Genomic DNA, 54481 nt, shown 5'->3' on the forward strand with positions numbered 1-54481 from the left:
AGAACGCCTGGAGCAGCGAGGCCAGCAGCAACTGCTCGGGTGGCACCGATGGTCGTCCTTCTGTCGCATACAGCGAGCAGAAGGTGGGGTTCAATCGATCAAGGGCCTGATCCGCCAATGTCCGGATCCGCCGTAACGGATAGCTGGACGGGATCCGCTCCTCGATCGAGACGTAGGAGAACAGGGAGCCGCTGCGCTCCTGTTGACCTCGCATCGGCTCCTGGCGGTCAGGTCATTCTGGAGCAGGTCTGTTTTGTCAGCAAACTCTTAAGTGGCCTGGCGTAATCCACCAGCCAGGTGGTAGCCGCCGTCTCTGATCGCCGCCGCGCCCCGAACCACCACGATTCTGTGCGGCTCAATGCCGCATGGTCTGTGATCTTTTGGGCCGAGTGGCCAGCCGCCTTGACCCCCTCCCCCTGCCAACGTGCCAGCGGGAACGGCTGAAGCCCCCGGCGGTGCAGTTCCACATCCCGGCTCAACTCCTTGGCAAGCTCCTGCGCTTGCTCGAGGCCCGCCGGATAGGGGTAGGGAGTGCAGACCCGCTGCTGGCACCAGCTTCCATCCGGTTTTGGCAGCGTCGCTTGCAACCGCAGTCGCTTACCTGACGGCGCCATCTCGATGGCAACGGCATTGCCCAGGTCCTTGAGGGCACGGTTGATGCGGGCCAGATACGGGTCGCGAGAAGCCATGGGCACTGTGCCTAAGACCGTACCTACTTTGCCTCTTTTTGGCCCGTTTTGTGCCTATGGAGTGCCTAGCTCGGCTCTTGGCTCGACCCTTTGACTCAGCTGAAAAGCCTTGCGTGGCAGTACTTTTGGTTGATGGGGGTCCCGAGGATCGAACTCGGCTCAGGCGGATTATGAGCCCGCTGCATTCACCAGATTGCTAGACCCCCTCTGGCTGGCTACCAGAGCCCACGGATCGGAGCGTCGCCAGGGATGAACTCCCGGCGGGGCAGGCCCTGCATCCCGCCTGATGGCCGATACCCATCCACCTGGGCGATCGGAACCGCGGTTGATTCCGGGCCGCTCTGAAGACTGCTGGTGAATTGATTCGGCAGATCGCCACTGCGCCAGGGGATCGGAGCGCTCTGCTCCTCCAGCAGGGCTGAAGTGGTGTTCTGAATCGCCGAACTGTCCCAGAGGATCGCCTGATCCGGGAAGCCCAGTCCCATCACCGTGTTTCCATCGCTGCCCCCCATCGCGATGCCCAGGATGTCGGTGAACTGGTGGGTGAGGCTGACGCCCCGCGCGAAGCTGGACCGATAGGTGAATGCGCGACGCTCCACCAGGGCCTCCGTGGTTTCCACAACGCCGCAGCGGGTGACCTCCACCGGGCCGGCAGTGCCGAAACGTCCGCCCTGGGGCGGAGCTTCCAGGGTGGTGGTGCAGATCACCGGAGCCGCGAGGGCGGGCAGGCAGGTGATGGCCATTGCCCCGGCCAGCAGTGGCAGGAGACGGAGGCCTGCAGGAAGCGGCTGGAGCTGCCGCAGCGAGAAGATGGGGCCCATGCCGGGCAACTGGCGATCGATACCGAACAATTTAGGCACCGCATCCAGTTCTGCCCAGCCTCCCGACGACCCGTCCCCGCTTCCCATGCAACCGCCCTCCGATCCAGCCGCCCAGCGCGGCGCCCTGCTGGCCCTGCTGGCCAGCCGCTCCTACCGCCACGGCCGGTTCACCCTCGCCTCCGGCCGCAGCAGCGACCACTACATCAATTGCAAGCCGGTCAGCCTGAGCGGGCCCGGCCTGGCCGCCCTGGCGGAGCTGTTGCTGGATCAGGTGGAAGCGGAGGCCGTCGCCGTCGCCGGTCTCACCCTCGGCGCTGATCCACTGGTTTCCGGGGTGGCGATGGCCGCGGCCCTGGCGGGGCGATCGCTGGACGCCCTGATCGTGCGCAAGGAGGCGAAGGGCCATGGCACCGGTGCCTGGCTGGAGGGTCCCCTGCCAGCCGCCGGCAGTCGGATCACCGTGCTGGAAGACGTGGTCACCACCGGCGGTTCCTCGCTCAGGGCGGTTGAGCAGCTGCGCCAGGCCGGCTACGTGGTGGAGCGGGTGGTCACGATCGTCGATCGTCAGGAAGGCGGCCTCGAGGCGATGACGGCGGCGGGGCTGGAGCTGCGCAGCCTGTTCCTGCTCCAGGAGATCGCCGCTTCGGCCCGGGGTTTGCAAGGCTGAGGCCAGCCCATGTTTCAGCTTCTGCCGTGAGCAGCCTTCCCAGCGACGACCCCTGGCAGTGGCAACCGCCTCAGCCCTGCCGCTGGCAGCAGCCGGTCAGCCTGATCCGGCTCGATGGCCCAGGCGTGCTGCGTTTTCTGCATGGCCAGACCAGCCAGGATCTGGAGCGGGCCGTTGCCGGCCAGTGTCTCGTCACCTGCTGCATCACCCCCACCGCCCGGTTGCGGGGACTGGCGGAGGTGCTGGTGGATGCCACCGGTGCCTGGCTGGTGATCACCGCCGGAGATGGCGGCTCGATTCACCAGGCCCTCGATCGCGTGCTCTTTCCAGCCGACCAGGTGGCCCTGGGCGGGCCTGTTGCCGCTGTGATGCACTCCGTGCTGGGGGCGGCCGGGATCCTCGCGGCGGCCGGTATGGGCGCCATCCCGCAGGGGCGATGGACCGCCCTGGGCCCCGAGCCGGGGCAAGGCTGGTTGTTGCCTGATCCCAACCGGATCCTGCTCAGGGCCGATCAGCCCGCCCCGGCCTGGCTGGAGGCTCTGCCGGCCCTGAGCCGGCTGGATCAGCAGCGCTGGCGGCTGCAGCAGGGATTGCCGCAGGAGCCGACCGAGATCAACGAGGATCTCAACCCCTTCGAGCTGGGACTGGCAGAGCGCGTCAGCCTCAGCAAGGGGTGTTATGTGGGCCAGGAAACCCTTGCCAAGCTGGCCACCTACGACGGGGTCAAACAGCAATTGCGGCGCTGGACCTGGAGCCCGGATCAGGATCCGGAGCCAGCCGCCGCTCCTGAAACCCCAGCTCCTGGCACTCCGCTGATCGATACGGCCGGCCAGCGGGCCGGCTGGATCAGCTCCAGCCTGGAGTTGCCCGCAAGCGCAGGCAGGCCCCGCCGGCTGATCGGCCTGGCCCTGGTGCGGCGTCAGGCCCTCGGGGAAGCCACGCTGCTGGCCGACTCGCTGCCGCTGAGCATCTCCGCTCCGGCCGGGTTCAGGGCTCCGCCGGTGGGGGCCGGTGGAGGCGCCTCCGGCCGGGGATCCTGAGCCAGCAGCCAGGCGGCCACCGCCCAGGTGGCCAGGGTGTCGTCGTGGTTGTAGCGAAGGATGCGCAGCAGGTTGTGGCGGCTGCCCCGGCCGGTGCCGGTGCCATCGCCCCGCCACTGCCGCCACCAGAGCAGGCAACGGGCCCCCTCCACCCCCTTCTGGCTCCACCGGAAGCCGAGCAAGCTCGCCACCGCCTTGAGCCCGTAGCTGTTCACCGGCAGCCGCCAGTGCTGTCGCAGGCGCTGGTGCACATCCACCATTCGGGCCCGCAGCTGGCGCACCTCCTGCTCGCTCGCTCCCTGCCGCTGGGCCAGGCGGCTCAGGCCGATCGATTCGGTTTCGCCGAAATGGAGCAGGGGCCAGCCGGGATGGCGATCCAGCAGAGTGCGGAGCCGCTGCCACAGCCGGGCCTCACCATGCTCATGCAGGGCCAGGACCGGCTGGTAGGTGCTGCCCTCTGCTTGGCTGGGCCAGGAGCCATCGGCATGGCGCCTGAGCCGCAGGAAGCCGTGCAGGAAATCGTCGCGGGCATCGGGATCCGATTCGATGTCGTAGATCAGCACGCCTTCGGCTTCGCTCAGCTCGGGCAGGGCTGATCCCACCACCCCTGGCGCCTGGCAGAGCCGCTCCGCCACACCCTGGCGTTGCACCCGTGCCTGAGCCACCAGCTGGGCCGCCACCTCCCGATGCTGCTCACCGTGCACCTCCAGGCCGTCGGCCAGCGTCTCCGGGTCGGCTTCGGCCAGGTCGCTGAGTCGGTGCAGGCCCAGTTCGATCAGCAGTTCCCGTCGCTTCCCGCCGACGCCGCTCACCTCGCTGAGATGGCCCAGGGCGGCCGCTTCCTGATCGCAGGCGCCCCGCCAGGAGCAGAGCACGCACTTGCGCCGGTCGTTCACCAGGGGCGGGGGCTGCGAGGAATCGAGATCGGCGGCGAGCCTGGGCAGAGCGTCCTCCAGCTGGCGCTGCAGGCCAGGGGTGAGCGGGAGTTGCTCACGTTCCTGGTGGCGGCCGTGGCCAGCGACCACGAGGCCGTGGCTCACCGTCCCCTGCTGGGTTCCAGCCAGCAGACGGCCCCAGAGGGTCAGCACCAGCCGGTGTTCCCGGGTCAGGCGCCTGCCCTGGCGGGCCAGGGCAGGCTGGTAGGCGTAGGAGCCCCAGCGGCTGGTGCCGGCCAGGCGCACCAGCAGGGGTGGATGGCCTTCGAGCTGGAGCCCCCCTGGGGTGCGCTCCACCAGCCGCATTCCCACGACCGCGGGCTCGCCGGCGGCGCAGGCCGCTTCGCCCTTGCCGGGGATCCGGCCGAGCAGGCTGACGAAACAGCGTTGCTGGTCGTCGAGTTGCAGGGTGCGATGGGCGCTCCAGAGGCGTTCTGAAGGATCGCCATGGCGATCCAGCCAGGCGCGCCGTCGACAGCGCAACCAACTGCGCAACAACCGGTCGGTCACGACCTGGGTCTGGGCGGCGATCGGCATGGGGATCAGGCTAAGGCGGCCAGTGGCCTGCCACCAGGCCGGCACCTCCAGGCACCCGCGGGCCTTTCTCCCCTGCTACGAGCTTCTTACCGCTCGCCTGCTCGATGCTTTCCGCACCCCTGCCCCTGGAGCCAGGCCCGATCAAGTTCGGTACCGACGGCTGGCGCGGCATCCTCGGCGTTGACATCACGATCGAGCGCCTGTTGCCCGTGGCGGCGGCAGCCGCCCGTGAACTGGCCCATTCGGCCCCGGAGGGGCTCAGCAGCCGTGAGGTGGTGATCGGTTACGACCGCCGCTTCCTGGCTCCGGAGCTGGCGGCGGCGGTGGCCAGTGCCGTGCGCGGCGCCGGCCTCGAGCCGCTGCTCACTGACAGCCCCGTGCCCACTCCCGCCTGCAGCTGGGCGCTGGTGGAGCGGCGATCGCTGGGGGCCCTGGTGATCACCGCCAGCCACAACCCCCCCGAATGGCTGGGCCTGAAGATCAAGGGCGCCTTCGGCGGTTCGGTGGAGGGTGACTTCACCGCCCGGGTGGAGCGCCGCCTGGAGGCCGGCGGCATCACCGTGCCGATCCCGGGGGAAACCCCCTGTTTCGATGCCTGGAGCGGCTACCTGAACGGCCTGCGCCGCCAGGTGGACACCGCCCGGTTGATCGAAGGGCTTGAAACGATGGGGCTGCAGGTGATCGTCGATCCGATGCATGGTTCGGCCGCCGGTGGTCTGCCGGCCCTGCTGGCAACAGACGCGCCGGGCTCCGGTGCGATCCGGGAGATCCGCTCCAACCGTGACCCCCTCTTCGGTGGCCACCCCCCTGAGCCGCTTGCTCCCTACCTGGGCGAACTGATCGCGGCTGTTCAGGCGTCCGCTGCGGCCGGCCGGCCGGCGGTGGGCATCGTCTTCGATGGCGATGGCGACCGGATCGCCGCGATCGACGAACGGGGCCGCTACTGCAGCACCCAACTGCTGATGCCCCTGCTGATCGACCATCTGGCCCGGGCCAGATGCCTGCCGGGCGCCGTGATCAAGACCGTCAGCGGCTCTGACCTGATGCAGCTGGTGGCGGAGGGCCTGGGGCGGAAGGTGATCGAGAAGCCGGTCGGGTTCAAGTACATCGCGGCTGAAATGCTCACCGGTGAGGTGTTGATCGGCGGTGAGGAATCGGGTGGGGTGGGCTTTGGCCTGCACCTGCCGGAGCGGGATGCCCTGCTCGCCGCCCTGCTGCTGGTCGAGGCGCTCGTTGAGGGCGGTGTGCCCCTGGGTGAGCGCCTCGACCGCCTCCAGGCGGCCCATGGCGGTGTGAGTGCCTACGACCGCCTCGATCTGCGGCTCAAGGACATGGCCAGCCGCGAGCGGCTGGAGGCCCAGCTGGCGGCCGCACCTCCCGGAGAGGTTGCCGGCGCGCCCGTGCTCGAGGTGATCCGCACCGATGGCGTCAAGCTGCGGCTGGGGCCGAGCCACTGGCTGATGCTGCGTTTCTCAGGCACCGAACCGCTGTTGCGGCTCTACTGCGAAGCTCCGTCGGTGGAGAGGGTCGCGGCGGTGCTGGCCTGGGCGCGTGACTACGCCGAGGCGACCTGAACGTGGAGGGCATCGCATCCTCCGCCGGCCCCACCGTCCTGGTGATCGCCAGCGGCAATGCCGGCAAGTTGCAGGAGTTCCGTCGCTTTCTCTGCCCGCCAGCGGCGGACCGTGATCCGGATCTTGAACTCCGCCCCCAACCCCAGGGTCTGGACGTGGAGGAAACGGGCAGCAGCTTCGCCGCCAATGCGCGCCTGAAGGCCGAGGCGGTGGCACGAATCACCGGCGAATGGAGCCTCGCCGATGATTCCGGCCTCTCGGTGGAGGCCCTCGGCGGTGAGCCCGGCATCCGCTCGGCCCGCTATGCCCCCACGGATCCTGAGCGGATCGCCCGGCTGCTGCGGGAGCTGGAGGAGGCCACCACCATGGCCGCCGCCGCCGGCCTGCCCTGCTCCAGAAGGGCACGGTTCACTGCCGCTCTGGCCGTGGCGGATCCCGGCGGACGGATCGCCCTGGAGGTGGAGGGATGCTGTGAGGGTGAGATCCTGCCGGCGCCGAGGGGAACCGGTGGGTTCGGCTACGACCCGCTCTTCTACGTTCCGGAGCTCCGGCTCAGCTTTGCTGAGATGGATTCCGAGCAGAAGCGCAGGGTGGGTCACCGGGGCCGGGCCCTGCGGGCCCTGCTGCCCCGATTGCGGGCCTTGCTGGGCTCAGCCGCCGCCGCCCGGCCTGACTGACCCGGCCTGACTGACCCGGCCCGACCGACTAGGACGGAGGGAGTCTTCAGAGTCCACCCATGTCCAAATCCCAGCTCACCGCCTTCCTGGCCCAGGTTGAAGCCGACCCGGCCCTCAAGCTGAGGGTCGAGGCGGCCACCGATCTCAACGCCGTGGTGGTGATCGGCCAGGAAAGTGGCCATCTGTTCTCCGCAGCCACCCTGGCCCGTCATCAGCGCGGCTGATTCAGCAGGGGTTCAGGGTCTGAGCGCCCCACGCAGCTGCTCCACCCTGGCGCGGTTGACGCCGAGGTCGGAGTCCCCCAGCCGGGAAGCCGAGCGGACCTGCAGCACGCCGGCTTCAGGGTCGGCGGCCAGCTCGAGATCGTCGATGAAGCCGAACAGGCGGCTTTCCGCCGTGGCATGCAGGTAGCTCGGGGATGAGCTTTCGATGCGGGTGCCGGGCAGGCCCGCCAGCACAGGACCGAGTTGCTTCAGGGCCGCTGCTGGATCGGCGAGGCGCCAGTCTTCGCGAACGCAGTGGGCCGGGCTGGGGCAGGCGGCCAGCTGGCCGGCCTGCAGGCCCAGCGACTCCGGCACGGGCCCGGCCAGGTGCAGCAGGGAGGCTTCGGCCGGCAGGGGCAGCCAGAGCAGGGCCAGCAGCAGGAAGAGGTGCACCATCTCAGCTGGCCTCGGCCCAGCTGCCATGCAGGCCGTGGGGGATCGCCAGGGGCAGGGGCAGCACGGCCTGCTCGCTGAGGTCGCCGGCCCGGAGAATCACAAGATCGCTGGAACAGCGGGCTCCGTTCCAGACCACCACCAGCAGCCAGCCATCGTCTTCCTCGCTGCCTTCGGCCCGGGGCACCATCACCGGCTCACTCACGAATCCCCGTGGCGCGGCACTCCACAGCAGGCGCTCGCCGCTCTCCAGGTCGAGTTTCTCAATCGCCTGCAGCGGTGCGTTGCCGCTTTCCTGCTCCGTGACCGCCATCCAGGCATAACGGGCTCTCAACCCCACCCGGGCGGGATTCACGGTGGCGAATTCGCAGCAGCGCTCCTCCAGCAGCTCGGTGGAAACCGTGCCGGCCGCCAGGTCGATCCGGCAACGCTTGAGCTGGCCGATCGGCAGGCTGGCGAAGTCGACGGCGCGGAAGTCCACATCCGGGCCGATCGAGGGGAAATCGGCGTAGAAGATCGAATCCACCACCACCGTGCCCGCTGCTCCCTGGTCGGGTTCCTCCCAGGCGTTGAGGTGATGGAACACGAAACCCTCAGGCGCGGCCACCTGAAGTGGTTTGCCATCGCCGGAACGGGGCAGCAGCCAGAACTCCCCGGGGACGCCTGGCTTCGAATCGAGGCACTGGGCAGCCCCCTTGAGGCCGAACACGAAGCCGAGCGGGTTGAACGACATGGCGTTCTGCAGGAACACGGCCCAGTGGGGTGTGATCGCGAAGTCGTGCAGGAAGGCGAAGCCGCCGAAGCTGTGCTTCTGGTCGGTGAGCAGGGCCCCTGCATCGGCTCCATCGGCACCGAACTCCATCAGCCTGATCGTGCTGCGGGGCCCGGCCTTGACACCGAAGCTGACCATGCGGCGACGGCCGTGGTGGCCAGGATCGAAGCGGGGGTGCGCACTGAAGGCCTCGGCCGGGGCCAGGTTGCCGTCGAGCAGGTCGATCCCGGTTGTTTCCAGTGACTCCGGATCGAGGCTGTGGGGCGAGCTGGCCTCCCACAGGGCCAGCAGCTTGTCGCCCAGCCGCACCACATGGGTGTTGGCGATGTTCTTGAGCCGCAGGTCGAAGGCATTGGCCGCCAGGCCGCCGGGCTTCTGGGTGCCGAACACGCCGCGGTAGGTGAACTTGCCTGCCGCCTCTTCCGCCTGCCAGCCCTCGGTGCGCACGAAGCGATTGGTGAGCCGGGCCTGGCCGGCCTCGAAGCGAAGGGCGGTGATCATGCCGTCTCCGTCGAAGGGGTGGTGCACCCAGCGACCGCCCCGCTCGAGGCGACCAGGCCCGTTGCGGTAGAGGGTGCCCTTCAGCTGGGCCGGGATCGTGCCGGAGCTGGCTTCGAGGCCAACGGCGGTGAGCTCGCTGCCTACGTTGCGGAAGGCACTGGCCCAGTCGGAGCGGTCGTAGGCGGTGGCTGGGCCGGCGGCAGGGCTGCTGGGTTCAGGTCGGCTGGGGGCGACGGTCATCGGATGGCAGCGGAGCGCATTGGGCGAATCCCATCATCACGTAACGAACCATTACGGCGTGGCTGTGGGTCCAGGACCTGCCGGGCCGGGGCCCGCTTCAGCCCCAGCCGCCCGCCTGCTCCAGCAGGCCCTTGCTGCTGGGCACGCCGCTGGCGCGGCGCGGATCGATCTCCACCGCCAGGCGCAGGGCCCGGGAGAAGGCCTTGAAGCAGGCCTCCACGATGTGGTGGGAGTTGGCGCCGCTGAGCTGACGGATGTGGAGGGTGAGGCCGGAGTTGTTGACCACCGCCACGAAGAATTCCCGCACCAGTTCGGTGTCGTAACTGCCGAGCCGCTGGGCCGGGATCGCCAGGTCGTAGCTGAGGTGGGGCCTGCCGGAGCAGTCGAGCGCCACCTGCACGAGAGCTTCATCCAGCGGTGCCGTGAAGTGTCCGAACCGCTGGATGCCGCGCCGCTCCCCGAGTGCCTGGGAAAGGGCCTGGCCCACCGCGATGCCCACATCTTCATTGGTGTGGTGAGCATCGATCTCGAGGTCACCCCTGGCGGTGATCACCAGATCCAGCAGGCCATGGCTGGCCAGCTGATGCAGCATGTGATCAAGGAACGGAACGCCGGTGTTCACCTGGCAGCGACCTGTTCCGTCGAGAGAGAGCTCCACCCGCACATCGGTTTCGCCGGTGACGCGGTGGATCGTGCCGGTGCGTGGGTCCATCTCGATCGGGGCCGCGGTGGTTCTGATACGCCATTGTGATCGCCGCCAAGGCCATCGGCCGCCAGCCAGCGAGCCAGCCATGCTGCCCGCAAGCTGGTGATCACATTCCCGAGATGCCGTAGCCGGCGTCCACGTAGATCACCTGGCCGGTGATGCCGGAGGCCAGCGGACTGGCCAGGAAGGCGGCGGTGGCGCCCACTTCGTTCTGGGTGACGGTGCGGCGCAGGGGGGCCTTCGCTTCCACGGTATGGATCATGTCGAGGATGCCGCCGATGGCGGAACTGGCCAGGGTGCGGATCGGACCGGCGCTGATCGCGTTCACCCGAACCTGCTTGTCGGGGCCAAGCTCTGCCGCCAGATAACGGACCGAAGCCTCCAGGGCCGCCTTGGCGACGCCCATCACGTTGTAGTTGGGGATGGCTCGTTCGGACCCCAGATAGCTGAGGGTGATCACGCTGGCCCCCTCGTTGAACAGGGGCTTGGCCCAGCGGCAGAGCGGGGCGAGGGAGTAGGCGCTCACCTCAAGGGCCCGGGCGAAGCCCTCCGGGCTGATGGCGGAGTAGTCGCCGATCAGCTCCTCCTTGCCGGCGAAGGCCAGGCAGTGCACCAGCACGTCGAGGCTGCCCCATTGCTCCTTGACACGCTCGAACACCGCCTCGATCTGGGCCGGGTCCTGCACGTTCAGGGGCTCGAACAGGCTGGGGTTCAAGGGCGCGGTGAGCTCGCGCACCTTGGCCTCGAAACGGCCCTTCTCATCGGGCAGGTAGGTGACCCCCAGGTCGCAGCCGGCGGCGGCCAGCTGCTGGGCGATCCCCCAGGCGATCGAGCGGTTGTTGGCGATGCCCGTGACGAGAGCTTTCTTGCCGCGCAGATCGAGGAGCATGGACGGGGATCAGGAGAATGGGATTCTCCCGCAGCGTCTGCAACCGTGGTCCTTCAGCCCAGGGCCTTTCGACCAGAGGGTCCCTGGGGGGGGCTTGATCCTTCGCCCGCCGCAGCTCCGGTTCTCTGGTTGATCGATCGCCGCCAGGAGGAACTGGCCCTGCAGCGTCCAGCGCTGCTGAGTCTGCTGGCTCCGGCGGAGCGGGTCCGGCTGGAGCGGTGGCGGCGGGCCGATGATCGCGACCGTTTCCTGCTTGGACGCGCTGCGCTGCGGCTGCTGCTGGGCGGGCTGTGTGGCGAGGATCCGGCCGGACTGGAACTGGAGGCCGGCCCCAATGGCAAGCCCCGCCTGGCGGCCGCCACCACCGCCCGCCTGGCCTCCAGGCCACCCGAGTTCAATCTGGCCCACTCCGGCGATCTGGTGCTGCTGGGTTTCCATCCCAAGCGTCCGGTGGGGGTGGACGTCGAGTGGCATCGCCCAGGCCTGCGCTGGGAGGCGATCGCCGGCCGGTGCCTGACTCCGGCGCTCTGCCAGGAGATCAAGGCGTTGCCAGCCGCGGCCAGGCCGCCGGCCTTTCTGCGGCATTGGTGCCGGCTTGAGGCGGAGCTGAAGGCGCGGGGAACCGGTTTCGCCGTCGTACCGGAACCCCAGCCTGCCCCCCTGCCGGGGGTGGTCCTGCACGATCTCGCCTTGCCACAGGGTTACAGCGGCGCTGCGGCTCTGTGTTGTGATGCCAGCCCTCTCAGCGGGGCGGTTCTTCCTGGGGGGGGATCGGTGCCAGGGACTCTTCCTGCTGACGCACTTCCTCCGGATCGCTGAGCAGGTCCTTTTCCTGCAGCATCGGCAAGGACTCCTTCTTCACCTCCTCAGGGCGGCGGGGCGGTTCGAGCCATTCCCAGCGACTGCGGGGAGCCCTGGCCTTGCACAACGCCTCAAGCTCGCGACCCAGAGCATGGCGCACGTCGCGGCGATCCATCGCGGCGAAGAACTCCGGTCGTGTCGCCAGACTGGAGCTGAACGGGGCGGAACCATTGCCGTTGAACAGCCTGGTGGCGTCGATCAGCCAGCGGGGTCGGCAGACCCCCGACTCCCGGGTGTCCGTCTCGAGCCAGATGTGAAGGCCATAGCCATCGGGCTGATTCACCACCGCCAGGCCGTCGTGGGGTTGGTGGCGCTGCAGGGGAAAGATCCTCCAGCTGGGTCGCTGGTGGGCGGGGGTGCAACCGCTCAGCAGCAGCAGGGCGCCCAGGCCGATGACTGAAAACCGATGCGGGAGCCGCGACAAGGACACAGGTCAGGATCGGCGCCGATCCTGCCGGAACCAGCCTTCGGCGCAACCCCAGCTGAGGGGTTTATGGTTCCCTCCATGCAGGTGCCCCCCTTCGATCTCACCGAGCAACTTCATCAACACGGTGAAGCCCTTGAGGATGCCGTTCTGCAGGTGTTGCGCAGCGGGCAGTACATCGGGGGGCCCACAATCGCTCGCTTTGAGCAACAGTTTGCCGCGGCGATCGGCTGTCCCCATGCGATCGGCTGCAACAGCGGCACCGATTCCCTGGTGCTGGCGCTCCGGGGCCTGGGCATCGGCCCCGGCCATGAGGTGATCACCAGTGCCTTCAGCTTTTTCGCCACGGCTGAAGCGATCAGCGCCGTCGGTGCCACTCCGGTGTTCGTCGATGTCGAGGAAAGCTCTTACCTGATCGATCTGGAACGGATCGAGGCCGCCATCACCCCGGCGACCAGGGCCCTGATGCCGGTCCACCTGTTCGGCCGTCCCGTTGATATGGAGCGTCTCGGCGCGATCGCCACCGCCCACAACCTCCTGGTGATCGAAGACTGCGCCCAGGCCACCGGGGCGACCTGGGCTGGGCGACCGCTCGGCAGCTGGGGAGAGGCCGGTTGCTTCAGTTTCTTCCCCACCAAGAACCTTGGCGGGGCCGGAGATGGAGGGGCGGTCACCTGTCGTGATCCCGACCTGGCTCAACGCATCCGTCAGTTGGCCGTCCACGGCATGCCCCGCCGCTATCTCCACACTTCTCTGGGATACAACAGCCGGCTCGACGCGATCCAGGCAGCCGTGCTCAACGTCAAGCTGCCCCATCTTCAGGGGTGGATCGGTCGCCGCCACCAGCTGGCGGCCACCTACCACCTGGAGCTGGAGGGAACCCCTGGCCTGGTGCTTCCCGAAGCCGGTCCTGAGGGCCATAGCTGGAACCAGTTCGTGGTGCGGGTGCCCCGCTGCCCCGCGGGCCAGGCAAGTTGCGCCGGGCAGTGCACCCCCTCCGCCGACAGCATTGCCCACGGACTGCCGGAAAGCTGCTGCCGCGACTGGCTGAAGCAGGAACTCGCCGCTGCCGGAGTCCAGACGATCATCTACTACCCGATTCCGATTCATCGCCAGCCCGCCTACGCCGGACTTGGCTACGGCCCCGGCAGCCTGCCGATCACCGAGCGGCTCACCGCAGAGGTGCTCAGTCTGCCGATCTTCCCGGAGCTGAGCGCCGCCCAGCAGAACCGGGTCATCGAGATGGTGCGGCAGGTCTGCGCGATGGCCCTGCCGGCCCAGTCACGGACCGCCTCGATCGCCGCCTGATCGGATCCAGTTATCCCGGATCCAGTTATCCCGGATCCAGTCAGCCCCAATCCAATCAGCTTGAACCCAGCCTTGCCGACCCCTCAGCGCAATCTGGCGTGGAGGGCCTTGAAATGGGCCTGCTGCTGACGGTGATCGACGATCGGCTCGGGGTAGCCACGCCGCTCCAGCGGGGCGATTTCGCCCCGGATCAGATCCGCCGTGGCCACGTGGGCGAGCTCCGGCAGCCAGCGCCGGATGTAAACGGCCTCCGGGTCGAAGCGGGCCGCCTGGGTGAAGGGGTTGAAGATGCGCAGTGGCTTCGGGTCCATGCCGCTGCTGGCACTCCATTGCCAGCCACCGTTGTTGGCGGCGAGATCGCCATCCACCAGGCGCCGCATGAAGGCCCGTTCACCCCATCGCCAGTCGCAGATCAGATCCTTGACCAGGAAGGAGGCCACGATCATGCGACAGCGGTTGTGCATCCAGCCGGATTGGTTGAGCTGGCGCATCGCCGCATCCACGATCGGAACACCGCTGAGACCCTCGCGCCAGGCATCGAACCGGCCGGTGTCGTTCTCCCATGGAAAGTGCTGCCACTGGGGGCGGTAGGGGCCACTCGCCAGGGCCGGAAAGTGGAACAGGGCCTGCTGATAGAACTCACGCCAGGCCAGTTCCTGCTCCCACACCGTGATCGCCTGCTCCTGCTCATGGCTGCCGGTGGCGGGGCGCATGGCCTGGGCCGCGGCCCAGGCCATGCGGGGGCTGAGCGTGCCGAACCGCAACGCCGCACTCAGCCCGGACGTTCCCGGTTCGGCGGGATGATTGCGGCCCTGTTCGTAGTCGAGCAGGGCTCTCTGGCTGAAGGCGGCCAGCTGGGCGGCGGCGGCGGTCTCGCCAGGACGGCAGGGGCAGAGGGCTGCTCCAGCAAAGCCGCGTCCCCTGGCGGCCAGCCGCTCCAGTGCCGCCGCCGGATCCGCCTCCAGGCCATCGGCCAGGACGGCCGCCTGGCTGGTGGCCTCGAGATCGAGCAGGCCGCCGGGCGCAGGCCGGGGCGTGAGGGCGGCGGGGGGCAGGCCGTCCAGCCACTTGCGCCAGCTGCGCCAGTAGGGGCCGTACACCCGGTAGGGGTCACCGCTTCCGGTCCGCAGGGCTTCGGGGGGCACCAGCAGCTGGTCCCAGTCCACCAGAACCCTGGTGCCATCAGCCTGCAGGGCGGCCGCCACCGCGCGGTCCCGGTGCCGCTCGGCGGGCTCCACTCCCCGGTTCCAGGTCACCACCTCCGCCTGGATCGCCCGCGCCAGCCTGGGCAGCAGCTCGGTGGCCTCCCCTTCCAGCACCAGCAGACGGCTGCCGGCCTCCTGCCAGCGCTGCCGCAGTTCGCGCAGGCTTTCGGCCAGGAACCACAGCCGGGCCGACGCCTGATCCGACGCCGAAAGCCAGTCGGCGTCGATCACGAACACACCGGTCACGGCCGGGGTGATCCGGGCGGCGGCGGCCAGGCCGAGGTTGTCGGCCAGGCGCAGATCCCGCCGGTGCCAGAACAGCCAGCGTGGCCCACTCCGGCTGGCGGCTGACCCTTCCCTGACCCCTGTCGTCACCTCAGAACCCCAGCTGCTGGCGGGCCCGGAACCAGGCGGTGACACTCTTGCCATCGAGGGCTTCATCGCCGCTGGCGATGGCGCCGTCCAGGTCCGAGGGCGTCAGCAGCAGCACCTCGAGATCTTCGTCGTCGTCGCCGGCGGGTGGCACCTCCAGCCGGGTGAGCCCCCGGGCCAGGAAGAGGTGAATCACTTCATCGGAATAGCCGGGACAGGGCAACATCACACCCAGCTCGTCCCAGCGGCTGGCGCTGTAGCCGGCCTCTTCGCCCAGCTCCCGCTCCATCGAGGCCTGGGGATTCTCCCCCTGCTCCAGGGTGCCGGCTGGAAACTCAAGGATGCGGCGCTGCACGGCGAAACGGTACTGGCGCAGGATCACCACCCGGCCGTCGTCGAGCATCGGCACCGCCAGGGCGGCGCCGGGGTGGCGGATGATCCCGAAGCTGGCTTCGATCCCGATCGGCAGCACGATGCGGTTGAGCTCGAAGCGCAGCTTGCGGGCCTGCAGCACCGCCTCTGTGGCCAGGTGACGCGAGGGCTCAGGGGGTGGCAGCGGCGCCATGGGATGGATCAGGAAGATCCCAGTCTGGCCGTTGCTCCGGCCAGCCGCTCCGGCCGGGCAGGGCCTCGGGGGGGACTTCGCCAGGCCGGTTCAGCAGGGTGGCCAGCAGCAGCGAGGCCGAAGCCCTGGCCCCCTGTGGAACCAGGGCCGGATCGATGGCCGCCAGGGGGGCCAGCACGAAGCTGCGCTGCTGCAGAAGCGGGTGGGGGAGGCTCAGCTCGGCGCTCCGCTGGCGGGCCTCGCCGCACCAGAGCAGATCCAGATCCAGGTGGCGTGGCCCCCAGTGCTCGACGCGGACGCGCCCGAAGCGCCGCTCGAGGGCCTGCAGCCGCTGCAGCAGATCCCGGGGATCCAGGCGGTTCAGGCTGGCCGAGGGGTGGTGCTCAGCTGTGGCCACCAGGGCGGCATTGAGATAGGGCGGTTGACCCGGTGGTCCCCCGACCGGCGCGGTGCGGAACAGCGGTGACCAACGGCAGTGCAGTCGATCGGCGGGCAATCCGGCGGCTTCGGCGGTTGCCGCCAGGCTGGCGGCCAGCAGGGGGCGAACCGCCAGCAGGGTGGTGAGCGGATCGCCGAGATTGGCCCCCAGGGCGATCGCCAGGCTGGCCGGTCGGGGGTTCTTCATCGCCAAAAGCTGATCGGCCAGACTGGCCCCCACCCAAACCGGTCTTTTCCTCCATGGTCGCAAGCGGCGTGCAGCCAGCCCCTCGACCCGGTTCGGGTTCGGTGCGTCAGCCAGCGGCCGGGGCCTTCCCGCTGGTGGCGATCACCGGCCATGGCACCCTCAAGCTGGCTCTGCTGCTGGCCGCTGTCGACCCCGGCCTGGGCGGAGTGGTGATCGCGGGGGGGCGTGGCACTGGCAAGTCGGTGCTGGCCCGGGGCCTCCATGCCCTGCTGCCTCCGATCGATGTGGTGGATTGCAGCCAGAACGCCGATCCCAGACGGCCCGAGGAGTGGGATGCCGCCACCCGTCGGCGCATCACCGAACTGGGCGGGGATGCCAGCGGCGCTGACCCCACCGCCCTGCTGCCTGCCCGGGTGATTCCGGCGCCCTTCATCCAGATCCCGCTCGGCATCACCGAAGACCGTCTGATCGGCTCGGTGGATGTCACCGCATCGCTGGCCTCCGGAACGAGCGTCTTCCAGCCGGGTCTGCTGGCCGAGGCCCACCGCGGGGTGCTCTACGTCGATGAACTCAATCTGCTGGACGATGGCATCACCAACCTGCTGCTGGCGGCGGTGGGCTCGGGGGAGAACCGGATCGAGCGGGAGGGGCTGAGCCTCTGTCACCCCTGCCGCTGCCTGTTGATCGCCACCTACAACCCCGAAGAGGGGCCCGTGCGCGATCACCTGCTTGATCGCTTCGCGATCGCCCTTTCGGCCAATCAGTTGATCAGCACGGAGCAGCGGGTGGAGATCACCCGCTCGGCCCTGCTGCATGGCGAGGCGGCCGCAGCCTTCGTGAGCCGCTGGCAGGATGAAACCGATGCCCTGGCCACCCAGTTGCTGCTGGCCCGCCAGTGGTTACCGGATGTGCGGATCGCCCGGGAGCAGGTGCTCTATCTGGTGAATGAAGCCATCCGTGGCGGCGTGGAGGGCCATCGGGCCGAGCTCTATGCGGTGCGGGTGGCCCGGGCCCATGCGGCCCTCAGTGGCCGAGATCTCGTCGATGCCGACGATCTGCAGGTGGCTGTTCGCCTGGTGATCGCGCCTCGGGCACTGCAGCTTCCTCCCCCTGATCCCGACCAGCCCCTGGAGCCGCCGCCACCCCCCCCGGCAGACCCGCCCCCGTCCGATCCGCCTGCGGAGGAGCCGCCGCCACAGGACGATGCCGAGGAGCCGGACCCGCCGGAGCCTCCCGATCAGGACGAGGCCGAAGCCGACCAGGACAGCCCCGATGATCAGGCGCCACCGTCGATTCCCGAAGAGTTTCTGCTCGATCCCGAAGCCACCGCGATCGATCCTGATCTGCTCCTGTTCGCGGCAGCGAAGACCAGGCGCGGTGGCAGCGGCAACCGTTCCGTCGTGATCAGCGACAGCCGCGGCCGCTACGTCAAACCGATGCTGCCCCGCGGGCCGGTGCGGCGGATCGCCGTTGATGCCACCCTGCGGGCCGCCGCTCCCCATCAGAAGGCGAGACGGCAGCGGGAGCCCCACCGCCGGGTGATCGTCGAGGACGGCGACCTGCGGGCCAAGCAACTGCAGCGCAAGGCGGGTGCCCTGGTGATCTTCCTGGTTGATGCCAGTGGTTCGATGGCGCTCAACCGCATGCAGAGCGCCAAGGGTGCCGTGCTGCGGTTGCTCACCGAGGCCTATGAAAACCGCGACCAGGTGGCCCTGATCCCCTTCCGGGGCGAGCAGGCGGAGGTGCTGCTGCCCCCCACCCGCTCGATCACGGCGGCGCGGCGGCGGCTGGAGCAGATGGCCTGTGGCGGTGGCTCACCCCTGGCCCATGGCCTCACCCAGGCGGCAAGGGTGGGGGCCAATGCCCTGGCCAGCGGCGATCTCGGCCAGGTGGTCGTCGTGGCGATCACCGATGGCCGCGGCAATGTGCCGCTGAGCCGCTCGCTCGGTCAGCCGGTGCTGGAGGGGGAGGAGCCGGTGGATCTCCGGGAGGAGCTCCGCCTCGTGGCCGGGCGCTACCGCGCCCTTGGCCTCAAGCTGCTGGTGATCGACACCGAGCGCAAGTTCATCGGCAGCGGCATGGGCAAGGAGCTGGCCGAGGCAGCCGGTGGCCGTTATGTGCAGTTGCCCAAGGCCAGCGACCAGGCGATTGCCGCGATCGCCCTGGAAGCTCTCAACGGCACCTGAAGGCCCAAGGGAGAACCCTCTGAACGGGTCCTACTCCGCTGGTTTGGCCTTGCCGGCCCTGCCCTTTTCTGCCTGGTCCCGGGCCAGGCCCGTCTGGGCCGGATAGAGCTCATCAAACAACTGGCCCAGTCCGATCGCCACGCTGCGGACCCCATCCATGAACATCGGGTCGCTGGTGAGCTTGTTCACATCGCCCCCCACCGCATCGACCCGGGCGGTGAGCCGCTGGGCGTTGCTGACCGTGGTCTTGAGCTCGGCCAGGGTCTTGGGGTTGTCGAGAGTGGCAGTGAGGTTGCGCACGTGCCGGCCGGCGGTGGCGGCATCGGCACTGGCGGCGTTCAGATTGGCAAGGATAGGATCGGCCTTGCCCACGGCCGCGTTCAGCTCCTTCACCAGCCGCTGCGCTTCCTTCAGGAAGACCTGGGCCTCCTTGGAGGTGGCATCGAAGCTGCGGGTGGTGGAGGCGATCTGGGGCAGGATCTGTTCCCGTTCAGCCTGGGCAAGCAATTTCTGCATCAGTTCGGTGACGCTGCTCAGGCTGGCGGCGGCGACACCCTTGAGTTCATTGCCGGCGCAGACCATCACCGCCTTGTCGCAGTTCGGATCGCGGGGGTTCGGGCCATTGGCGGCAAGGGGATTGCCGGTGCTGATCAAGGCGACCTGGGCATCCCCCCCCAGCAGGGAACCGGTCTGCACCTGGGCGATGGTGGGTCTGGCCAGGCGCAGCCTGGGATCGCTGATCTCCAGTTCGGCCAGCACCGCTGCCGAGGTGGTTTTGAGGCTCTTGACGCTGCCCACCTGCACGCCGCGATAGATCACCGGGGAGCGGTCCGCCAGGCCGGCGGCATCCTCAAAACTCGCCTTGACGATCCAGTTGTTCTGACTCAACGAGACCCCTCGCAGCCAGAGCCACAGGCCAAAGCTGCCGACTACAGCGCCGAGCAGGGTGAATCCGACCAGAGCCTCACGCACGCTACGCCGCATGTCGTATCAGAGCTCCACTGGTTGCATCGGGCCCTGCAGACTACCGCTGCGAAACTGGACCACATAGGGGTTCTGCGTGGTAGTGAAGGCTTCGGTGGGGCCGCACCACTGCACTCTGCCGTCGTAGAGCATCGCCACCCGCTCGGCGGAGCGCAGGATCGTGCTCATCACATGGCTCACCACCACCGAACATCCACCCGCCATCCGGCTGCTGGTGACGATCAGATCCTCGATGCGCGTGCAGGCCACCGGATCCAGGCCGGCGGTGGGTTCGTCGAACAGCAGCACGGGGTGTTGGCCGGTGGAACGGCTGGGGTCCTCGATCAGGGCGCGGGCAAAGCTCACCCGTTTCTGCATGCCGCCGCTGAGTTCTCCAGGCAACAGGTTTTCGATGCCCAGCAATCCGACGGCTTCCAGCGCCTGATGGACCCTGGCTCGGATGTCCCGGTCGCGCAGGCCGCTGTGTCGGTAGAGGAGGAAGCCCACGTTCTCGCCCACCGTCAGGGAGGCCAGCAGGGCAGGGTTCTGGAACACCAGCCGCACGTCGGGGGGGTGCGGTTGGTCGATGCGCAGGTAGCGCTGGGGGATGCCGTTGACGCGCAGTTCCCCGTCGCTGGGCAGCAGCAGGCCGGCGAGGATGCGCAGCACGGTGGATTTTCCCGTTCCCGATGGCCCCACCACCGCCAGCCGCTCCCCTTCCAGGAGGGTCAGGTTGACGTCGTCGAGAACGGTGTTGGAGCCCCAGCGCATGCTGAGGTTGACCAGCTCCACCACTGGTTGCGAACGGCTGGGGCCCGATGGCGGTGCCGGATTTTCCTTGTCGTTCATTCGTACAGTTCCATCGACTCCGTGCTGTGGCGTGAAGCCCTGTCGGTTTGAACTCCCAGCGCCCCCATCTGCCCCGACGCCTGAGCGGTCGGTCGGTTCGCCGTCCGGGTTGGATCGGTCGGGGAGATCGGCGTCAACAGGATCTGATGAGCCGCTCCAGGCGGGCCGTGCGCTGGCTGCAGCCCGGTCTGGTGGTGAAGCGCTGGGTTTTCACCTCCGGTCTTGGGCTGGTGCTGGCCCTGCTGGGGGCCGCCATCCTCGCCGATCTCAAGCCGATCTACTGGTCACTGGAATCGCTGAACTGGCTGCTCTCTCAGCTCACCCAGGTCCTGCCCAGGGGAATTACCGGCCCCGTGGTGCTGCTGATTGGTGCGGCCCTGGTGATCTGGGGTCAGAGCCGCAGCTTCGACTCGATCCAGCAGGCCCTGGCCCCGGAGAAGGGCACCGTGCTGGTGGATGCCCTGATGGCCCAGCGGCGGCTGAACCGGGGTCCCAGTGTCGTGGCGATCGGCGGCGGTACCGGCCTGGCCACCCTGCTCAGCGGCCTCAAGCGTTACAGCAGCAACATCACCGCCATCGTCACCGTGGCCGACGATGGCGGCAGCAGTGGTGTGCTGCGCCGCGAACTGGGGGTTCAGCCCCCCGGGGACATCCGCAACTGCCTGGCCGCCCTGGCCCGGGAGGAACCGTTGCTGACCCGGTTGTTCCAGTACCGCTTCCAATCCGGCAGTGGGCTTGAGGGCCACAGTTTCGGCAATCTTTTTCTCAGCGCCCTCACGGCAATCACCGGCAGCCTGGAGTCGGCGATCACCGCCAGCAGCCGGGTCCTGGCTGTTCAGGGTCAGGTTGTGCCTGCCACCACGGCGGATGTGCGCCTCTGGGCGGAGCTGGAGAACGGCGAGCGAATCGAGGGCGAATCCAGCATCGGCCATGCCACCAGCCCGATCGTGAGGCTCGGCTGCATCCCGGAGCGTCCACCGGCCCTGCCGCGGGCCCTCGAAGCCATCGCCAATGCCGAACTGATCGTGCTCGGCCCCGGCAGCCTCTACACCTCGTTGCTGCCCAATCTGCTGGTGCCCCAACTGGTCGAGGCGATCAGCCGCAGCAAGGCGCCCCGCCTCTACATCTGCAATCTGATGACCCAGCCCGGTGAAACCGACAGGTTGGACGTGGAGGGCCACCTGCGCGCGATCGAAGCCCAGCTGGCCAGCCTGGGTGTGGAAGAGCGACTGTTCACGGCGGTGCTCGCCCAGGAGACCATCGCCGACAACCGCCTGATCGACCACTACCGGGCCCGGGGGGCGGAACCGGTGATCTGCGACGGGCCGAAGTTGCGGAGCCAGGGCTATGAGGTGATGCAGGCTGCCTTGCAGGGCACCCAGCCCACGGCCAGCCTCCGCCATGATTCCCGCAGCCTCGCCCAGGCGGTGATGCGCTTCTACCGCAGGATGAAGGGAAACAGGGGACTGGAGTTCAGCTGAGCGGCGGCCGGCTCAGTAGGCATCCTGGAGTTCGTAGAAATCTGGCTGCACGTAGTCCTTACGGAGCGGGAAGCCCTTCCAGTCTTCGGGCATCAGCAGGCGCTTGGGGTGGGGATGCCCCACGAATTCAACCCCGTACATGTCGAAGGTTTCGCGCTCCTGCCAGTCGGCGCCGCGGTAGAGGCCATAGAGGCTGGGGATTCTGAGCGCTCCGTCCCTGGCAAGGAACACCTTCAGGCGCACCTCTTCGGGCCGGCTGCCCGGAGCGGGAGCTGGATCAGCCGCCGCACCCAGCTTGACGAGGTGATAGAAGCTCACCAGCCGTCCACCGGCCCCTTCGTCGTAGCCACCCTGACATTGCAGGTAATCGAAGCCCGTTGCCTTCAGGGCCGTGGCCAGCAACGGCAGGGCTTCCGGTTCCACACCGATCAGCTCAACGCCGACATGGTCGGTCCCGAGGCAGTCGTGATCAAAACCCTGGGAGCTGAGCCATTGGCTGACCGGGCCCGCAGTGGCGGCAACGAGCTCAGCGGGCTCTGGCTGCCGGACGGGGTCCTGGGCAGGAGCTGAATCGGAAGTGGGATCAGGCATCGGTGTTGACGCTGGTGGCGGGGATCGGCTCGGCTGTGGGGGCAGGGTCGGCCGTGGCCGCGATCGGCAGGCCGGAGGATTCGGCCAGGGCCGCCACCTGGGTTTCCGCCTTGAGATAGGCGCCGGTGATGATCGGCTCGACGGCTTTGAGCTGGTGGCTGATCGTCAGATAGCGGTGGGTGGGGAGCAGGTTGCCTCGCTCGGCCAGAGCCTCATTGCCCACTTTCTTGCGCAACTTGATCACGGCGTCGAAGATCGCCTCAGGCCGAGGCGGGCAGCCGGGGATGTACAGATCCACAGGGATCAGTTTGTCAACGCCGCGCACGGCAGTGGTGGAGTCGGCGCTGAACATGCCGCCGGTGATCGTGCAGGCACCCATGGCGATCACGTACTTGGGTTCCGGCATCTGCTCGTAGAGGCGGACAAGGGCCGGGGCCATCTTCATGGTCACCGTGCCGGCGGTGATCAGCAGGTCGGCCTGGCGGGGACTGGAGCGGGGCACAAGGCCGAAGCGGTCGAAGTCAAAGCGGGAGCCGAGCAGGGCGGCGAACTCGATGAAGCAGCAGGCCGTTCCATAGAGGAGGGGCCAGAGGCTGCTGAGCCTCGCCCAGTTATGTAGGTCGTCGAGGCTGGTGAGGATCACGTTCTCGGATAGATCCGAGGTGACCGTGGGAGCTCCGATCGGGTTGCAGGTGGCGGCGCGCAGATCGCGCAGGGCCTCGATCGATGGGGAAACAGGGGAAGGGGTGATCGTCATCGTGAGAGACCGGTTAGCTCCATTCGAGGGCGCCCTTGCGCCAGGCGTAGGCCAGGGCCACCACCAGGATCGAGATAAAGATGAGGGCCTCGATGAAGGCCAGCAGGCCGAGCCGGTTGAACGCCACGGCCCAGGGGTAGAGGAACACCGTTTCCACGTCGAAGATCACGAAGACCAGCGCGAACATGTAGTAGCGGATGTTGAACTGGATCCAGGCCCCGCCGATCGGCTCCATGCCCGATTCGTAGGTGAGCCGCCGCTCGCCGCTGCGGGATTTCGGAGCAACGAGCTTGTTGGTGACAAGGGCCAGCACCGGAACCGCCGCTGAGATCAGCAGAAAGCCCAGGAAGGCGTCATAGCCGGGGAGAACGAACATCAGCCGACCGAACCTGGCGGGAAGTCTGGCATCCGCCGGCGGAAATCGAAGGATCCAGCCCAGCCATCAGGCTGCTGATCGGAGGGTCTCGATAGAGTTGGCGGCATCGGCAGGGTGTCCATCGCCATGGTCAGTGGTCAGGACAACGAGCCGCAGAACGATCTGCCCCCTGAAACCGTTGCCACCGAGCCGGTTACGGCACCTGTCACCGAGCCGGTGACGGCGCCTGCCACCGATCCCGCCAGCCATCGCTTCGAGTGCCGCAGCTGCGGCTTCGTCTACGACCCCGATGAGGGCATTCGCAAGCTGAAGATCGAAGCAGGCACCCCCTTCAGCGCCCTTGACCCGGTGGGTTTCCGCTGTCCGGTCTGTCGCAGCCGGGTCGGCGCTTTCCGTGACATCGGTCCGCGCAGTCAAGCGAGCGGCTTCGAGCAGAACCTCGAGTTCGGCCTCGGCGTCAACAAGCTCACCCCGGGCCAGAAGAATGTGCTGATCTTCGGGGGCTTCGCCCTCGCTTTCGCCTTTTTCCTTTCCCTCTATTCCCTTCGTTGAGCCCCGTGAACCGTCTGTTCTCCTCCCTGCTCTCCCTTGTGCTTGCCGTTGGCCTCAGCTTCGGGCTCACTGGCTGCGTCACCTCGGGTCTGGCCTTGACGGCAACGAGCCCCTGGCAGCCGCTGCAGCTGAACACCACCTCCAGCCCCCTCGATCTGGCCTTCAGCGATGATCGGCATGGCTTCTTGGTGGGCAGCAACCGCCTCATCCTGGAAACCGACGATGGCGGATCCAGCTGGCAGGAGCGGGCACTGGCTCTGCCGGAAGGCGATAACTACCGTTTGATCAGCGTCGATTTCAACGGCCGCGAGGGCTGGATCGCCGGCCAGCCTGGTCTGCTGCTGCACAGCACCGATGCCGGCCAGAACTGGGAGCGCCTCCTGCTCGACACGAAGCTCCCCGGCGAGCCCTACCTGATCACGGCTCTCGGAGCCCAGCAGGCCGAGCTGGCGACCGATGTGGGAGCCATCTACCGCACAGGTGATGGCGGCTCCAGCTGGCAGGCGGAGGTGAGCGATGCGGCCGGAGCCGTCCGCGATCTGAGACGTTCGCCTGATGGTGCGTACGTGAGCGTCTCGAGCCTGGGCAATTTCTTTGCCACCTGGGTGCCGGGACAGGAGATCTGGCAGCCCCATCAGCGGATCAGCAGTCAGCGGGTGCAGAGCATGGGATTCCAGCCTCAGGGGACCCTCTGGATGGTCACCCGGGGAGCCCAGCTCCGCTTCAATGCCGATGCCTCCGACCTTGATCAGTGGAGCAAGCCTGTGATTCCGATCACCAACGGCTTCGGCTATCTGGATATGGCCTGGGACCCCACCGGGGCGATCTGGGCTGGTGGGGGCAGCGGCACGTTGCTGGTCAGCCGGGATCAAGGCGCCAGCTGGCAACGGGATCCGGTGGGATCTGAGCAACCGACCAATTTCAACCGCATCGTCTTCACCCCTGATGGCAAGGGCTTCGTGCTGGGTGAGCGGGGCAACCTGTTGCGCTGGGTGGCCTGACCGTCGCCGCTGTGTAACCAACCACCCGATCCCTTCCCGATGCTCCCGGGTCGACCCTTAAGATTCAGCAGCTGAATTGCCCGCTGCCATGGCTGCCGGCTCCACCGGGGAACGCCCCTTCTTCGAGATCATCACAAGCATCCGCTACTGGGTCATCCATGCGGTCACCTTGCCTGCCATCTTCCTGGCCGGCTTTCTGTTCGTGTCCACCGGGCTGGCTTACGACGCCTTCGGAACGCCGAGGCCTGATGCCTATTTCCAGGCTCAGGAGGCCAAGGCGCCTGTGGTGAGCCAGCGCTACGAAGGCAAGAGCCAACTTGATCTGCGCTTGAAGTGATTCCATGAGCCAATCTCCAACCGCCACCACGCCACGCAACTACCCGATCTTCACGGTGCGCTGGCTCTCGGTTCACGCCCTGGGAGTTCCCACGGTGTTCTTTCTGGGCGCCCTGGCCGCCATGCAGTTCGTTCGTCGCTGATTCAGAACCATGGAGCGCAACCCCAATCCGAACAACCTGCCCGTTGAGCTGAACCGCACCAGCCTTTATCTGGGGTTGCTGCTGGTCTTCGTGATCGGCGTGTTGTTCACCAGCTACTTCTTCAACTGAAATTCAGCATCAGCTGAATTCTGTTCAACGCAATCCCGACATCTCGCCATGAGCGGTAAGAAATCAGGCCTCCCCGATGGCCGCATTCCAGATCGTCTCCCCGACGGCCGGCCCGCCGTTCCCTGGCGCAGCCGTTGGACCGAAGGGGCCCTTCCCCTCTGGTTGGTGGCCACAGCCGGCGGAATCGCCGTGATCTTCGTGGTCGGTCTCTTCTTCTACGGCTCCTACGTCGCGGTCGGCTCAGCCTGAATCCAGCTTCGATACCAATCGGCAAAGCGCCCCACTCCTTCGGTGAGGGGCGTCTGGGGGGCAAAGCCAACCCAGCTCTCCAGGGCTGAGGTGTCTGCCGCCGTGGAGGTCACGTCGCCTGGCTGCATCGGCTCCAGTTGCTGAATCGCAGCGCGACCCAGGCATTTCTCCAGCACGGTGATGAACTCCAGCAGCGCAACGGGCTGGCTGTTGCCGATGTTGAACAGTCGATGGGGCACCGCCGCCGTGGCCGGATCCGGCGCCATGGGATCGAAATCGGTTGCTGCCGTTGCCGGCTTGTCGAGGCAGCGCACCACCCCTTCGACAATGTCGTCGATGTAAGTGAAATCACGCTGCATCAGGCCCCGGTTGAACACCCGGATCGGCTCGCCCGCCAGGATCGCCCGGGCGAACAGCATCGGCGCCATGTCCGGTCGTCCCCAGGGGCCGTACACGGTGAAGAAGCGCAGGCCGGTGGCCGGCAAGCCATAGAGGTGGCTGTAGGTGTGGGCCATCAGCTCATTGGCCTTCTTGGTGGCGGCATACAGGCTGACCGGATGGTTCACGGCGTGCTGTTCCGAGAACGGCAGGAGCTGGTTGCCGCCATAGACCGAGCTGCTGGAGGCATAGACCAGATGGCTGATGCCGTTGTGCCGGCAACCCTCCAGAATTGAGAGAAACCCCACCACGTTGCTGTTCACATAGGCGAGGGGATTCTCCAGCGAGTAGCGAACCCCCGCCTGGGCGGCGAGGTGCACCACCCGGTCGGGGCGCTCGCTGGTGAACAGCTCCGCGATCGCGCTGCCGTTGGCCAGGTCCAGCTGCTGGAACTGAAAAGAGGGCTGGAGCAGCAGCCGCTGCAGCCGGGCCTGCTTCAGGGCCGGGTCGTAGTAACTGTTCAGGTTGTCGAGGCCGATCACCCGCTCCCCGCGTGCCAGCAGTCGCTCAGCCACGGCGGCGCCGATGAAGCCCGCTGCTCCGGTGACCAGCACACTCATCGGTCGGGTCCGTTGTGTGGTTCAACCATTCAGCTGCCCTCCCCGACCCGCCAGACCTTCAGCCCGGCTGCCCGGGCCGCTGCCGCATCGGTGATGGCGCGGGCATCGAACAGCCAGGCGGGGCGGCGCATCCGTGAGGCGATTGCCGACCAGTCGAGCTCGCCGAAGGCGCTCCATTCGGTGAGGACCACAACGGCATCAGCGCCGGTGACGGCCTCCAGCACGGAGGCGCTGCTCTGCCAGCTGCCATCGCCGCCAGGGCCACTGCCATCACCTGCCGCTTCCGGGCGGCCAAGGTCGCTGCTGATCTGACCGCCGCCCACCTTGGGGTCGTGAATCGCCAGATGGGCGCCCTCTTCGAGCAGGTCGAGGCAGATCCGGATCGCCGGTGCTTCCCGGGTGTCATTGGTGTCGGCCTTGAAGGCGAAGCCGAGCACGGCGATCCGTTTGCCGCTCACCGTGCCGAACAGGCTGGCCACCACCAGCCGGGCGATCCGCTGCTGCTGCCAGCTGTTGAGCTCCACCACCTGCTGCCAGTAGCGGGCCACTTCTTCGAGGCGGTAGTGGCGGCAGAGGTAAACCAGGTTGAGGATGTCCTTCTGGAAGCAGCTGCCGCCGAAACCAGGCCCCGCGGCCAGAAAGCGGCTGCCGATGCGCGAATCCGTGCCGATCGCCCGTCCCACCTCGCGCACATCGGCACCGGTGGCCTCGCAGAGGGCGGCGATCGCATTGATCGAGGAGATCCGCTGGGCCAGGAACGCATTGGCGGTGAGCTTGGAGAGTTCGCTGCTCCAGAGGTTGGTGCGCAGGATCCGCTCCGGTTTCACCCAGTGGCCGTAGACCGAGGCGAGCGCCTCAATCGCGGCGGCTTCATCGCCGCCGATCAGTACCCGGTCGGGGTTCTCCAGATCCTTGATCGCGGTGCCTTCCGCCAGAAACTCGGGGTTGGAGAGCACCGCGAAGGATTTGGCGCCGTTGCTTGAAGGGTCGGCCGGGTCGGCGCCGGGTTGGCCCTGGGAGGCATTCAGGATCGCCTGGACGGTTTCGGCCGTGCGAACCGGCAGGGTGCTTTTCTCGACCACGACCGTGTGACCCTGGGCCGAGGCGGCCACCTGGCGGGCGGATGCCTCGATCCAGCGCAGATCAGAGGCTTCTCCGGCGCCGATCCCGCGGGTCTTGGTGGGGGTGTTCACCGAGAGGAACACCATGTCCGCGGCGGCGATTGCCCCATCCACCTCGATGCTGAAGTGCAGGTTGCGGCCCCGGCAACGCTCCACCACGGCGGCCAGTCCAGGCTCGTAGACGGGCAGCTGGCTGGTGTCGGGATCGTTCCAGGCGGCGATCCGGGCCACGTTGAGATCCACCACCGTGACCTGGATGTCCGGGCAGCGGTCGGCGATCACCGCCATAGTGGGTCCCCCCACGTAGCCGGCGCCGATGCAGCAGATGGTGCGGATCTCCAGAGGGGTGCTCATCGAGTCGTGGGAGCCAGGCAATCCGACTGAGCATCGCAGAGATCACTCAGCAGGAGCCGAACCGTGTCCGATGGAGCAAGGCGCTGTTCGGTGGCGGTGCGGAGATCCTTGAGGATCACCATCCCCTGGTCGCTTTCGCCCTCACCGATCAGCACCGCCCAGGGCGCTCCTGAGCGATTGGCCCGTTTGAGCTGTTTAGCGAAGGCGGCCCCGGAAAGGTCCAGTTCCACCGCGCAACCGCCTCGCCGCAGCTGTTGGGCCAGGGCCAGGGCCTCCAGTTCGGCCGCCTCCCCGCGGCTGACGAGATAGACATCGGCTGCCTTCGCCCCAGTCAGCCCCTTGGCTGCTTCGTTGCTGCTGAGCAGAAGCACAAGCCGCTCCAGCCCGATCGCCCAGCCCACCGCCGGGGTGGCCGTGCCGCCCAGTTCCTCGACCAGGCCGTCGTAACGGCCCCCCCCGCAGACCGTGGCCTGGGCTCCCAGCTCACTGCTGGTGATCTCGAAGGCCGTGTGGGTGTAGTAATCCAGGCCCCGCACCAGCCGGGGGTTGAGCCGGTAGGGAATATCCAGTTGGTCCAGGGCCCGACGGACGCGCTCGAAGCGTTGCCGGCTGGCTTCACTGAGACAGTCGCCGAGCAGGGGGGCGCCGGTCAGGATGGCTTGGGTGTCGGGCGACTTGCTGTCGAGGATGCGCAGGGGGTTCGTGTCGATCCGCGCCTGGGCCTCGGGATCGAGCTGGTGGCGGCGTGCATCCAGCCACTCGACCAGCACGGCCCGGTAGTGGGCCCGGTCGGTGGCATCGCCCAGGGAATTGAGCTCCAGGGTCAGCGCCTGGATTCCCAGCGCAGCGAGCAGATCCCAGGCGATCGCGATCGCTTCGGCGTCGCTGCGGGGATCGGCGAAGCCGAGCAGCTCGACGCCAAGCTGATGGAACTGGCGCTGACGCCCCGCCTGGGGACGCTCATAGCGGAACATCGGCCCTCCGTACCAGAGCCGCTGCGGCCCCAGGTTGAGCAGACCGTGCTGCAGCACCGCCCGCACCACCGATGCCGTGCCCTCCGGTCGCAGCGTGCAACGGCGCTGGCCGCGGTCTTCGAAGCTGTACATCTCCTTGCCCACCACATCGGTGGCGGCGCCGATGCCACGGGCGAACAGCTCGGTGGCCTCCAGCAATGGTGTGCGGATCTCCGTGAGTGCGGCCCGGTGGAACTGGCGCTGGGCGCAGGCTTCGATGGCCTGCCAGAGCGCCATCTGCTCAGGCAGCAGATCCACCATGCCCCGAAGGCTCTGCAGTTTCTCCACGCCGACGTTCAGCACTTCGCCCAGTTTGCGGGAGCGCCGCTCAGGCCTCCAGGCGACGCCTGAAGTCGGCGATGGTGCGATCCAGACCCTCGCTCAGATCCACGCTGGGCTCCCAGCCCAGTTCCTGCTGAGCCAGGGTGATCACCGGCTGCCGCTGGAGTGGATCGTCCTGGGGCATTGGCTGGGTGACCAGGGGGAGTGACGGATCGATCCGCTCACGTACCAGCTCGGCCAGCTGACGAATCGTGAATTCGCCGGGGTTGCCGATGTTGATCGGGCCGGGGTGATTCCCGTTCATCAGGCGGATCAGGCCCTCGACCAGGTCGTCGACGAAACAGAAACTGCGGGTCTGGCTGCCATCGCCATAGAGGGTGAGCGGCTCGCCGCGCAGGGCCTGAACGATGAAATTGCTCACCACACGGCCGTCGTCCGGCAACATGCGGGGACCGTAGGTGTTGAAGATCCGGGCGATGCGGATTTCGGTGCCGTGCATGCGGTGGTAGTCGTAGCAGAGGGTTTCCGCCACCCGCTTGCCCTCGTCGTAGCAGGCGCGGATGCCATGGGTGTTGACGCAGCCCCGGTAGCTCTCCGGCTGGGGGTGAACATCCGGATCGCCATACACCTCGCTGGTGCTGGCCATCAGCAGCCTGGCGCCGACCCGGCGGGCCAGGCCGAGCATGTTGTAGGTGCCGAGGAAGCTCGTCTTGGCGGTCTTGATCGGGTTGTGCTGGTAATGCACCGGCGAGGCGGGACAGGCCAGGTGCCAGACCCGGTCCACCTCCAGCCGGATCGGTTCGGTGACATCGTGGCGGACCAGCTCGAAGCGTGGATGGCCGATCCAGCCGGCGATGTTCAGCTTGCGGCCGGTGAAGTAATTGTCGAGGCAGATCACCTCGTCGCCCGCCTCCATCAGCCGGTCGACCAGATGGGATCCGACGAAGCCGGCACCACCGGTGACGAGATGGCGCATTGGTGTGGTGCTCACACGAATCGGTCAGGGTTTCGTGAGTGTATGGCTGCTGCCATGGCTGTGCTCCCGGCGCTCAGCGCAGGCCCAGCCATTTGTGGGTCTGCAGACTGAGCCGCCAGCCAGGCTGGTGGTGTACGAAGCCGATCGCTGCCGCCAGGCCCGCCGGGCTCTCCCAGCCGGGCTGCAGCAGCAGCAGGGGCGGAGCGGCCGTTGGCGCACCAGTGGCGCTCCGGCGTTCCTGGATCGCCGCGGCCGCCATCGCTTCGGCGAAGGGGAGATCAGCGGGGCCGTGAACCACCACCTTGAGCTCGTCGCAACGGGCCAGGGCCTCGCGGCTCGGGGGGAGATGGGGCTTGGGGGAGAGGGTGATCCAGGCAAAGTGGCCCGAGAGCGGATCCACGCCGCTGGTTTCGAGATGGATCGGCAGCGGGTGCAGGGCGGCACAGAGGGCATCGAGCTTGTGGTGAAGTGGCTCTCCGCCGGTGATCACCACAAAGCCGGCGCCAGCATCGGCTGCCGCTTGCGCCAGGGCGGCCAGCTCCGCCGTCGATTGGTTGGGATGCACGCCGGCAGGCCAGGAGTGCTTGGTGTCGCACCAGGAGCAACCCACGCTGCAACCACCCAGCCGGATGAAGAAGGCGCTGCGGCCGGCGTGCGCCCCCTCCCCTTGCAGGGAGTGAAAGGTTTCGACCACCGGCAGCGAAACGGGATCGTTTGCGAAGCTTGATTCGGCCATTCAACGGGAGACCGGCACCCCACAGGGCTGGGCTGCGCTCAGCTCCAGAGCCTCCCGCTGCTGGGCCGCTTCGATCAGGCCGCGGAAGAGGGGGTGGGGTTTGCCGGGGCGGGAGAGGAACTCGGGGTGGAACTGGCAGGCGGTGAAGAAGGGATGATCGCCCAGTTCAATCAGTTCCACCAGGCGGCCGTCCGGAGACGTGCCGCTGATCGTGAAGCCTGATTCGAGGAACAGGTTGCGGTAGGCGTTGTTGAACTCGTAGCGGTGCCGGTGCCGCTCATAGACCACTTCTTCCCCGTAAAGACGGGACGCCAGCGTGCCGGAAGCCAGGCGGCATGGGTAGACCCCGAGTCGCATCGTGCCGCCCAGGTCGACCACATCCAGTTGCTCCGGCAGCAGGTGGATCACCGGGTGGAGGGTCTCGGGGTCGAGTTCGGCACTGGTGGCCTCCGGGAGCCCCGCCAGGTTGCGGGCCCACTCGATCACGGCGCACTGCATGCCGAGGCAAAGACCAAGAAAAGGCACCCTGTGCTCCCGTGCCCAGCGGATCGCCGTCACCTTGCCGTCGACTCCCCGGTTGCCGAATCCGCCCGGCACCACCACCGCGTCCATGCCCTCCAGCAGGGCATCAGGCCCCTGGGCTTCGATCTGCTCTGCGCAGACCCAGCGCAGGTCGAGGGAGGCGTCGCGATCGATGCAGGCGTGGCGCAACGCCTCCACCACCGAGAGGTAGGCATCGTTGAGGCTCACGTACTTGCCCACCAGGGCCACCTTCACCGTGGGCCCCGGATTGCGCAGTTTCCGTACCAGCTCCGCCCAGCGGGCCATGTCGCTGGCGCGATCGTCGAGCCCCAGCACGTCAAGAACTTCGCGGCAGAGGCCCTCGCGCTCCAGGGCGATCGGCACCGCGTAGATGCTGTCGGCATCGAGGGCGGGGATCACCGCCCTGGTGGAAACGCCACAGAAGCCGCCGATCTTGGCCTTGAGCTCGTCGCTGATCGGCCGGTCGCTGCGGCAGACGAGCAGATCGGGCTGGATGCCGATCGAGCGCAGCTCCTTCACCGAGTGCTGGGTGGGCTTGGTCTTGATCTCGCCGGAGGTGCCGATGTAAGGCAGCAGGGTGACGTGCACGTAGGCGAGGTCGCGACGACCCACATCGCCGCGGAATTCCCGGATCGCCTCCAGGAAGGGCAGCGATTCGATGTCGCCGACGGTGCCGCCGATCTCGGTGATCACCACATCAACGCCGCTGTCGGCGGCGACCCGATGGATGCGTTCGCGAATCTCCCGGGTGATGTGGGGGATCACCTGGACCGTGCCGCCGTTGAAGTCGCCGCGGCGTTCCTTGTTGATCACCGCCTGGTAGATCGAGCCGGTGGTCACGCTGTTAAGGCGCGACATGGCGGTGTCGGTGAAGCGTTCGTAGTGGCCCAGGTCAAGGTCGGTTTCAGCGCCGTCCTGAGTGACGAACACCTCGCCGTGCTGGTAAGGGCTCATCGTGCCCGGATCCACGTTCAGATAGGGATCGAGCTTGAGGATCGAAACGCTGTAGCCCCGGCTCTTCAGCAGCCGGCCCAGGCTGGCAGCCACGATCCCCTTGCCGATGCTCGACACCACCCCACCGGTCACAAAAACGAACTTCGCCATGGGTGGTGGAGCCTGAGGCGTTGGCGGACACACCAATCTATCGACCTCCCATCAGTAAGAAATCCCTCTCATCAGAGCCCCCAACCCGGCCTCCTACCCCTGACGCCCTCGGGTCTGGCTGCGGCCGTTGCGCCCGCGCAGCGGGCAACACGGCCTGCGCCGGACCCGAGGGCGTCAGCCCTCCAGGAGGCTGCGCAGCATCCAGGCGGTTTTTTCGTGGATCTGCAGGCGCTGGGTGAGCAGGTCGGCGGTGGGTTGGTCGTTGGCCGCATCGGCCAGGCTGAACACCGATCGGATCGTGCGGGCCACGGCTTCATGGCCCTGCACCAGTTCATGCACCATGGCCAGGGCGGCGGGCACGCCTTCGGTTTCGGGGATCGAGGAGAGGCCCGCATAGGTGGCGCCGCCATAGGGAGCCGGAAACCCGAGGGCGCGGATCCGCTCAGCGATCAGGTCTAGGGCCGTCCAGAGCTCGGTGTACTGGTCCATGAACATCAGGTGGAGCGTGTTGAACATCGGCCCGGTGACGTTCCAGTGAAAGCCGTGGGTCTTGGCGTAGAGCACGGTGCTGTCGGCCAGGACGCGGCCGAGCCCCGCGGCGATCTGCTGCCGCTGAGCTTCGGGGATGCCGATGTCGATCGGGGGCGCGGTGATGGCCATGGGGGATTCGCGGGAGAAGGGTGGACCTCGTTCTAGCCGTGGCGATGCGGCCAGTGGCACCATCGCCACGGCCCGTGGCAAACGTTGGCTGGGGCGGTGGTGCGCTCAGCGGTGATGGCTGGGGCTGGAGGGCTCATCTGCCGTGGCTGCGGCTGGAGCTCGCTCAGACTTCCTCTTCCACCCAGGTGCTGGCCACGTGCAGCTCCTGCAGTTGCTTCAACGACACATCAGCCGGGGCCTGAGTGAGCAGGCAGCGGGCCTGCTGCGTCTTGGGGAAGGCGATCGTGTCGCGGATCGACTCCTCACCGGCCAGCAGCATCACCATGCGATCAAGGCCGAAGGCGATACCGCCGTGGGGCGGGGCGCCCATGTCGAGCGCTTCGATCAGGAAGCCGAACTGCCGCTCGGCTTCTTCCAGCGGCAGGCCGATGGTCTGCAGCACCTGCTTCTGCAGGGCCGCATCGTGAATGCGCAGCGAGCCGCCTCCCAGTTCCAGGCCGTTGAGCACCAGGTCGTAGGCCTGGGCGCGGGCGGTGGGCAGGCTGGTGGGCCAGCCCGTGGGGTCGGCGCCGAGATCGGCGGCGTTGGGCGCACAGAAGGGATGGTGCAGGGCCTCCAGGCGGTTCTCCTCGGCGTTGAACTCGAACATCGGAAAATCCACCACCCAGAGGAAGTTCCAGGCACCACCGGCGCCGCTGGCGGGCACCAGAGCCAGCTCACGGGCCAGGAACTGGCGCACCCGATCGAGCGCCTTGTTCACCGTGGCGGTGTCGCCGGCGCCGAACAGCAACAGGGTGCCGGGCTCAGCGCCGGTGCGACGCAGCAGTTCGGCCTTGCCCTCGGCGCTCAGGTTGTCCTTGATGGCGCCGATGCTGTCGATCTCGCCGCCGTCGCGCACGCGGATGAAGGCCAGGCCCCCGGCACCGGCGGTGGTGGCTTCAGAGAACACGTCGCCGCCGGGCTTGATGCGCACGTTGCTGATCGCGTCGTTGCCGCCGGGGATCGCGATGCACTTCACCGCTCCGCCCGCCGCCACGGCGCCGGAGAACACCTTGAAGCCACTGGTGGCCACGATGTCGCTCACATCGACGAGCTCCAGGCCGTAGCGGGTGTCGGGCCGGTCGGTGCCGTAGCGGTCCATCGCCTCCTGCCAGGTGAGCCGGGGGAAGGGGCTGGGCAGCTCGATTCCCTTGGCGGCGCGCCAGATGGTGGCGATCAGCCGTTCGTTGAGCTGCAGGATCTGCTCCTGCTCCATGAAGCTCATCTCCAGGTCGAGCTGGGTGAACTCCGGCTGGCGGTCGGCGCGCAGGTCTTCGTCGCGGAAGCAGCGGGCCACCTGGTAGTAGCGCTCGATGCCGCCCACCATCAGCAGCTGCTTGAACAGCTGGGGCGACTGGGGCAGAGCGAACCACTCGCCGCCACACACCCGGCTGGGCACCAGATAGTCGCGGGCGCCTTCAGGGGTGGAGCGGGTGAGCACGGGGGTTTCCACCTCCATGAAGCCCTCGTCCTCAAGGAAACGGCGGGCCGCCTGGATGGTCTGGGCGCGCAGGCGCAGGTTGCCGTTCATGCGCTCACGGCGCAGATCCAGATAGCGGTGGCGCAGGCGCAGTTCCTCCCGCACCGGCGTGTCGTCGTGCACCGACACAGGGAAGGGCAGATTGCCGCGCACCTCATTGAGCACCTCGATCGCGGCAGCCAGCACTTCGACGCCGCCGGTGGCGAGCCGCTCGTTGCGGGATTCGGCGGGGCGATCGCGCACCGTGCCTGACACCTTCAGCACGGTTTCATTGCGCAGCCGCTCGGCCGCGGCGAACGCGGCGGGGGAAAGATCGGGGTCCACCGTGATCTGCACGGTGCCGCTGCGGTCGCGCAGATCGATGAAGATCACGCCGCCGTGATCACGCCGCCGGTCCACCCAGCCGCACAGGTCCACTGCCTGACCCGTGGCATCGCTGCGCAGGTCGCCGCATCCGTGGCTGCGCATGGGGGAAATCGAGGGGAAGGGCGAGTTTCCCACAGGGGGCAGGAGCCACGGTCTCAGCGGCTCAGGGGCGCCAGGGCCTGGGCGGCTCAAGGGCGTCGGTAGAAGGGCCGCTTCACCACCACCGCCGGGTGCGTCCGTCCGCGAACCTCCACAGCCAGCTCCGTGCCGGGCCTGGCGGCGGTGGCGGGCACATAGGCCAGGGCGATCGCCTCCTCCAGGGTGGGCGACCAGGTGCCGCTGGTGACTTCTCCCACCACCTGGCCGTCCTGCAGCACCGGGTAGCCGTGGCGGGCGATCGCCCGGCCCTGCAGCTTCAAACCCACCAGCCGTCGGCTCACGCCAGTGGCTGTCTGACTTTCGAGAGCGGCGCGGCCGATGAAGTCGGCGGGCATCTCCAGGTGGACCAGCCAACCGAGCGAGGCCTCCAGTGGGGTGGTGGTGGCATCCATGTCGCTGCCGTAGAGATGCATGGCCGCCTCCAGGCGCAGGGTGTCGCGGGCGCCGAGACCGCAGGGGCTCACCCCCTCCGCCAGCAGTTGCTCCCAGAGGTCCAGGCCCGCCTGCCGGTCCAGCAGCAACTCGAAGCCGTCTTCGCCGGTGTAGCCGGTGCGGGCCACGAACACGGAAGTCCCGGCCGCGGCGCCGCCGGCGCTGCCCGCCAGCACCAGGTCGCGATGACCGAAACGGGGCAGACCGGCCAGGCTTTCGCCGGCCAACGCCTCCAGCCGGGCAGGCGCTTCGGGGCCCTGCAGGGCGAGCAGCACACCATCCACCTTGCGATCCTCGATGGCCACGCCATCGGCAGCCAGCTGGCTGCGGATCCAGGCGGTGTCGGCTTCGGCGCAGCCGGCGTTGATCACCAGCAACAGGGTGTCGGTGGGTCCGGCAGCCGCGTCGACTCGGCCCTTGTCGTAGACGATCAGATCGTCACGAATGCCGCCGGCATCGTTGAGCAGCACTGTGTAAAGAGCTTCACCTGGCCCGATCCGACCGAGATCGCTTGGAACAAGACGCTGCAGGGATTCCTTCACGCCATCGCCCTGCAGCAACAGCACTCCCATATGGGAAATGTCGAACACCCCGCAGTGCCCCCGCACGGCCTTGTGCTCCTCGATCAGCCCCTTGAACTGAACCGGCATCTCCCAACCCTCGAAGGGCACCATCCGCCCTCCGTGTTGCTGGCAGAGCGCCGCCAGGGGGGTGCGCCTCAGCGGCTGGGCCGCCGCTGGCGCTGAAGGAACGGCCATGGCAGAGAGAGGGCATGCGTGGATCGGGGGATCCTATGGAGACCGGCGGGCTGCCTGGCCGTTCCAGCCCCGGTGGGGCTCAATCCCGAAGACTTCCGGGAGGTTCGGTTCTTACCTCGCTCAATGGTCTCCACGTTCTGTACTTTGTGGATCATCCCTGGATCAGTCATGGGCCAGCGCCCAAGTTGTCGAAGCTGCAGTCACTGCCTCCCCCCTGCTGGGAGCGAGGCGGGCTGGTGCAAGCTCAGGCGGCTGGCGATCCATGCCGAATGGAGTGGCGAACTGTCTTGCCACCATTGGACCCTGCCGGTGAATGGCGGCAATGAAGGGTCCCATCAACGCTTTCCAGTGCTAGCTCAGGCCCGCGCTGATCAGCAGCTCTGCCTGGCTGACCTGCTCGATCCGGTTCCCGCCTGATCCCGGGACGAGGGCAGGCTCAATGGGCCCTCTAAATCGCCTATTGTTTCCGGCTGGCTCTTGGGCCTGCGAACATGTCTCTGGCCAGTGGCCAGGGAGCTGGGAACAGCGCACCATGGGCCTGGTTCACACGTTGCTTTTCTGTTCTGCAAGGAGGTAGATGATTGGTCAAATCCGCGACAGCGCTTCCGGTTGAGTTGTTGGCCTCCCAGGTGGATGGCGAAACCTTCACTCTGCCCACTGGCACCTTGATCTTTCGAGAAGGCGACCACGCCAATGAGATCTACGGGCTGCGAAAGGGAATCGTCGAGTTGATCGATAAATCGGGGGAGCGGGTCTGCTATCGCCCCGGTGAACTGTTCAGCTACCTGGACATCCTCTGGCGGGGTGGTTCTTTCCGCACTGATGCCGTGGCTCGAACGCCTGTCGAGGTGGTGAAGCTAGGGCGACTGAGTTTTCTGAACCTGCTCCACAACCATCCCACCCTGGCGGTGGCGTTGATCTCCCAGCAGCACCTGCGCCTGCGGGAGCAACGAGCCAGCGGCTCCTACTGCTACTGAGTCCGGCCAAGGAGCAGCAGCAGGCTGCGGGTCACCTTGGCGGCCAGAACAGCGCTGCAGCCTGTTGCATCGAGCATCGGGGCCAGTTCCACCACATCCGCCGCCACCAGTGCGTGGTGGCGGAGTTCTTCGAGCAGGCCACTGAAGTGGCCCCAGAGAAATCCTCCCGGCTCCGGCGTGCCCGTGCCCGCCATCACCGCTGGATCGAACCAGTCGAGATCCACCGTGAGGTAGATCGGCCGGCCCCGCAGCGGGGCCAGGGCGGCCACCAGGTCGGCCTGCAGGCGTTCGGGGGCCAGGGCGAGCCCCTGGCCTGCCCCCACCAACCGCCCACTGCTGCGCAGTTCGGCGAATTCAGCCCGGGTGCCACTGCGGATGGCGATCTGCAGGAGGTCGCCACTCGGCAGGACCTCCAGGCAGCGGCGCATGGCACAGGCATGGCTGTGGCGTGAGCCCAGCCAGCTCTCGCGCAGATCGGCGTGGGCATCGAGCTGCACCAGCACGAGGTCGGGATGATGGGCTGCCACCGCAGCCACGGCGCCGCTGCTGATCGAGTGCTCCCCCCCCAGCATCAGGGGGCGGAGCCCCAGGGCCAGCACCCTTTCGGTGGCCAGGCGCACGGCCTCGATGACGGGCTCAGGGGCTCCCAGCGGGATCGCCACCGCCCCGAGATCGGCAAAGGGCAGATCCTCGAGATCCAGATTGAGCTGGGGGTCGTGGGTTTCCAGGCCGGCACTCACCTCCCGGATCGCCGCTGGCCCGAAGCGGGCGCCGGGACGGAAGGAGGTGGTGCCGTCGTAAGGCACACCGAACAGCCCGACCCGGCAACCAGCCGGATCGCGGCGGCTGGCCATGAACACGGCTCCATCGGTGTCGAACAGATCGGGGGTGGTCACGGAGGCTGGAAACGGGGTTGTCAGGGCCGGAGACGCTCAGCTGTCGAGCTCCCGCTCGATCGCGGCGGGGACGGCCTCGAACGCTCCACCCTGCCAGCGGGGGCTCCAGATCTGACAAGCCGGCGCCACGGCGGCGGCCCGTTCCGGGTCGGGGTGCCGGTAGCGGGGTCCATCGGTGGCGGCAAAGGTCCAGCTCCACCAGCCGCTCGGGTACATCGGCACCCAGCCGTAGAGCGGATCGGCATGGCCGAACACCTGGCGCAACAGCCGTACCGTCTCGAGATGAACGCTGCGGAAGGCCTCCGGTGATTCGCTCTGGGTGGCGAAGACGCCGCCGGGTCGCAGCAGCCGGCGGCAGTGCTCGAAAAAGACACGGTTGAACAGCCCTGTCGCCGGGCCGGCCGGATCGGAACCATCCACGATCACCACGTCGTAGCTGGCGGTGGGGGCAGCGGCCACCCAGGCGATCCCATCACCGATGGTGAGGTGGAAACGGGGATCGCTCCAGGCGCTTCCTCCCAGGGAAGGAAGGTGCTCTCGGCACAGCTCCACGACCAGGCCGTCGATCTCGACCATGTCGAGCCGGGCCACCCCGGCATGGCGCAGGCATTCGCGGGCCGTGCCGCCATCGCCGCCGCCGATCACCAGCACCCGCTCGATCCGCTCGGCACCGCAGAGGGCGGGATGCACCAGCGATTCGTGATAGTGCCGTTCCTGGTGCTCGGCTGTCATCCAGCAGCCATCGAGCAGGAGGCCCTTGCCGTAGCGCTGGCTGTCGATCACGCAGATCTGCTGAAAGGCGCTCTGCCGCTCCAGCACCACCTTCGCTTCGAGGCCATAGCGCACCCCTTCATGGATCTCATCCACCCAGCCCGTGCTGGGCTGGCCCGGCCCCTCGGCGGGGCTGTCGGCAGGAGTGGTGCTCACGCGGGGACAGGAACGAACCGATCCAGCTAAGCGCCTCGCCCCCGTCGGCTGGAACACAGGCCAGCGGAGTGCGCTCCAGGCCCAGAGTGGCCACCTGTCAGCCTGAATCGATGGCAGCTGATCTGGCCATCACGGCAGCGTTGACCATTCCCGCCACGGAGCTGGGCTGGCGCTTCTCGCGCGCCGGCGGCCCCGGCGGCCAGGGGGTGAACACCACAGACTCCCGCGTTGAGCTGGTTTTCCCCCTGGCCACCTCCCCCTCCCTGCCACCCCTGTTGCGGGAGCGGGCTCTGCGGCGCCTTGGCGGCACGCTGGTGGATGGGGCTGTGGTGATCGTGGCTGCGGAACACCGCTCCCAGTGGCTCAATCGCCAGGCTGCCCTGCGGCGGCTGAAGGCGCTGCTCGCCGAAGCGATCGCCCCGCCACCGCCGCCCCGTCGGCCCACCCGGCCCACGGGCGGCTCGGTGCAGCGGCGGCTGGCCGCCAAACGCCGCCGCGCCCAGGCCAAACAGCAGCGGCGGGATCAGGGCTCCCCTGACGACTGATCAGCCCCCTTTGGCCTGGCCTGCTCGGCGCGGATCTCTGCCTTCGCCTGGCGCCAGAGCACTTCGAGCTGGTCGAGACTCTGGCCGCTGAGCGCGCCGCCGAGGGCGGCCTCCACCCGGGAGAAGCGTTCCAGGAAGCGGTGGTTGGTGCCCGCCAGGCCCTCCTCCGGGTTAAGGCCGCACCAGCGGGCCACATTCACCAGGGTGAAGAGCACATCCCCGAGCTCCGTCTCGGCGTGGACCCGATCGCCGCTGGCCACCGCCTCGCGCAGCTCGGTCAACTCCTCGTCGAGCTTGGCCCACACCCCTTCGATCGTCTTCCACTCGAAGCCTGCCGCAGCGGCCTGGCGCGAGATCGTCAGGGCGCCAGCCAGGGCCGGCTGGCCGCGCACCTGGCGCCCCAGCTGCGCGCTGAGGCTGTCATCCCTGCCCCCTGCGCCGCGGGCGGCCCGCTCCTCGGCCTTGATCGCCTCCCAGCTGGGGTGAACTGCCGATCGATCGCCGAAGACATGCGGGTGGCGGCGCACCAGCTTGGCGGTGATGGCGCGGGCGATCGTGTCCAGATCGAAGCGTTGCTGTTCGGCGGCGATCCGGGCATGGAGCACCACCTGCAGCAGCAGGTCGCCCAGCTCCTCGGCCAGGTGGTCGTCGTCGCCATGGCGGATCGCGTCGGCCACTTCGTGGGCTTCTTCCAGAACGAAAGGCACCAGGGAGGCATGGGTCTGCCGCAGGTCCCAGGGACAACCGCCGCCTGGATCGCGCAGCTGATCCACCACCGCGACCAGCCCGGCGAGAGCGGTCGCGGCGGAGCGGCTGATCCCAGGGGTGTCGCGCTGCTCGGACGGGGTCATGGCAAGACCTGGCTGCAAGCCAGAACCACAGGGCGATGGGGCTCAGCGTCGGTTGCGCCTGCGGCGCCGCCAGCCTGGACGCAGCCAGCGGGGACGCCGTGGCAGCGGGTCCCCATCCTGGATCAGATGCAACCAGCTGCTCGATTCCACCCCGATCAGCGCGGCCAGCAGCAGGGGCCGCTGCCGGTCCCAGAGCCCGGTGGCCAGGGCCAGCAGGCGGGCGGGTGGGGGCGCACCCAGCGGCTGCAGGATCAGGCTCAGAACCAGGGCCACCGCGGCGAGGTAGGCCAGGCGGCCGGCGGTGCCGAGCCCAGGGCTGTGGGAGAGCAGGGAACGGTGGCGCAGCAGCCGGCGATAGGGCAGCCAGAGCAGGGCCAGCGGCCCCCAGCGGCGGGTGGGGTTGGAGGCGGTGTCGAGATCCGGAGAGAGCCACAGCCCACCGATCAGAAAACCCGCTGCACCACTGGCCAGACCGGCCGCCCCGAGCCAGGGCCAGCACAGCAGCCCGAACGGAAGGCACAGCAGCCAGCTGGCACGGTCGTGGCTGCGGCCACTGGCCATCAGGGTGCAGGCGCCGGATGGTTGCCAGCATGGGGGCATGGACCCCAGAGTGGGGCGAAGGGCGATTAGCTCAGCGGTAGAGCGCCTGCCTTACAAGCAGGATGTCGCTGGTTCGAAACCGGCATCGCCCATTCCCTGAAAATCCAGGCCAGGACTGGAATCTTTGCCTGCACTGCAGGGGATCTCAGGGTCAACTATTGCCCTTCCATCGCGCCCAAATAGGCCGGATTGCCCCCGAAAGTGCCAGGATTTCACGCAGATTTCACGCGGCACCATGGCCTCCCCTTCCTGGCTGCGGAACTTGAGCCAGTCCTTCAAGGCCCACCGTCTTGGGCGGAGCGGCTGGTACGTGGAGCTGAACCGTGACCGTCTGCGGCTGGTCTCCGCCGAGCTGCCACTCAGGCCAGGCGAATCACCAGACATGGCTCACAAGCGCAGGGCTTACAGCCTGTCCGCACCACCCGGGCCGGCCACCGCCGCCGCGGCCCTGAGCGAGGCCTGCGCGGTTTTTGACAGCGTGGTGGACGGAACCTGGCAATGGCCCGACCCAGCAGCTTCGCCGCTGGCAGTAGATCCTTGCCACTTGAATCCTGAGCACCTCAAACGGTTGATCCAGCAGCTCCGCTCCAACCTTGTGGGTGAGCGCATGACTGCCCGCACGTGGGAACGCACCTGGGCCCCGTTCCTCCACCAGCTGGCAGAGAGTGCCGCTTCGCACCACATGGACAACGACGCATCCCTACTTCTCGCCTACCTGCGGCGATGGGAGGCGAACACCCGCTCCCGACAGATGGCACACGATCGTGGACGGAGCCTTTGGAAGGAAGCAGGCTGGTTCTGGCCGGACGAAGCGAAGCAACTGCGCGGGAACGGCAAGGCCGCGGCCGATCCCGAGGGGGTCAGGGCCTTCAGAGACGAAGAGATCCAGATGCTGCGCGAGAAGGTCGAGAAAAGCCCCAGGCTGATGGATGGCGATCTTCTCGCCTGGGACATCTTGGCTGTTTTCGGGCTCAGGCCACAGGAGCTGATTGGACTGGAGGTGAAAGGCGGAGCCAGGGGTGTGCTTGTGGCTGTGGTCACCCGCTCGAAGCGCTCCAGCAAGGGTGCTACAAGGCCGCGGCAGGTACCGGCCGTGCCCCCGGCCGACTGGCCGCCGGACTGCTACGGCCTTCTGCAGCGCTGGTGCTCTCACGGGTTGCCTCTATGGAGCCAGCAAGCAACAGGCCCCGGCGCCCACATGACACAGCAATTGCGCCGCCTGCAGATGCCCGGCGACCTCACAAGTTATGGGCTGCGGCACGCGTTCGCTCTTCGCCTTGGCCTTGACCTGGGGCTCCACGTCCGCGAAAGCGCTGAGTTGATGGGTCACTCGCCACAGGTCCATCTGGCTACCTATGGGCGGCGTCTGGATGGCCCGAGCCTGCAGCGGAAGGTGCAGCAGCTGGTGGCCGACCGCAAGCAGTAGGGGAAGACCCAGCTCCTTGCTTTCAAAAAGGAAACGGCCATTTCTTTTCCTATGCCTAGAAAAGGAAATGAACGTCTCCTTTTTATTTCTGTTGTAGGGCGGACTGCGGCGCTATAACTCCTCCAGGGGCCGGGAATACCCCATCAGTTTCCACCTGTCCCCAACCATTCACAATGGCCTTTATGACCACCACCTCAGAGGTGGCGGCAGCACTTCGGCTGTCGAAAAATACGCTTATCCGACTGCGCGCTTCAGATGTTCTTCGGCCCGCAATTCACTTCATCAATATCGGCCGGGGCGACCAGCGTGCCTGCCTGAGATGGGATCTCGACAAGGTGGAAGAAACCCTCGCGCGGCGCTCTAAATCACTGCCCCGCCCGAGCAAGAAGTAATCAGCAGCAGCCCGAACCCCACCTGAGATTCACCTCTCCTTCGAGCACCGGAATCGCTGCAGGGCCACCTACATCCTGCTCCGCCGCCGCAATGCCGCCGGGATTGGCAACACATAGAAGCCTCGGCCGAGGGGCACAGCTTGCGCAACCAAGTCTTGCTCGAAGCGCAGTCCCGGGTCGAGACGACCATTGCAATTGCCGAGGAGGAAGCCTCTTTCTGAGATCTGCGCAGCAGGAGCTCTGGACGGTGACACCCGCTGCGAGGGACGCAAAAGACCGCAACTTGGCAACAACTCACAGCCGCCGCATTTGTAAAGACTCTCAGAAATGATTACTCATGAATCTGATGATTTTACCTGATCAGTCTGCCACCCTACAGCCCCTGCATATTGCAAAACCTCAGCGGGAAACTCTCTACGCATTAAGCCTTCATGAGCGGCAGCCGGTTGAGGAGAAACTCTACGCCAGTCTGTTAGTGGGATGCGGAGGATTTTACTCTCATACCAGGTCATCCCCCGAAGATTCAAGCGCAACGGATGTTCGTGTCGAGGTGTCGCTATGGACCGAATGATCCCCAGTTCCACTAGGCATCCCTGCCCGGTCTGCGGTCGTACGAAGGACGGCGACTGCCGGATTGGCGCTATCGGCGAGACGGTGATCTGCCATCACCCCAAGGACCTCAAGCCCGGGGAGGTGAGCAATAAAATCTGGGCTTTCACCGGGAACACTTCAGACGGCCGAGCCGGACACTTCACGAGGGACAAGTCCCGGGAGAAAGACAGTCGCGGCGTCTCCATTCGCGCCGATCAAAAAAGGGTCAAGCCTCTGGCCCCGGCCCCCAACATTGATGGTCCACCCAAACCAGTCCGGCATGCTGGTCTGCGGCACTTCGACTACGAGGACTCTGAGGGTCGGAAGCTGATCCGGGTTCACCGGTCCGACGATGGCAAGGGCAACAAGAGGATCTGGCAGAAGTCCCTCGTCCAAGGAAGCGAGCCGAGTGACCTCCTGCACCGTGTCATGCCGTATGGCGCCCAGAGCGCTAAGGCTGCCCTTGAGGCAGGGGCTCCCTTCGTTTTCTGGGTTGAAGGCGAGCCCTGCGTAAATGCACTCGCCAAACTGGGCCTTGCGGCTGTCACCCAAATTGGCGGCGCTGGTGGCTTCAAACCCGAGCGCGACAGTGGTCTCTTTCCACCTGAACGGCTCGTGATCGTGCCAGATCGGGACCAGCCCGGTTTGAAGTACGCCCACCAGGTTGCTGCCGCCTATCCCGGCGCTCAGTGGCTGCTCTGCTGGCCTGAGGATCCAGCCCTATGGAATGGACACTGCCCCGCCAAAGGTGGCCTCGACATCGCCGACTGGATCGACGAGTGCATCACATCCGATCAGATCCTGGCGGCCATTGTCCCTGTCGGCCCACCGGCCCCTGGCGTTGCCACCACCCTTAACAAGGCGAAACAGAGGGATGCTCAGGCCGCGGCGGTCCATCAGCCGCCGGCCGTCAACATTTTGCCTATCCCCGCAAGTGTGGGAGGGCAGGGATTCCCGGTCAGCTCTGACCTCAAGGCCCGTTGTGGCCAGCAGAGACTTCCCCACGCTCGACGTCTGGAATGCCTCGAGCGCTGCGTCTACGTTCAGGCAAGGCGCCAGCGCAACTCTTTCAAGCGCAGGGCCCGACTCCTGAAGGCTGTCCGCGACCTGGGGCTGTCCAAGGACATCAACAGGTCGGATATCGCCCAGATGGTCCTGGAGGCCAAGGATGAGCAGCACGGGCAGATGTTCCAGATCCTGAACGCGGCCGATCGTGCAGCCATGCCTCGCCCCCGGGTGGAATGGCTCATCCCGGGTGTGCTGCCTGCCAATGACGCCTCGATCCTGGGCGGCCGAGCAAAGGTCGGGAAGTCTCGCCTCGCGGTATCGATCGCCCACGCAGTCCTGACCGGCTCCAGCTTCCTGGGCTTCGTCACTCAGCCTCAGACGTGCCCCGTGATCCTGATCACCGACGACCAATCGGATGGCGATTCCGCCGAAATGGTGGAGGCCCTGGCCTTCTGGGATCACCCCCAGCTGGCCTGGTCCCGTCATTTCCGCTTCACCGAGAAGAACCTGGATAGACTGTTGGAGGCAATCGATGCCTATCCCGGCGCCCTGGTGATCCTCGACAGTCTTCGGTCTGCCGCCCGGTCACTCCTTCATGGTGAGAACGACCCAGAAATCGGCGAGACTCTTTATGACCTGAAGGAGGCGGTCCTGGAGAAGGGCGGCACCCTCTTGGTGATCCATCACTGCAACAAGTCGGAAGGCTTGGTCGGCACCGAGGCCCTGAGCGGCCACAACGCCATTGCTGGCGCGGCCAATGGCGTGCTGACCATGCACTACCTGAATATCGGTGCCGAGCTGGCCAAGGACGTCCCGGAGCGGCGCCTGGTACGAGAGGCCCGCAGCGGAGAAGGCTTCGATCTCGTCATCACCCGCCGTCCTGGGGGCGGCTTCGATCGTGTCGGCCCCTATGCAAACTTGCGCAAGGAGGCCGAGCAGCAGCAGGCAGTAGAGCGGCTTACCGAAGAACAGCGAGAGATTCTCAAGCACCTGGAGGGCGATCCCGACCGGTGGTGGACCGCCCGTGACGTTGCCAAGGCCCTGGGCATCACCTGGGAGAACAGTAGGGACCCGGCGGCGCAGCGAGTCAAGCGCGGCCTTGGGCGACTGGTAGAGCTCAGAAGGGCTGAATCCGTCAGGCCCGTCAACGAAATGACCTGGAAGGCCCTCTCACGCAATACACCCCTGACGAACCCATTGAACCCATTGAACCCGTTGCAGTGCAAAGGATCTGCGTTCATCACCCTAGATGATGAACTTGATAAACCCCTTGTGACGAATGGGGAATGACCCACCGGGTTCAAGGGGTTCATCAACCCTGGTGATTAAGGACAATACCTGTCTGGATCTGGGGTTCAAGTAGTTAATCAGGTTCATCACGGGAATAACAGGGTGCATCGCTGCTCAGGCAAGGCCGAGTGGTTCTTCCCGACACTGTGCCTCGAGCATGCAGATTCAGAACTTCTAGGAATGGGACCGCTGGCTGCCCCGCTACCTGGCGATCAATAACCGCCTCAAGAAGCTCTCGACCCTCGGCTGGCGCTCGCCTCAGAGGCGGCTCGACGAGCTGCTTCGCTGACGAACCTGGTGGGACCACACAACTAGGAGCAGCTCGACGAGTTCTTAGGCGCCCTTGAAGCCCTGGGCGGCTCGGCGAGTAACGGCCGGCTCCACGAGCTGCTCGGTTGGGAAGAGACCGCCTACGAGGCCGTGAAGGCCGCCCTGGTGGCCAAGGGCATCGTGTGGTTGTGGTGCCAGGCCGCGGCGGCTCGGTCGCGATCGCCGGCGCCGAGGCCCTCCCCAGGCCCCAACCGGCCGCACCAGCTCCCGCACGCGCACCATGAGTGGCAAGAGCCCCCCCGCATGCTCACCCTTGCTCAGCTGGAGCGGCACCTGTTCGGAGCGGCAGACATACTGCGCGGGAAGATGGAGGCCTGGGAGTTCAAGGAATACATCTTCGGGATGCTGTTCTTGAAGCGCTACTCCGATGGCTTCGAGCAGCGGCGCCAGCAGATCATCTCCGAGCAGATCGAGAAGGGCAGAAGCCAGGAAGAGTCCTTGCATCGGGCCGAAACCAAGGCCTTCTACAGCGAGCACTTCTCCAGCCACTACAAGGCGTTCCCGATCAAGTGGTGTCACCAGCGAGTGGTGACCTTCCTAGAGGAGCACATGACTCGCGCTCAGGTCCTCAAGTTTCCAATCAAGTGGTGTCACCAGCGAGTGGTGACGAGAAGGTCAAAGAAAAGCACCACTGTTACAACAGCGGGTTTCCAATCAAGTGGTGTCACCAGCGAGTGGTGACGGCGACGGAGGCCATGTGGGATTCGGCAGTAGATGACGTTTCCAATCAAGTGGTGTCACCAGCGAGTGGTGACTCACCAGCCAGGATCGGCCACACTTTGACCCACTGGAGTTTCCAATCAAGTGGTGTCACCAGCGAGTGGTGACATGAGTCTCTTCGCGCTGCGCTTCACCGCTGCAGACTGGTTTCCAATCAAGTGGTGTCACCAGCGAGTGGTGACTCCCAGCTACAGCAAAAGGCAATAACTCACTTAGAAGTAGTTTCCAATCAAGTGGTGTCACCAGCGAGTGGTGACCCGGGGAACTCGTGCAGTCATTCTTCCGCTTCGTTGAGCGCCGGTTTCCAATCAAGTGGTGTCACCAGCGAGTGGTGACCAGTGGTTGACCAGCTGGGGGCCGGCCGGGCGTTCCGTTTCCAATCAAGTGGTGTCACCAGCGAGTGGTGACCATGCTTATGCTCATGCATAGCAACATTGCTGCGCTGGGTTTCCAATCAAGTGGTGTCACCAGCGAGTGGTGACAAGAACTTCTTCATAGAAGGTGCCGCTCAAGGTTTGAGTGTTTCCAATCAAATGGTGTCACCAGCGAGTGGTGACAGCTCTTACACATTCGATGCAAGTTCTAGGTGTTGTAAAGTTTCCAATCAAGTGGTGTCACCAGCGAGTGGTGACACGTGGCGCTTTTCGTGGACCCCTTGTACCCACTCGTTTCCAATCAAGTGGTGTCACCAGCGAGTGGTGACCGGAGGACGATGGGGAACCCCATCCGCAACTGCTTCAGTTTCCAATCAAGTGGTGTCACCAGCGAGTGGTGACCTAAAGCACAAGAGAAGCTTGTTGCTAGGCGAGTTTCTCTGGTTTCCAATCAAGTGGTGTCACCAGCGAGTGGTGACACAGAAGATTTTGCCGCTGCAGCCATTCAGGCATTTAAGGTTTCCAATCAAGTGGTGTCACCAGCGAGTGGTGACCCTACGGGAGTTGGTCGGTGAAGAACGTGCCCAACAGCGAGTTTCCAATCAAGTGGTGTCACCAGCGAGTGGTGACAGTAAAGCTTACGATCTCTACAGACGCACTCAGCGTAAGGTTTCCAATCAAGTGGTGTCACCAGCGAGTGGTGACTTGGATGCTCGAAGTCATGGCCGCGTTCCCTGGCTTGCGGTTTCCAATCAAGTGGTGTCACCAGCGAGTGGTGACAGTTCGACTTCTGCAAAACAGCGAAGAAGCCTTACGACGTGTTTCCAATCAAGTGGTGTCACCAGCGAGTGGTGACCTGGAGAAAGGAGTTTCTCCGTGGCGGAAGCCTTGGAAAGTTTCCAATCAAGTGGTGTCACCAGCGAGTGGTGACAACGGCAATACCACCTATCGTTGCATTGTGCAAAGTGCAAGTTTCCAATCAAGTGGTGTCACCAGCGAGTGGTGACTTCACGCCCAGTACACCGAGCAGCGCCTTCGAAGCATCGGGTTTCCAATCAAGTGGTGTCACCAGCGAGTGGTGACACTTCACTGTCTCCCCATGGCAACCCGGACAATCACGTTTCCAATCAAGTGGTGTCACCAGCGAGTGGTGACCTGGCTCTCGGCGCCGGTTACACCCGCAAGACCAAAGAGTTTCCAATCAAGTGGTGTCACCAGCGAGTGGTGACCTCGTCAATATCATTCACTTCTTAATAGTAGAACTATTAGTTTCCAATCAAGTGGTGTCACCAGCGAGTGGTGACCTGGTGGTCGCCCGCCAGCGGCGAAATAGCCCACGAAGTTTCCAATCAAGTGGTGTCACCAGCGAGTGGTGACTTTTTTTGTTCTGCACGGTAGTAACCATGCGTATGTTGTTTCCAATCAAGTGGTGTCACCAGCGAGTGGTGACCTATCTGACTGATGGTTTTACTGAGATCTTCTGGTCTAAGTTTCCAATCAAGTGGTGTCACCAGCGAGTGGTGACGCAGCCGCTGGGACCATCCCTATGACCTCGACGATGTTTCCAATCAAGTGGTGTCACCAGCGAGTGGTGACTATCCTAATACTGATATGTATCTTGGAGATCCTGACCTGGTTTCCAATCAAGTGGTGTCACCAGCGAGTGGTGACGCTAGATCCTGTTCTAGATAAAGAGGTAATCAGTTTAGGTTTCCAATCAAGTGGTGTCACCAGCGAGTGGTGACAGCGGCCTCGAAAGGCCTTGCAAGGCAAGCGATCCGAAGACCGTTTGCGCGCACCTCCATCCTGCGGCCTGATCAGCCCCTGGGCAAGCCTGTGGAGAACCTTCAAAGACCCTGCGCTGCAGGGCAGCGCGCAGGATCACGTCATCACTGGTGTTCTCGGCAATCCAGGCGTTGCGCGCTCAGATCACCGGGTCGTCCCAGCTTGTGCTGGCAACGGCTTTGCCAAGATGCACGATCCGCGCGCAGCTCGCTTCCGGCACCGGCCACAGGCGTACGCTGTCGTGATCGGGCTGGATCAGCCGAGTCAGGCGTTGCCGCACCGTGCCGATCTCCTCCTTGCGCAGATTGCACTCGAACACGCTCCATTGAACGCGCACGCCGTAGCCTTCCAGCAGCTTGGCGAGTTTGCGGCGTCGTTTATTGCTGGGGCTGTCATAGGCGATCACCCAGAGTTGTTCGTCTGCCATCGTTCAGCGCCGCTGTGGAACAACCAGTCCATTCACCGGTGCATACACGAAGCGAACAAAGGAACGCACCAGGCCGTCCACCACATCCCAGCGTGCCCCCTGGCTGCCATCTGCCAGCGTCACCCGTTCTGCCATATACGCAGACCATGCCTTCAGCCACAGGCGGCGGCTGGCTTCATCCAGAAAGATGCCGCCATCACGGTTCTCGAAGCCCTGGTCGGCCCGGATCCGGCGCACGCGGATCATCCACACATTGAACGGGTCCACCAGCAAGGTGCGCAAGGGTTCGATCAGATCCGAAACCAGCGCGGCATGCCGCGGTGAGCCCACATGCAACACCCCTTCATAGGGATCCAGCCCCTGCAGTTCGATGCGTGTGAGCACACCGTTCCAGAGCACTGAATAGCCAAACCCGCAGAGTGCATCGAATGGAGTGGTGGGTGGCCGCCGATGCCTTCCCAGAAAGGCAAAGCCATCGCCTTCCAGTAATCGTCCCAGCGCCGTGAAGTAGTCGGCGGCGGCATTTCCCTCAAGGCCACGGATGCGATCCGCTGATCGGGCCTGGCGCACCTGTTGCGCGTGCCACTGCAGCCGTTCAATCGTGCCAGCGACCAGCTCCCTGCGGTCGCGCCGCGTGAGCCGCAGCAACAGCACTCGGCCATTGGCGATCTTGCCTGCGATCAGGCTGGTGGCGGCCGCGAGCCGATCCGCCTCCCCCAGCAGCAGCTGATACCGGCCCCGGTGCCGGTAGCCGCCCTCCACCGGTTGCACCCGACCGTGGCACCAGCCATGGCGGCTCAGGTAAGCGATCGGGATGCCCCGTTGCAGGCAGGCGCGAATCAGCGGCGTGCTCAGTTGCAGGTTGCCCATCACCAGGATCTGATCCAGCAACGGCAGCCGCACCCTCTCCACTTCATCCCCACGGCTGCGCACCACCAGCTGCTCCCCCTCGATGCCGGCGCTGCCGAACGGACGCAGCAGGTAGAGGCTGCGCATCACTGCCACGGCAGGCGCTGCCACCTGTTGGCCGGCTTCAGGCTGCGCCCGGCAGTGCGCCCAGCAGAACTGGCGTTTGTCGCCTTGCCATCACGGATCGCAAGCCACTGCTGCAGCACCCGGCCCAGCAGCCCGCAACAGAAGGTGCTGGCCGTGATCAGCAGGGTGAGCGTGATCACACTCGCCAGGCCCAGCGGAGCGATCAACAGCAGCACCAGGCTGATGGCCCCGTTGATCAGGCTGATCAGGCCCTGAACCAGCAGGGCCGCTCGGGTGGATGGAGAGGGCATGAACAAGGCTGTGGCAACGAATGCCCTTCAGCCTGGAGTGATGGGGCGTTGAGATCCGCCTTCTCCTGCGAAGGACCGGATTCAGAGCTGGGCCCCCTGCTTGTTGACGAAGCTCGGTGATTCGCACGAAAATGTCTGCAGATTGCTGAGATGCCGCCTAGAACAGCCCCACTCGAACAAAACCGTTGCTCTCAACCTCTGAGTCAGCAGCTCAGCCGCCTGCTCAGCCCACCGATCCGCCAGCCGGCACTTCCACATACACGGTGGTCACCTTCGCACCGGTGCAGGGTTTCATTAGCTCCTCGCGAAAGTTGCGGGATCTGTTTGGGAGCTCGTTGCTGCTCTCGGTTCTGGCCAAGGCCATCGCTGATGACGCTGCAGAGCGGTTCGATCCTGCGCAACAACCAACAGACGAGAGGCGAAAACTCGAAGTGCTCAGCCCCGCCTTGGTGGATGTGGCTCGGGGGGTACCGAATACCCTCGTAATCTGTGGAGTTTACAAGAAAGGGCATGCCCAGGATGCCTTGAAGATGGCCTGGGGCGAGATTCTCGTTAGTACACGTACCTGGATTGAATCCACGTTTCCCCAGTTCGTCTACGACTGGGAAGCGATCTGGAAGCAATGCTAGGAGCACGCCTGGGAGGTATTCCATGCCCATGGCGAAAGTATCCAGTCCGCCCGCAAGCGCCTGGCCCTAAACAAGCAATCCCGCGCCTGGAGCGGCATCAACTGGACCGGCGAGAGTTCCACCTTGGGCGGCAGCGATGCCATCGCCCGGCCATCGATGGGTCGGGTGATCGACCCGCGTGAGATCTCCTTTGGCGAAGCCGATGCGGAGGCCAAGTCTTTCATCGCAGCGCTGGCGTCCCGCTTCGGTGAGGCCTTCGCTGGTGAGGGAGAGCAGCCCTCGCTGCCTGAGTTGGTCAAACGGCTGGTCACCTACCCCGATGTGGCGAAGGTCGCTTTCCCGGCAGAAGCTGCCGACAAAGTGCGCTCGCAGAGATTCAATGCGATCGCCAACTCCGAGCAGATCGGCTGGTTCATGGCTGATGGCGATGGGGTCGGTGACTACCTCAAGGAGCAGGCCAAAGGAGATGCCGCCCAGGAGGCCATCGAGCTCCAGAGCTTCAGCAAGGCCCTCGGCACCTGGGCCGAGGGCCTGTACAAGAAGGTGCCCGATATCCAACACATGCATGGCAAGGCCACCGTCGTTTACGCAGGCGGCGACGATCTGCTGGGTGCGCTGCACGGGAGGCCTGATGCCAGTGATCAGAACCTGGAAGCAAAGCTCATGCCCATGGATCTGTTCCAGTGGCTGAAGACATTCCCCGCTCTCTGGGGTGAACATGGGCAAGGGATCAGCGTCTCCATGGGCCTGGTCTGGACTACTGACAAGGTGCCCCAGCGGGAGGCCCTGCAGCAGGTGCGCGAGGCCGAAAGCAGCGCCAAGAGAGGTGGCAAGGATCGCTTTGCCTTGAAGCTGCTGTTCTCAGGCGGGCAGTCGATCGAGTGGGTGTGCCCCTGGGCGCTGCTGCCTCAGCTTCTGGAGGGCTACCGCGATAGACGCGGCAGAAAAGGTGAGGCTGATGGTGCTGACTGGGGCCACTTAGCCACTGATGTGGAATCGCTCCACGGCCGGCGGGCCCTCGGAACCAAGCAGGATCCTGAATCGGGTGAGGCCGTGGCCCAAGCCCTCTGGGACATCTATTTCCCAGGCCTGTCACCACCGGCAAAATCTGCGGGGACGAAAGCGGTTCCCGAGGGTCATATCACCCAGCCCCTTGCTGCCTGGCTCACCGATCTGGCCCGGGTGATGACACGGCTTCAGAAACCCCAGCCCACCGTTGCAGCAACTCAAGAGGTGGCGGCATGAGCATCCCTTTCGCGCACCTGATCACCCTGGAGCCGCTCGGTCTGCTTTATGCGAGCAGCGGCCGCTTTCTCTCGGCTGAAAACCTCGTCGGCAAGGCGGGCGAGCACTTTCCACCTGATTCCCCCGCCTTCGCCGGCCTGGTTGCCACCCAGCTGCCGCGTGCCGAGGTGCGCGACTTGCACACGGCGGGGCCCTTCTGGGTCGGCGAGGTCAAGGGCCAAGAAGAGCTGATGCTGCCGGCTCCGTTCAACCTGCTGCAGCAGAAGCCGGCAGGTGATTCGGGTTGGCGCTCCTGCAGCTCACGCCTGGTCTGGAAAGCAGATGAAGATCGCCCGGAGGAAGCCGGCTGGCAACCAGCCGATGGTTCCGAGCCGCCGGCCAAGCCCATCCGCGGCGGCTGGATTCCCCTCTCAAGCTGGAACAAGCAACACCAACCTGGATTCGAGGTCCGCAGCGATCCCTGGACATCACTGCCCCACCTGCACCCCCGGCTCCGCGATGACGAACGCGTCAGCGCCCAGGAGGGAGCCTTGTTTCTGGAACTGGCTGTGGCTCTGGAACCGGGGGTGCGCCTGGCCTATCTCTGCAGCCATCACGTGGAGGAAGGCCGTTACCGCTTCGGCGGGGAAGGCCACCTGGTGGAGCTGCGGGTGCAGCCGGTGCCAGAGGCCTTGATCGAACTGCTCAAGCGTGACCTCAAGGGCAGCTTCGCCCTGGTGACACCCGGCCTGTGGGGGGGCAAGCGGTTGTCCCAGCGTGAACCGCTCGACAGCTCCCGCCAGCCCGCCATTCACCCTTGGCGCCACGGCGGCCGGGGCCCCGCCCTGCTGACGGATCGGCCCCAGCCCTGGCGCCACCGGCTCGGTGAAGGCAACAAGAGCAAAGCCACCGACGGCAAGCGCCGCCTCTCCCGTGGGCGTTGGGCCGTTCCCCCCGGCACCTGCGTTCAGGTGCCCGCCGGCCATACCCTGCTTCCCTGGCCGTCCTGGCCCGAGAGCTGGTTCCCCCGCGAGGGTTTCAGCTTCAAGCAACTCGGCACCGGCCTGGCCCTGCCGATTCCCTGAGCCCTCTCCTGCTGAGTTTCCTTCCCGCTTTCAACCCCAATTCCGCGCCTACCCCCTTTTCTTTTCCGCCCGATGTACGCCCGCCGTTACGGATTAATCGAAACCCTCGCCCCCCTTCACGTGGGTGCTTCCGCCGGCGAGGAAGCCGGCAACCTCAACCTGATCTTTCGCGATGCCTACACCCAGACCGGGATGATCCCCGGTAGCTCGATCCGTGGCCGCTTTCGGGCGGAAGCACGGCGCGCCGACCCCGAAGCCACAAAGGTGTGGTTCGGCGCCGAGGCGGCGAACGACGCCAAGGAGTTCAGCGAAGCGCTGGTGAAGTTCGAGTACGCCTCCCTGGTGTGGCTGCCCGTGTTCTCACCGGGCCAGCCGGTGGTCTGGGTGAGCTCGCCCCGTCTGCTGGATCGCTACCGGCGC

Annotated in this window: 56 protein-coding genes, 2 tRNA genes, 3 pseudogenes and 1 CRISPR repeat array (1 of these 62 cut by a window edge); of the genes and pseudogenes, 27 read left to right on the forward strand and 34 right to left on the reverse strand. The window is 66.3% G+C overall.

All coding sequences use genetic code 11. The features are described 5' to 3' along the window. From KQ307_RS02475 to KQ307_RS02490, 4 genes and pseudogenes are all read right to left on the reverse strand, one after another. Positions 1-214, reverse strand: a pseudogene (locus KQ307_RS02475) (IS5/IS1182 family transposase); the annotation flags it as partial. 13 nt (positions 215-227) lie between these two features. After that, the gene (locus tag KQ307_RS02480) at positions 228-689 is read right to left on the reverse strand and encodes a hypothetical protein (RefSeq protein ID WP_259726823.1); all 462 of its coding nucleotides are present in this window, start codon (positions 687-689) and stop codon (positions 228-230) included. Positions 690-822: 133 nt separating this feature from the next. Beyond that, positions 823-895: transfer RNA gene (locus tag KQ307_RS02485), tRNA-Ile, on the reverse strand. A 9-nt stretch (positions 896-904) separates the two neighbouring features. Further along, positions 905-1549 carry an occludin/ELL family protein gene (locus KQ307_RS02490; protein ID WP_259702721.1) on the reverse strand — a complete coding sequence of 215 codons (645 nt, stop codon included), beginning with the start codon at positions 1547-1549 and terminating at the stop codon, positions 905-907. Between the two features lie 46 nt (positions 1550-1595). Here KQ307_RS02490 and pyrE point away from each other — a divergent pair, with 46 nt between their 5' ends. Both pyrE and KQ307_RS02500 read left to right on the forward strand, forming a co-directional pair. Then, positions 1596-2177: an orotate phosphoribosyltransferase gene (gene pyrE, locus KQ307_RS02495; RefSeq protein ID WP_259702722.1), complete on the forward strand. Its 582-nt coding sequence runs from the start codon at positions 1596-1598 to the stop codon at positions 2175-2177. 413 nt (positions 2178-2590) lie between these two features. Further along, positions 2591-2914 (forward strand): annotated as a pseudogene (locus tag KQ307_RS02500) (tRNA-modifying protein YgfZ); the annotation flags it as partial. Positions 2915-3096: 182 nt separating this feature from the next. Here KQ307_RS02500 and KQ307_RS02505 read toward each other — a convergent pair. After that, positions 3097-4689: a TM0106 family RecB-like putative nuclease gene (locus KQ307_RS02505; RefSeq protein WP_259702723.1), complete on the reverse strand. Its 1593-nt coding sequence runs from the start codon at positions 4687-4689 to the stop codon at positions 3097-3099. 104 nt (positions 4690-4793) lie between these two features. On the opposite strand from KQ307_RS02505, the gene KQ307_RS02510 reads away from it, so the two are divergent. From KQ307_RS02510 to KQ307_RS02520, 3 genes are read left to right on the forward strand one after another with little or no spacing between them, the layout of a single operon-like run. Beyond that, entirely contained in the window at positions 4794-6263 is a 1470-nt protein-coding gene (locus KQ307_RS02510) for a phosphoglucomutase/phosphomannomutase family protein (RefSeq protein ID WP_259702724.1), read from the forward strand. A 2-nt stretch (positions 6264-6265) separates the two neighbouring features. Then, positions 6266-6940, forward strand: coding sequence for an RdgB/HAM1 family non-canonical purine NTP pyrophosphatase (gene rdgB, locus KQ307_RS02515; protein ID WP_259702725.1), 675 nt, complete (start codon positions 6266-6268; stop codon positions 6938-6940). A 59-nt stretch (positions 6941-6999) separates the two neighbouring features. Beyond that, a complete protein-coding gene (locus KQ307_RS02520) occupies positions 7000-7164 on the forward strand; it encodes a Nif11-like leader peptide family natural product precursor (protein ID WP_259702726.1) in 165 nt (54 codons plus the stop codon). A 12-nt stretch (positions 7165-7176) separates the two neighbouring features. Here KQ307_RS02520 and KQ307_RS02525 read toward each other — a convergent pair whose 3' ends face one another. The 4 genes from KQ307_RS02525 to fabI all read right to left on the reverse strand — a co-directional run bounded on the left by KQ307_RS02525 (position 7177) and on the right by fabI (position 10704). Continuing rightward, entirely contained in the window at positions 7177-7599 is a 423-nt protein-coding gene (locus tag KQ307_RS02525; RefSeq protein ID WP_259702727.1) for a DUF1499 domain-containing protein, read from the reverse strand. 1 nt (position 7600) lies between these two features. Then, positions 7601-9109, reverse strand: a complete 1509-nt coding sequence (locus KQ307_RS02530) for a carotenoid oxygenase family protein (protein WP_259702728.1) — start codon at positions 9107-9109, stop codon at positions 7601-7603. Between the two features lie 97 nt (positions 9110-9206). Continuing rightward, the gene (gene hisB / locus KQ307_RS02535; RefSeq protein WP_259702729.1) at positions 9207-9821 is read right to left on the reverse strand and encodes an imidazoleglycerol-phosphate dehydratase HisB; all 615 of its coding nucleotides are present in this window, start codon (positions 9819-9821) and stop codon (positions 9207-9209) included. Between the two features lie 100 nt (positions 9822-9921). Beyond that, the gene (gene fabI / locus KQ307_RS02540; protein WP_259702730.1) at positions 9922-10704 is read right to left on the reverse strand and encodes an enoyl-ACP reductase FabI; all 783 of its coding nucleotides are present in this window, start codon (positions 10702-10704) and stop codon (positions 9922-9924) included. A 45-nt stretch (positions 10705-10749) separates the two neighbouring features. On the opposite strand from fabI, the gene KQ307_RS02545 reads away from it, so the two are divergent. Further along, on the forward strand, positions 10750-11523 hold the full coding sequence (locus tag KQ307_RS02545) for a 4'-phosphopantetheinyl transferase superfamily protein (protein ID WP_259702731.1): 774 nt from the start codon (positions 10750-10752) through the stop codon (positions 11521-11523). On the opposite strand, the gene KQ307_RS02550 is transcribed toward KQ307_RS02545, so the two are convergent. Beyond that, positions 11447-11989 (reverse strand): hypothetical protein, encoded by a 543-nt coding sequence (locus tag KQ307_RS02550; RefSeq protein ID WP_259702732.1) that lies wholly within the window; start codon positions 11987-11989, stop codon positions 11447-11449. The two genes, KQ307_RS02545 and KQ307_RS02550, sit on opposite strands and share 77 nt — an antisense overlap. 81 nt (positions 11990-12070) lie before the next feature. Here KQ307_RS02550 and KQ307_RS02555 point away from each other — a divergent pair, with 81 nt between their 5' ends. Next, the gene (locus KQ307_RS02555; protein WP_259702733.1) at positions 12071-13297 is read left to right on the forward strand and encodes a DegT/DnrJ/EryC1/StrS aminotransferase family protein; all 1227 of its coding nucleotides are present in this window, start codon (positions 12071-12073) and stop codon (positions 13295-13297) included. 83 nt (positions 13298-13380) lie between these two features. Here the strand turns inward: KQ307_RS02555 and KQ307_RS02560 are convergent, their stop codons facing one another. Genes KQ307_RS02560 through folK form a run of 3 tightly spaced genes read right to left on the reverse strand, consistent with a single transcriptional unit; the run spans position 13381 to position 16064 of the window. Beyond that, positions 13381-14877 carry an FAD-binding domain-containing protein gene (locus KQ307_RS02560; protein ID WP_259702734.1) on the reverse strand — a complete coding sequence of 499 codons (1497 nt, stop codon included), beginning with the start codon at positions 14875-14877 and terminating at the stop codon, positions 13381-13383. 1 nt (position 14878) lies between these two features. Further along, complete coding sequence (locus KQ307_RS02565) at positions 14879-15439, reverse strand: NUDIX domain-containing protein (RefSeq protein WP_259702735.1); 561 nt, start codon at positions 15437-15439, stop codon at positions 14879-14881. Next, positions 15417-16064 (reverse strand): 2-amino-4-hydroxy-6-hydroxymethyldihydropteridine diphosphokinase, encoded by a 648-nt coding sequence (folK, locus tag KQ307_RS02570; RefSeq protein ID WP_259702736.1) that lies wholly within the window; start codon positions 16062-16064, stop codon positions 15417-15419. The genes KQ307_RS02565 and folK overlap by 23 nt, the downstream gene beginning before the upstream one ends. A 53-nt stretch (positions 16065-16117) precedes the next feature. On the opposite strand from folK, the gene bchD reads away from it, so the two are divergent. Beyond that, positions 16118-18250, forward strand: a complete 2133-nt coding sequence (gene bchD / locus KQ307_RS02575; RefSeq protein ID WP_259702737.1) for a magnesium chelatase ATPase subunit D — start codon at positions 16118-16120, stop codon at positions 18248-18250. A gap of 30 nt (positions 18251-18280) precedes the next feature. Here the strand turns inward: bchD and KQ307_RS02580 are convergent, their stop codons facing one another. Both KQ307_RS02580 and KQ307_RS02585 read right to left on the reverse strand, forming a co-directional pair. After that, complete coding sequence (locus KQ307_RS02580; RefSeq protein WP_259702738.1) at positions 18281-19234, reverse strand: MlaD family protein; 954 nt, start codon at positions 19232-19234, stop codon at positions 18281-18283. Positions 19235-19240: 6 nt separating this feature from the next. Beyond that, positions 19241-20062 (reverse strand): ABC transporter ATP-binding protein, encoded by an 822-nt coding sequence (locus tag KQ307_RS02585; protein WP_259726824.1) that lies wholly within the window; start codon positions 20060-20062, stop codon positions 19241-19243. A 146-nt stretch (positions 20063-20208) separates the two neighbouring features. Here KQ307_RS02585 and yvcK point away from each other — a divergent pair, with 146 nt between their 5' ends. Beyond that, the gene (gene yvcK, locus KQ307_RS02590; RefSeq protein WP_259726825.1) at positions 20209-21543 is read left to right on the forward strand and encodes a gluconeogenesis factor YvcK family protein; all 1335 of its coding nucleotides are present in this window, start codon (positions 20209-20211) and stop codon (positions 21541-21543) included. A gap of 12 nt (positions 21544-21555) precedes the next feature. Here yvcK and KQ307_RS02595 read toward each other — a convergent pair whose 3' ends face one another. The 3 genes from KQ307_RS02595 to KQ307_RS02605 are packed head-to-tail and all read right to left on the reverse strand — an operon-like array spanning position 21556 to position 23267. After that, positions 21556-22134, reverse strand: a complete 579-nt coding sequence (locus tag KQ307_RS02595) for an NAD(P)H-quinone oxidoreductase subunit J (protein WP_259726826.1) — start codon at positions 22132-22134, stop codon at positions 21556-21558. Continuing rightward, the gene (locus KQ307_RS02600; protein ID WP_259726827.1) at positions 22127-22891 is read right to left on the reverse strand and encodes an NADH dehydrogenase subunit K; all 765 of its coding nucleotides are present in this window, start codon (positions 22889-22891) and stop codon (positions 22127-22129) included. The genes KQ307_RS02595 and KQ307_RS02600 overlap by 8 nt, the downstream gene beginning before the upstream one ends. A 13-nt stretch (positions 22892-22904) precedes the next feature. Next, on the reverse strand, positions 22905-23267 hold the full coding sequence (locus KQ307_RS02605; protein WP_259702743.1) for an NAD(P)H-quinone oxidoreductase subunit 3: 363 nt from the start codon (positions 23265-23267) through the stop codon (positions 22905-22907). Positions 23268-23393: 126 nt separating this feature from the next. Between KQ307_RS02605 and KQ307_RS02610 the strand changes: the two genes are divergently transcribed. From KQ307_RS02610 to KQ307_RS02635, 6 genes are all read left to right on the forward strand, one after another. Continuing rightward, positions 23394-23819: a rubredoxin gene (locus KQ307_RS02610; RefSeq protein WP_399242521.1), complete on the forward strand. Its 426-nt coding sequence runs from the start codon at positions 23394-23396 to the stop codon at positions 23817-23819. A 5-nt stretch (positions 23820-23824) separates the two neighbouring features. After that, positions 23825-24820, forward strand: coding sequence for a photosynthesis system II assembly factor Ycf48 (locus KQ307_RS02615; protein ID WP_259726829.1), 996 nt, complete (start codon positions 23825-23827; stop codon positions 24818-24820). Positions 24821-24908: 88 nt separating this feature from the next. Continuing rightward, a complete protein-coding gene (gene psbE / locus KQ307_RS02620) occupies positions 24909-25157 on the forward strand; it encodes a cytochrome b559 subunit alpha (protein ID WP_255088494.1) in 249 nt (82 codons plus the stop codon). A gap of 4 nt (positions 25158-25161) precedes the next feature. Then, positions 25162-25299 (forward strand): cytochrome b559 subunit beta, encoded by a 138-nt coding sequence (psbF, locus tag KQ307_RS02625; RefSeq protein WP_071800397.1) that lies wholly within the window; start codon positions 25162-25164, stop codon positions 25297-25299. A gap of 9 nt (positions 25300-25308) precedes the next feature. Then, on the forward strand, positions 25309-25428 hold the full coding sequence (locus KQ307_RS02630) for a photosystem II reaction center protein L (protein ID WP_071800396.1): 120 nt from the start codon (positions 25309-25311) through the stop codon (positions 25426-25428). Positions 25429-25476: 48 nt separating this feature from the next. Continuing rightward, the gene (locus KQ307_RS02635; protein WP_259702746.1) at positions 25477-25677 is read left to right on the forward strand and encodes a photosystem II reaction center protein J; all 201 of its coding nucleotides are present in this window, start codon (positions 25477-25479) and stop codon (positions 25675-25677) included. Here the strand turns inward: KQ307_RS02635 and KQ307_RS02640 are convergent. From KQ307_RS02640 to gcvT, 9 genes are all read right to left on the reverse strand, one after another. After that, a complete protein-coding gene (locus KQ307_RS02640) occupies positions 25653-26675 on the reverse strand; it encodes an NAD-dependent epimerase (protein WP_259726830.1) in 1023 nt (340 codons plus the stop codon). The genes KQ307_RS02635 and KQ307_RS02640 overlap by 25 nt on opposite strands. A gap of 29 nt (positions 26676-26704) precedes the next feature. Next, entirely contained in the window at positions 26705-28150 is a 1446-nt protein-coding gene (locus tag KQ307_RS02645) for a nucleotide sugar dehydrogenase (RefSeq protein ID WP_259726831.1), read from the reverse strand. Beyond that, entirely contained in the window at positions 28147-29451 is a 1305-nt protein-coding gene (gene hisS, locus KQ307_RS02650) for a histidine--tRNA ligase (RefSeq protein WP_259726832.1), read from the reverse strand. The genes KQ307_RS02645 and hisS overlap by 4 nt, the downstream gene beginning before the upstream one ends. A 40-nt stretch (positions 29452-29491) precedes the next feature. Further along, positions 29492-30421 carry a UDP-glucuronic acid decarboxylase family protein gene (locus KQ307_RS02655; protein ID WP_259726874.1) on the reverse strand — a complete coding sequence of 310 codons (930 nt, stop codon included), beginning with the start codon at positions 30419-30421 and terminating at the stop codon, positions 29492-29494. A 73-nt stretch (positions 30422-30494) separates the two neighbouring features. Next, complete coding sequence (locus KQ307_RS02660; protein ID WP_259726833.1) at positions 30495-31157, reverse strand: 7-carboxy-7-deazaguanine synthase QueE; 663 nt, start codon at positions 31155-31157, stop codon at positions 30495-30497. After that, positions 31158-32804, reverse strand: a complete 1647-nt coding sequence (locus KQ307_RS02665) for a CTP synthase (protein WP_259702751.1) — start codon at positions 32802-32804, stop codon at positions 31158-31160. A gap of 174 nt (positions 32805-32978) precedes the next feature. Beyond that, on the reverse strand, positions 32979-33464 hold the full coding sequence (locus KQ307_RS02670; protein ID WP_259700837.1) for a Dps family protein: 486 nt from the start codon (positions 33462-33464) through the stop codon (positions 32979-32981). A gap of 163 nt (positions 33465-33627) precedes the next feature. Beyond that, entirely contained in the window at positions 33628-35451 is a 1824-nt protein-coding gene (aspS, locus tag KQ307_RS02675; protein ID WP_259726834.1) for an aspartate--tRNA ligase, read from the reverse strand. Between the two features lie 86 nt (positions 35452-35537). Beyond that, positions 35538-36698 (reverse strand): glycine cleavage system aminomethyltransferase GcvT, encoded by a 1161-nt coding sequence (gcvT, locus tag KQ307_RS02680; protein ID WP_259700839.1) that lies wholly within the window; start codon positions 36696-36698, stop codon positions 35538-35540. A 168-nt stretch (positions 36699-36866) separates the two neighbouring features. Here gcvT and KQ307_RS02685 point away from each other — a divergent pair, with 168 nt between their 5' ends. Next, positions 36867-37115 (forward strand): hypothetical protein, encoded by a 249-nt coding sequence (locus tag KQ307_RS02685; RefSeq protein WP_259700840.1) that lies wholly within the window; start codon positions 36867-36869, stop codon positions 37113-37115. A gap of 200 nt (positions 37116-37315) precedes the next feature. Further along, a complete protein-coding gene (locus tag KQ307_RS02690) occupies positions 37316-37675 on the forward strand; it encodes a cyclic nucleotide-binding domain-containing protein (RefSeq protein WP_259700841.1) in 360 nt (119 codons plus the stop codon). On the opposite strand, the gene speB is transcribed toward KQ307_RS02690, so the two are convergent. Together speB and speE are read right to left on the reverse strand one after the other, a co-directional pair. Then, on the reverse strand, positions 37669-38571 hold the full coding sequence (gene speB / locus KQ307_RS02695) for an agmatinase (RefSeq protein WP_399235718.1): 903 nt from the start codon (positions 38569-38571) through the stop codon (positions 37669-37671). The two genes, KQ307_RS02690 and speB, sit on opposite strands and share 7 nt — an antisense overlap. Positions 38572-38607: 36 nt before the next feature. Further along, on the reverse strand, positions 38608-39498 hold the full coding sequence (speE, locus tag KQ307_RS02700) for a polyamine aminopropyltransferase (RefSeq protein ID WP_259726835.1): 891 nt from the start codon (positions 39496-39498) through the stop codon (positions 38608-38610). Positions 39499-39608: 110 nt separating this feature from the next. Here speE and arfB point away from each other — a divergent pair, with 110 nt between their 5' ends. Beyond that, positions 39609-40043 carry an alternative ribosome rescue aminoacyl-tRNA hydrolase ArfB gene (gene arfB, locus KQ307_RS02705; RefSeq protein WP_259700843.1) on the forward strand — a complete coding sequence of 145 codons (435 nt, stop codon included), beginning with the start codon at positions 39609-39611 and terminating at the stop codon, positions 40041-40043. On the opposite strand, the gene mazG is transcribed toward arfB, so the two are convergent. Both mazG and KQ307_RS02715 read right to left on the reverse strand, forming a co-directional pair. Further along, complete coding sequence (mazG, locus tag KQ307_RS02710) at positions 40022-40894, reverse strand: nucleoside triphosphate pyrophosphohydrolase (RefSeq protein WP_259726836.1); 873 nt, start codon at positions 40892-40894, stop codon at positions 40022-40024. The genes arfB and mazG overlap by 22 nt on opposite strands. 42 nt (positions 40895-40936) lie before the next feature. Continuing rightward, positions 40937-41455 (reverse strand): metal-binding protein, encoded by a 519-nt coding sequence (locus KQ307_RS02715; RefSeq protein WP_259726875.1) that lies wholly within the window; start codon positions 41453-41455, stop codon positions 40937-40939. Between the two features lie 59 nt (positions 41456-41514). Here KQ307_RS02715 and KQ307_RS02720 point away from each other — a divergent pair. From KQ307_RS02720 to KQ307_RS14855, 5 genes and pseudogenes are all read left to right on the forward strand, one after another. Continuing rightward, a tRNA-Val gene (locus KQ307_RS02720) sits at positions 41515-41586 on the forward strand. A gap of 143 nt (positions 41587-41729) precedes the next feature. Then, entirely contained in the window at positions 41730-42920 is a 1191-nt protein-coding gene (locus KQ307_RS02725) for a hypothetical protein (protein ID WP_259726837.1), read from the forward strand. Between the two features lie 182 nt (positions 42921-43102). After that, entirely contained in the window at positions 43103-43312 is a 210-nt protein-coding gene (locus tag KQ307_RS02730) for a helix-turn-helix domain-containing protein (protein WP_259726838.1), read from the forward strand. Positions 43313-43879: 567 nt separating this feature from the next. Beyond that, positions 43880-46201, forward strand: a complete 2322-nt coding sequence (locus KQ307_RS02735; RefSeq protein ID WP_259726839.1) for an AAA family ATPase — start codon at positions 43880-43882, stop codon at positions 46199-46201. A 636-nt stretch (positions 46202-46837) separates the two neighbouring features. Then, positions 46838-46948 (forward strand): annotated as a pseudogene (locus KQ307_RS14855) (type I restriction-modification system subunit M N-terminal domain-containing protein); the annotation flags it as partial. An 80-nt stretch (positions 46949-47028) separates the two neighbouring features. Further along, positions 47029-49370: a CRISPR direct-repeat array (repeat unit 36 nt; unit sequence GTTTCCAATCAAGTGGTGTCACCAGCGAGTGGTGAC). A 179-nt stretch (positions 49371-49549) separates the two neighbouring features. Here the strand turns inward: KQ307_RS14855 and cas2 are convergent. The 3 genes from cas2 to csx18 are packed head-to-tail and all read right to left on the reverse strand — an operon-like array spanning position 49550 to position 51123. Next, positions 49550-49837, reverse strand: coding sequence for a CRISPR-associated endonuclease Cas2 (gene cas2 / locus KQ307_RS02745; RefSeq protein ID WP_259726840.1), 288 nt, complete (start codon positions 49835-49837; stop codon positions 49550-49552). Positions 49838-49840: 3 nt separating this feature from the next. Then, the gene (gene cas1, locus KQ307_RS02750; RefSeq protein WP_259726841.1) at positions 49841-50857 is read right to left on the reverse strand and encodes a CRISPR-associated endonuclease Cas1; all 1017 of its coding nucleotides are present in this window, start codon (positions 50855-50857) and stop codon (positions 49841-49843) included. Next, positions 50833-51123, reverse strand: a complete 291-nt coding sequence (gene csx18, locus KQ307_RS02755; protein WP_259726842.1) for a CRISPR-associated protein Csx18 — start codon at positions 51121-51123, stop codon at positions 50833-50835. The genes cas1 and csx18 overlap by 25 nt, the downstream gene beginning before the upstream one ends. Positions 51124-51386: 263 nt before the next feature. Here csx18 and KQ307_RS02760 point away from each other — a divergent pair, with 263 nt between their 5' ends. From KQ307_RS02760 to KQ307_RS02775, 4 genes are all read left to right on the forward strand, one after another. Beyond that, on the forward strand, positions 51387-51752 hold the full coding sequence (locus tag KQ307_RS02760) for a type III-B CRISPR-associated protein Cas10/Cmr2 (RefSeq protein WP_259726843.1): 366 nt from the start codon (positions 51387-51389) through the stop codon (positions 51750-51752). A gap of 123 nt (positions 51753-51875) precedes the next feature. After that, positions 51876-52997, forward strand: coding sequence for a Cas10/Cmr2 second palm domain-containing protein (locus tag KQ307_RS02765; RefSeq protein WP_259726844.1), 1122 nt, complete (start codon positions 51876-51878; stop codon positions 52995-52997). Then, a complete protein-coding gene (locus KQ307_RS02770; RefSeq protein WP_259726845.1) occupies positions 52994-54061 on the forward strand; it encodes a type III-B CRISPR module-associated protein Cmr3 in 1068 nt (355 codons plus the stop codon). The genes KQ307_RS02765 and KQ307_RS02770 overlap by 4 nt, the downstream gene beginning before the upstream one ends. Positions 54062-54133: 72 nt before the next feature. Further along, on the forward strand, positions 54134-54481 hold the 5' portion of the coding sequence (locus tag KQ307_RS02775; RefSeq protein ID WP_259726846.1) for an RAMP superfamily CRISPR-associated protein. 504 nt of this gene lie beyond the right edge of the window; the window shows 348 of its 852 coding nt (coding positions 1-348); it begins with the start codon at positions 54134-54136; its stop codon lies off the right edge, out of view.

It is taken from the genome of Synechococcus sp. CS-1326, from assembly GCF_025128115.1.
Lineage (GTDB): Bacteria > Cyanobacteriota > Cyanobacteriia > PCC-6307 > Cyanobiaceae > Regnicoccus.

Bases quoted from the DNA above. Each gene is read 5' to 3' on its own strand.
- KQ307_RS02715 (WP_259726875.1), bottom strand. From the start codon at position 41,455: ATGGCCAGTGGCCGCAGCCACGACCGTGCCAGCTGGCTGCTGTGCCTT.
- KQ307_RS02735 (WP_259726839.1), top strand. From the start codon at position 43,880: ATGATCCCCAGTTCCACTAGGCATCCCTGCCCGGTCTGCGGTCGTACG.
- KQ307_RS02565 (WP_259702735.1), bottom strand. From the start codon at position 15,439: ATGGCGCCGCTGCCACCCCCTGAGCCCTCGCGTCACCTGGCCACAGAG.
- KQ307_RS02505 (WP_259702723.1), bottom strand. From the start codon at position 4,689: ATGCCGATCGCCGCCCAGACCCAGGTCGTGACCGACCGGTTGTTGCGC.
- KQ307_RS02510 (WP_259702724.1), top strand. From the start codon at position 4,794: ATGCTTTCCGCACCCCTGCCCCTGGAGCCAGGCCCGATCAAGTTCGGT.
- bchD (WP_259702737.1), top strand. From the start codon at position 16,118: ATGGTCGCAAGCGGCGTGCAGCCAGCCCCTCGACCCGGTTCGGGTTCG.
- KQ307_RS02600 (WP_259726827.1), bottom strand. From the start codon at position 22,891: ATGACGATCACCCCTTCCCCTGTTTCCCCATCGATCGAGGCCCTGCGC.
- KQ307_RS02645 (WP_259726831.1), bottom strand. From the start codon at position 28,150: ATGAGCACCCCTCTGGAGATCCGCACCATCTGCTGCATCGGCGCCGGC.
- KQ307_RS02630 (WP_071800396.1), top strand. From the start codon at position 25,309: ATGGAGCGCAACCCCAATCCGAACAACCTGCCCGTTGAGCTGAACCGC.
- KQ307_RS02530 (WP_259702728.1), bottom strand. From the start codon at position 9,109: ATGACCGTCGCCCCCAGCCGACCTGAACCCAGCAGCCCTGCCGCCGGC.
- KQ307_RS02520 (WP_259702726.1), top strand. From the start codon at position 7,000: ATGTCCAAATCCCAGCTCACCGCCTTCCTGGCCCAGGTTGAAGCCGAC.
- psbF (WP_071800397.1), top strand. From the start codon at position 25,162: ATGAGCCAATCTCCAACCGCCACCACGCCACGCAACTACCCGATCTTC.
- KQ307_RS02665 (WP_259702751.1), bottom strand. From the start codon at position 32,804: ATGGCGAAGTTCGTTTTTGTGACCGGTGGGGTGGTGTCGAGCATCGGC.
- KQ307_RS02525 (WP_259702727.1), bottom strand. From the start codon at position 7,599: ATGGTGCACCTCTTCCTGCTGCTGGCCCTGCTCTGGCTGCCCCTGCCG.
- KQ307_RS02640 (WP_259726830.1), bottom strand. From the start codon at position 26,675: ATGAGTGTGCTGGTCACCGGAGCAGCGGGCTTCATCGGCGCCGCCGTG.
- KQ307_RS02555 (WP_259702733.1), top strand. From the start codon at position 12,071: ATGCAGGTGCCCCCCTTCGATCTCACCGAGCAACTTCATCAACACGGT.
- pyrE (WP_259702722.1), top strand. From the start codon at position 1,596: ATGCAACCGCCCTCCGATCCAGCCGCCCAGCGCGGCGCCCTGCTGGCC.
- folK (WP_259702736.1), bottom strand. From the start codon at position 16,064: ATGAAGAACCCCCGACCGGCCAGCCTGGCGATCGCCCTGGGGGCCAAT.
- psbE (WP_255088494.1), top strand. From the start codon at position 24,909: ATGGCTGCCGGCTCCACCGGGGAACGCCCCTTCTTCGAGATCATCACA.
- KQ307_RS02685 (WP_259700840.1), top strand. From the start codon at position 36,867: ATGGGCCAGCGCCCAAGTTGTCGAAGCTGCAGTCACTGCCTCCCCCCT.
- KQ307_RS02605 (WP_259702743.1), bottom strand. From the start codon at position 23,267: ATGTTCGTTCTCCCCGGCTATGACGCCTTCCTGGGCTTTCTGCTGATC.
- mazG (WP_259726836.1), bottom strand. From the start codon at position 40,894: ATGACCCCGTCCGAGCAGCGCGACACCCCTGGGATCAGCCGCTCCGCC.
- KQ307_RS02770 (WP_259726845.1), top strand. From the start codon at position 52,994: ATGAGCATCCCTTTCGCGCACCTGATCACCCTGGAGCCGCTCGGTCTG.
- KQ307_RS02635 (WP_259702746.1), top strand. From the start codon at position 25,477: ATGAGCGGTAAGAAATCAGGCCTCCCCGATGGCCGCATTCCAGATCGT.
- aspS (WP_259726834.1), bottom strand. From the start codon at position 35,451: ATGCGCAGCCACGGATGCGGCGACCTGCGCAGCGATGCCACGGGTCAG.
- KQ307_RS02725 (WP_259726837.1), top strand. From the start codon at position 41,730: ATGGCCTCCCCTTCCTGGCTGCGGAACTTGAGCCAGTCCTTCAAGGCC.
- KQ307_RS02670 (WP_259700837.1), bottom strand. From the start codon at position 33,464: ATGGCCATCACCGCGCCCCCGATCGACATCGGCATCCCCGAAGCTCAG.
- KQ307_RS02580 (WP_259702738.1), bottom strand. From the start codon at position 19,234: ATGCGGCGTAGCGTGCGTGAGGCTCTGGTCGGATTCACCCTGCTCGGC.
- gcvT (WP_259700839.1), bottom strand. From the start codon at position 36,698: ATGGCCGTTCCTTCAGCGCCAGCGGCGGCCCAGCCGCTGAGGCGCACC.
- hisB (WP_259702729.1), bottom strand. From the start codon at position 9,821: ATGGACCCACGCACCGGCACGATCCACCGCGTCACCGGCGAAACCGAT.
- KQ307_RS02595 (WP_259726826.1), bottom strand. From the start codon at position 22,134: ATGCCTGATCCCACTTCCGATTCAGCTCCTGCCCAGGACCCCGTCCGG.
- KQ307_RS02655 (WP_259726874.1), bottom strand. From the start codon at position 30,421: ATGCGCCATCTCGTCACCGGTGGTGCCGGCTTCGTCGGATCCCATCTG.
- KQ307_RS02480 (WP_259726823.1), bottom strand. From the start codon at position 689: ATGGCTTCTCGCGACCCGTATCTGGCCCGCATCAACCGTGCCCTCAAG.
- KQ307_RS02610 (WP_399242521.1), top strand. From the start codon at position 23,394: ATGGTCAGTGGTCAGGACAACGAGCCGCAGAACGATCTGCCCCCTGAA.
- arfB (WP_259700843.1), top strand. From the start codon at position 39,609: ATGGCAGCTGATCTGGCCATCACGGCAGCGTTGACCATTCCCGCCACG.
- yvcK (WP_259726825.1), top strand. From the start codon at position 20,209: ATGAGCCGCTCCAGGCGGGCCGTGCGCTGGCTGCAGCCCGGTCTGGTG.
- cas2 (WP_259726840.1), bottom strand. From the start codon at position 49,837: ATGGCAGACGAACAACTCTGGGTGATCGCCTATGACAGCCCCAGCAAT.
- fabI (WP_259702730.1), bottom strand. From the start codon at position 10,704: ATGCTCCTCGATCTGCGCGGCAAGAAAGCTCTCGTCACGGGCATCGCC.
- KQ307_RS02585 (WP_259726824.1), bottom strand. From the start codon at position 20,062: ATGAACGACAAGGAAAATCCGGCACCGCCATCGGGCCCCAGCCGTTCG.
- KQ307_RS02730 (WP_259726838.1), top strand. From the start codon at position 43,103: ATGACCACCACCTCAGAGGTGGCGGCAGCACTTCGGCTGTCGAAAAAT.
- KQ307_RS02660 (WP_259726833.1), bottom strand. From the start codon at position 31,157: ATGGCCGAATCAAGCTTCGCAAACGATCCCGTTTCGCTGCCGGTGGTC.
- csx18 (WP_259726842.1), bottom strand. From the start codon at position 51,123: ATGCCCTCTCCATCCACCCGAGCGGCCCTGCTGGTTCAGGGCCTGATC.